Annotated in this window: 63 protein-coding genes, 1 pseudogene and 1 riboswitch (1 of these 65 cut by a window edge); of the genes and pseudogenes, 26 read left to right on the forward strand and 38 right to left on the reverse strand. The window is 49.1% G+C overall.

Going from position 1 to position 54,520, the window contains the following annotated elements:
- Both ACSHWX_RS13020 and ACSHWX_RS13025 read right to left on the reverse strand, forming a co-directional pair.
- A pseudogene (locus ACSHWX_RS13020) lies at positions 1-834 on the reverse strand (IS3 family transposase); the annotation flags it as partial.
- A 419-nt stretch (positions 835-1,253) separates the two neighbouring features.
- Entirely contained in the window at positions 1,254-2,435 is a 1,182-nt protein-coding gene (locus ACSHWX_RS13025; RefSeq protein ID WP_435668657.1) for an NAD(P)/FAD-dependent oxidoreductase, read from the reverse strand.
- Positions 2,436-2,572: 137 nt separating this feature from the next.
- Positions 2,573-2,736: riboswitch (FMN riboswitch) on the forward strand.
- Positions 2,737-2,842: 106 nt separating this feature from the next.
- Here ACSHWX_RS13025 and ACSHWX_RS13030 point away from each other — a divergent pair.
- A complete protein-coding gene (locus ACSHWX_RS13030) occupies positions 2,843-3,760 on the forward strand; it encodes a DMT family transporter (RefSeq protein ID WP_435668658.1) in 918 nt (305 codons plus the stop codon).
- A gap of 67 nt (positions 3,761-3,827) precedes the next feature.
- Here the strand turns inward: ACSHWX_RS13030 and ACSHWX_RS13035 are convergent, their stop codons facing one another.
- The 4 genes from ACSHWX_RS13035 to ACSHWX_RS13050 form a co-directional block, all read right to left on the reverse strand.
- On the reverse strand, positions 3,828-4,574 hold the full coding sequence (locus tag ACSHWX_RS13035; RefSeq protein ID WP_435668659.1) for an SDR family oxidoreductase: 747 nt from the start codon (positions 4,572-4,574) through the stop codon (positions 3,828-3,830).
- 24 nt (positions 4,575-4,598) lie between these two features.
- Entirely contained in the window at positions 4,599-5,627 is a 1,029-nt protein-coding gene (gene tdh, locus ACSHWX_RS13040; protein ID WP_435668660.1) for an L-threonine 3-dehydrogenase, read from the reverse strand.
- Positions 5,624-6,829, reverse strand: coding sequence for a glycine C-acetyltransferase (locus tag ACSHWX_RS13045; RefSeq protein ID WP_435668661.1), 1,206 nt, complete (start codon positions 6,827-6,829; stop codon positions 5,624-5,626). Before ACSHWX_RS13045 ends, tdh begins: the two co-directional genes overlap by 4 nt.
- Before the next feature lie 112 nt (positions 6,830-6,941).
- Positions 6,942-7,511: a helix-turn-helix domain-containing protein gene (locus tag ACSHWX_RS13050; protein WP_435668662.1), complete on the reverse strand. Its 570-nt coding sequence runs from the start codon at positions 7,509-7,511 to the stop codon at positions 6,942-6,944.
- Positions 7,512-7,652: 141 nt separating this feature from the next.
- Between ACSHWX_RS13050 and ACSHWX_RS13055 the strand changes: the two genes are divergently transcribed.
- Positions 7,653-8,381, forward strand: a complete 729-nt coding sequence (locus ACSHWX_RS13055; protein ID WP_435668663.1) for a Crp/Fnr family transcriptional regulator — start codon at positions 7,653-7,655, stop codon at positions 8,379-8,381.
- Here the strand turns inward: ACSHWX_RS13055 and ACSHWX_RS13060 are convergent.
- From ACSHWX_RS13060 to ACSHWX_RS13075, 4 genes are all read right to left on the reverse strand, one after another.
- Positions 8,378-8,854, reverse strand: coding sequence for a nucleoside deaminase (locus tag ACSHWX_RS13060; RefSeq protein ID WP_435668664.1), 477 nt, complete (start codon positions 8,852-8,854; stop codon positions 8,378-8,380). The genes ACSHWX_RS13055 and ACSHWX_RS13060 overlap by 4 nt on opposite strands.
- A 65-nt stretch (positions 8,855-8,919) precedes the next feature.
- Positions 8,920-9,240, reverse strand: a complete 321-nt coding sequence (locus ACSHWX_RS13065) for a DUF167 family protein (RefSeq protein WP_435668665.1) — start codon at positions 9,238-9,240, stop codon at positions 8,920-8,922.
- A gap of 22 nt (positions 9,241-9,262) precedes the next feature.
- Positions 9,263-9,556, reverse strand: a complete 294-nt coding sequence (locus ACSHWX_RS13070) for a YggT family protein (RefSeq protein WP_435668666.1) — start codon at positions 9,554-9,556, stop codon at positions 9,263-9,265.
- A 370-nt stretch (positions 9,557-9,926) separates the two neighbouring features.
- Positions 9,927-10,382, reverse strand: a complete 456-nt coding sequence (locus ACSHWX_RS13075; RefSeq protein ID WP_435668667.1) for a TerB family tellurite resistance protein — start codon at positions 10,380-10,382, stop codon at positions 9,927-9,929.
- A gap of 123 nt (positions 10,383-10,505) precedes the next feature.
- Here ACSHWX_RS13075 and ACSHWX_RS13080 point away from each other — a divergent pair, with 123 nt between their 5' ends.
- Positions 10,506-11,018 carry a hypothetical protein gene (locus ACSHWX_RS13080; RefSeq protein WP_435668668.1) on the forward strand — a complete coding sequence of 171 codons (513 nt, stop codon included), beginning with the start codon at positions 10,506-10,508 and terminating at the stop codon, positions 11,016-11,018.
- An 11-nt stretch (positions 11,019-11,029) separates the two neighbouring features.
- On the opposite strand, the gene ACSHWX_RS13085 is transcribed toward ACSHWX_RS13080, so the two are convergent.
- From ACSHWX_RS13085 to ccoG, 5 genes are read right to left on the reverse strand one after another with little or no spacing between them, the layout of a single operon-like run.
- Positions 11,030-11,314: a 4a-hydroxytetrahydrobiopterin dehydratase gene (locus ACSHWX_RS13085; RefSeq protein ID WP_435668669.1), complete on the reverse strand. Its 285-nt coding sequence runs from the start codon at positions 11,312-11,314 to the stop codon at positions 11,030-11,032.
- A gap of 20 nt (positions 11,315-11,334) precedes the next feature.
- Complete coding sequence (ccoS, locus tag ACSHWX_RS13090) at positions 11,335-11,496, reverse strand: cbb3-type cytochrome oxidase assembly protein CcoS (protein ID WP_435668670.1); 162 nt, start codon at positions 11,494-11,496, stop codon at positions 11,335-11,337.
- Positions 11,493-13,793 (reverse strand): cation-translocating P-type ATPase, encoded by a 2,301-nt coding sequence (locus ACSHWX_RS13095; RefSeq protein WP_435668671.1) that lies wholly within the window; start codon positions 13,791-13,793, stop codon positions 11,493-11,495. The genes ccoS and ACSHWX_RS13095 overlap by 4 nt, the downstream gene beginning before the upstream one ends.
- A gap of 11 nt (positions 13,794-13,804) precedes the next feature.
- Entirely contained in the window at positions 13,805-14,287 is a 483-nt protein-coding gene (locus ACSHWX_RS13100; protein WP_435668672.1) for a FixH family protein, read from the reverse strand.
- A 2-nt stretch (positions 14,288-14,289) separates the two neighbouring features.
- Positions 14,290-15,864: a cytochrome c oxidase accessory protein CcoG gene (ccoG, locus tag ACSHWX_RS13105; RefSeq protein WP_435668673.1), complete on the reverse strand. Its 1,575-nt coding sequence runs from the start codon at positions 15,862-15,864 to the stop codon at positions 14,290-14,292.
- Between the two features lie 256 nt (positions 15,865-16,120).
- Between ccoG and msrB the strand changes: the two genes are divergently transcribed.
- Entirely contained in the window at positions 16,121-16,570 is a 450-nt protein-coding gene (gene msrB, locus ACSHWX_RS13110; RefSeq protein WP_435668674.1) for a peptide-methionine (R)-S-oxide reductase MsrB, read from the forward strand.
- Positions 16,571-16,605: 35 nt separating this feature from the next.
- Here the strand turns inward: msrB and ACSHWX_RS13115 are convergent, their stop codons facing one another.
- A complete protein-coding gene (locus tag ACSHWX_RS13115; protein WP_435668675.1) occupies positions 16,606-16,971 on the reverse strand; it encodes a hypothetical protein in 366 nt (121 codons plus the stop codon).
- Between the two features lie 86 nt (positions 16,972-17,057).
- On the opposite strand from ACSHWX_RS13115, the gene ACSHWX_RS13120 reads away from it, so the two are divergent.
- The gene (locus ACSHWX_RS13120; protein ID WP_435668676.1) at positions 17,058-17,651 is read left to right on the forward strand and encodes a TetR/AcrR family transcriptional regulator; all 594 of its coding nucleotides are present in this window, start codon (positions 17,058-17,060) and stop codon (positions 17,649-17,651) included.
- Here ACSHWX_RS13120 and ACSHWX_RS13125 read toward each other — a convergent pair.
- The gene (locus tag ACSHWX_RS13125; protein WP_435668677.1) at positions 17,648-17,863 is read right to left on the reverse strand and encodes a GDCCVxC domain-containing (seleno)protein; all 216 of its coding nucleotides are present in this window, start codon (positions 17,861-17,863) and stop codon (positions 17,648-17,650) included. The two genes, ACSHWX_RS13120 and ACSHWX_RS13125, sit on opposite strands and share 4 nt — an antisense overlap.
- 179 nt (positions 17,864-18,042) lie before the next feature.
- Here ACSHWX_RS13125 and ACSHWX_RS13130 point away from each other — a divergent pair, with 179 nt between their 5' ends.
- Entirely contained in the window at positions 18,043-18,339 is a 297-nt protein-coding gene (locus tag ACSHWX_RS13130) for a CBU_0592 family membrane protein (RefSeq protein ID WP_435668678.1), read from the forward strand.
- Positions 18,323-18,922 (forward strand): GNAT family N-acetyltransferase, encoded by a 600-nt coding sequence (locus ACSHWX_RS13135; protein ID WP_435668679.1) that lies wholly within the window; start codon positions 18,323-18,325, stop codon positions 18,920-18,922. Before ACSHWX_RS13130 ends, ACSHWX_RS13135 begins: the two co-directional genes overlap by 17 nt.
- Here the strand turns inward: ACSHWX_RS13135 and ACSHWX_RS13140 are convergent.
- Positions 18,919-19,434: a hypothetical protein gene (locus ACSHWX_RS13140; protein WP_435668680.1), complete on the reverse strand. Its 516-nt coding sequence runs from the start codon at positions 19,432-19,434 to the stop codon at positions 18,919-18,921. The two genes, ACSHWX_RS13135 and ACSHWX_RS13140, sit on opposite strands and share 4 nt — an antisense overlap.
- Positions 19,435-19,664: 230 nt before the next feature.
- Between ACSHWX_RS13140 and ACSHWX_RS13145 the strand changes: the two genes are divergently transcribed.
- On the forward strand, positions 19,665-20,324 hold the full coding sequence (locus ACSHWX_RS13145; protein WP_435668681.1) for a DUF6058 family natural product biosynthesis protein: 660 nt from the start codon (positions 19,665-19,667) through the stop codon (positions 20,322-20,324).
- A gap of 3 nt (positions 20,325-20,327) precedes the next feature.
- On the opposite strand, the gene ACSHWX_RS13150 is transcribed toward ACSHWX_RS13145, so the two are convergent.
- Positions 20,328-20,654 (reverse strand): hypothetical protein, encoded by a 327-nt coding sequence (locus tag ACSHWX_RS13150; protein ID WP_435668682.1) that lies wholly within the window; start codon positions 20,652-20,654, stop codon positions 20,328-20,330.
- A gap of 171 nt (positions 20,655-20,825) precedes the next feature.
- On the opposite strand from ACSHWX_RS13150, the gene ACSHWX_RS13155 reads away from it, so the two are divergent.
- A complete protein-coding gene (locus tag ACSHWX_RS13155) occupies positions 20,826-21,266 on the forward strand; it encodes a MarR family winged helix-turn-helix transcriptional regulator (protein WP_435668683.1) in 441 nt (146 codons plus the stop codon).
- Positions 21,267-21,277: 11 nt separating this feature from the next.
- Here the strand turns inward: ACSHWX_RS13155 and ACSHWX_RS13160 are convergent, their stop codons facing one another.
- Positions 21,278-21,667 carry a winged helix-turn-helix transcriptional regulator gene (locus ACSHWX_RS13160; protein WP_435668684.1) on the reverse strand — a complete coding sequence of 130 codons (390 nt, stop codon included), beginning with the start codon at positions 21,665-21,667 and terminating at the stop codon, positions 21,278-21,280.
- Positions 21,668-21,883: 216 nt separating this feature from the next.
- Between ACSHWX_RS13160 and ACSHWX_RS13165 the strand changes: the two genes are divergently transcribed.
- Positions 21,884-22,462: a flavodoxin family protein gene (locus ACSHWX_RS13165; RefSeq protein WP_435668685.1), complete on the forward strand. Its 579-nt coding sequence runs from the start codon at positions 21,884-21,886 to the stop codon at positions 22,460-22,462.
- An 86-nt stretch (positions 22,463-22,548) separates the two neighbouring features.
- On the opposite strand, the gene ccoP is transcribed toward ACSHWX_RS13165, so the two are convergent.
- Genes ccoP through ccoN form a run of 4 tightly spaced genes read right to left on the reverse strand, consistent with a single transcriptional unit; the run spans position 22,549 to position 25,960 of the window.
- Positions 22,549-23,415, reverse strand: a complete 867-nt coding sequence (ccoP, locus tag ACSHWX_RS13170; RefSeq protein WP_435668686.1) for a cytochrome-c oxidase, cbb3-type subunit III — start codon at positions 23,413-23,415, stop codon at positions 22,549-22,551.
- Positions 23,416-23,419: 4 nt separating this feature from the next.
- A complete protein-coding gene (locus tag ACSHWX_RS13175) occupies positions 23,420-23,593 on the reverse strand; it encodes a cbb3-type cytochrome c oxidase subunit 3 (RefSeq protein WP_435668687.1) in 174 nt (57 codons plus the stop codon).
- Positions 23,594-23,602: 9 nt separating this feature from the next.
- Positions 23,603-24,334: a cytochrome-c oxidase, cbb3-type subunit II gene (ccoO, locus tag ACSHWX_RS13180; protein WP_435668688.1), complete on the reverse strand. Its 732-nt coding sequence runs from the start codon at positions 24,332-24,334 to the stop codon at positions 23,603-23,605.
- 12 nt (positions 24,335-24,346) lie between these two features.
- Complete coding sequence (gene ccoN, locus ACSHWX_RS13185) at positions 24,347-25,960, reverse strand: cytochrome-c oxidase, cbb3-type subunit I (RefSeq protein WP_435668689.1); 1,614 nt, start codon at positions 25,958-25,960, stop codon at positions 24,347-24,349.
- Between the two features lie 229 nt (positions 25,961-26,189).
- Between ccoN and ACSHWX_RS13190 the strand changes: the two genes are divergently transcribed.
- A complete protein-coding gene (locus ACSHWX_RS13190; RefSeq protein ID WP_435668690.1) occupies positions 26,190-26,672 on the forward strand; it encodes a hemerythrin domain-containing protein in 483 nt (160 codons plus the stop codon).
- Positions 26,673-26,690: 18 nt separating this feature from the next.
- On the opposite strand, the gene typA is transcribed toward ACSHWX_RS13190, so the two are convergent.
- Entirely contained in the window at positions 26,691-28,514 is a 1,824-nt protein-coding gene (gene typA / locus ACSHWX_RS13195; RefSeq protein ID WP_435668691.1) for a translational GTPase TypA, read from the reverse strand.
- A 187-nt stretch (positions 28,515-28,701) separates the two neighbouring features.
- On the opposite strand from typA, the gene ACSHWX_RS13200 reads away from it, so the two are divergent.
- On the forward strand, positions 28,702-29,106 hold the full coding sequence (locus ACSHWX_RS13200) for a GFA family protein (protein ID WP_435668692.1): 405 nt from the start codon (positions 28,702-28,704) through the stop codon (positions 29,104-29,106).
- A 26-nt stretch (positions 29,107-29,132) separates the two neighbouring features.
- Positions 29,133-30,311 carry a benzoate/H(+) symporter BenE family transporter gene (locus ACSHWX_RS13205; RefSeq protein WP_435668693.1) on the forward strand — a complete coding sequence of 393 codons (1,179 nt, stop codon included), beginning with the start codon at positions 29,133-29,135 and terminating at the stop codon, positions 30,309-30,311.
- Positions 30,312-30,502: 191 nt separating this feature from the next.
- Here ACSHWX_RS13205 and ACSHWX_RS13210 read toward each other — a convergent pair whose 3' ends face one another.
- Complete coding sequence (locus tag ACSHWX_RS13210) at positions 30,503-31,105, reverse strand: VOC family protein (RefSeq protein ID WP_435668694.1); 603 nt, start codon at positions 31,103-31,105, stop codon at positions 30,503-30,505.
- A 5-nt stretch (positions 31,106-31,110) separates the two neighbouring features.
- A complete protein-coding gene (locus ACSHWX_RS13215) occupies positions 31,111-32,331 on the reverse strand; it encodes an argininosuccinate synthase (RefSeq protein WP_435668695.1) in 1,221 nt (406 codons plus the stop codon).
- Between the two features lie 175 nt (positions 32,332-32,506).
- On the opposite strand from ACSHWX_RS13215, the gene ACSHWX_RS13220 reads away from it, so the two are divergent.
- From ACSHWX_RS13220 to ACSHWX_RS13235, 4 genes are all read left to right on the forward strand, one after another.
- A complete protein-coding gene (locus ACSHWX_RS13220; protein WP_435668696.1) occupies positions 32,507-33,169 on the forward strand; it encodes a LysE family translocator in 663 nt (220 codons plus the stop codon).
- A gap of 6 nt (positions 33,170-33,175) precedes the next feature.
- Positions 33,176-34,027, forward strand: coding sequence for a 23S rRNA (adenine(2030)-N(6))-methyltransferase RlmJ (locus ACSHWX_RS13225; RefSeq protein WP_435668697.1), 852 nt, complete (start codon positions 33,176-33,178; stop codon positions 34,025-34,027).
- A 99-nt stretch (positions 34,028-34,126) separates the two neighbouring features.
- Positions 34,127-34,681, forward strand: a complete 555-nt coding sequence (locus tag ACSHWX_RS13230; RefSeq protein ID WP_435668698.1) for an isochorismatase family protein — start codon at positions 34,127-34,129, stop codon at positions 34,679-34,681.
- 1 nt (position 34,682) lies between these two features.
- Positions 34,683-35,708, forward strand: coding sequence for a GlxA family transcriptional regulator (locus tag ACSHWX_RS13235; protein ID WP_435668699.1), 1,026 nt, complete (start codon positions 34,683-34,685; stop codon positions 35,706-35,708).
- A gap of 13 nt (positions 35,709-35,721) precedes the next feature.
- On the opposite strand, the gene rlmN is transcribed toward ACSHWX_RS13235, so the two are convergent.
- The 3 genes from rlmN to ACSHWX_RS13250 all read right to left on the reverse strand — a co-directional run bounded on the left by rlmN (position 35,722) and on the right by ACSHWX_RS13250 (position 38,214).
- Positions 35,722-36,918 carry a 23S rRNA (adenine(2503)-C(2))-methyltransferase RlmN gene (rlmN, locus tag ACSHWX_RS13240; RefSeq protein WP_435668700.1) on the reverse strand — a complete coding sequence of 399 codons (1,197 nt, stop codon included), beginning with the start codon at positions 36,916-36,918 and terminating at the stop codon, positions 35,722-35,724.
- Positions 36,919-37,059: 141 nt separating this feature from the next.
- Entirely contained in the window at positions 37,060-37,596 is a 537-nt protein-coding gene (locus ACSHWX_RS13245; protein WP_435668701.1) for an invasion associated locus B family protein, read from the reverse strand.
- A gap of 72 nt (positions 37,597-37,668) precedes the next feature.
- On the reverse strand, positions 37,669-38,214 hold the full coding sequence (locus tag ACSHWX_RS13250) for an invasion associated locus B family protein (protein WP_435668702.1): 546 nt from the start codon (positions 38,212-38,214) through the stop codon (positions 37,669-37,671).
- Between the two features lie 203 nt (positions 38,215-38,417).
- Here ACSHWX_RS13250 and ACSHWX_RS13255 point away from each other — a divergent pair, with 203 nt between their 5' ends.
- Positions 38,418-38,891 (forward strand): low molecular weight protein-tyrosine-phosphatase, encoded by a 474-nt coding sequence (locus ACSHWX_RS13255; protein WP_435668703.1) that lies wholly within the window; start codon positions 38,418-38,420, stop codon positions 38,889-38,891.
- Positions 38,892-38,995: 104 nt separating this feature from the next.
- Here the strand turns inward: ACSHWX_RS13255 and thpR are convergent, their stop codons facing one another.
- Entirely contained in the window at positions 38,996-39,535 is a 540-nt protein-coding gene (gene thpR / locus ACSHWX_RS13260) for an RNA 2',3'-cyclic phosphodiesterase (RefSeq protein WP_435668704.1), read from the reverse strand.
- Between the two features lie 278 nt (positions 39,536-39,813).
- On the opposite strand from thpR, the gene ACSHWX_RS13265 reads away from it, so the two are divergent.
- Both ACSHWX_RS13265 and ACSHWX_RS13270 read left to right on the forward strand, forming a co-directional pair.
- Positions 39,814-40,584, forward strand: a complete 771-nt coding sequence (locus tag ACSHWX_RS13265) for a Bax inhibitor-1/YccA family protein (protein ID WP_435668705.1) — start codon at positions 39,814-39,816, stop codon at positions 40,582-40,584.
- 78 nt (positions 40,585-40,662) lie between these two features.
- Positions 40,663-41,166 carry an N-acetyltransferase family protein gene (locus ACSHWX_RS13270; protein WP_435668706.1) on the forward strand — a complete coding sequence of 168 codons (504 nt, stop codon included), beginning with the start codon at positions 40,663-40,665 and terminating at the stop codon, positions 41,164-41,166.
- On the opposite strand, the gene ACSHWX_RS13275 is transcribed toward ACSHWX_RS13270, so the two are convergent.
- The 3 genes from ACSHWX_RS13275 to ACSHWX_RS13285 form a co-directional block, all read right to left on the reverse strand.
- Positions 41,163-41,465, reverse strand: a complete 303-nt coding sequence (locus ACSHWX_RS13275; RefSeq protein WP_435668729.1) for a DUF2794 domain-containing protein — start codon at positions 41,463-41,465, stop codon at positions 41,163-41,165. The two genes, ACSHWX_RS13270 and ACSHWX_RS13275, sit on opposite strands and share 4 nt — an antisense overlap.
- Positions 41,466-41,848: 383 nt before the next feature.
- Entirely contained in the window at positions 41,849-42,592 is a 744-nt protein-coding gene (locus ACSHWX_RS13280; RefSeq protein ID WP_435668707.1) for a DUF1223 domain-containing protein, read from the reverse strand.
- A 97-nt stretch (positions 42,593-42,689) separates the two neighbouring features.
- On the reverse strand, positions 42,690-43,244 hold the full coding sequence (locus ACSHWX_RS13285) for a TetR/AcrR family transcriptional regulator (protein ID WP_435668708.1): 555 nt from the start codon (positions 43,242-43,244) through the stop codon (positions 42,690-42,692).
- Positions 43,245-43,320: 76 nt separating this feature from the next.
- Between ACSHWX_RS13285 and ACSHWX_RS13290 the strand changes: the two genes are divergently transcribed.
- Positions 43,321-43,923, forward strand: coding sequence for an NAD(P)H-dependent oxidoreductase (locus ACSHWX_RS13290; protein WP_435668709.1), 603 nt, complete (start codon positions 43,321-43,323; stop codon positions 43,921-43,923).
- 67 nt (positions 43,924-43,990) lie between these two features.
- Here the strand turns inward: ACSHWX_RS13290 and acnA are convergent, their stop codons facing one another.
- Both acnA and ACSHWX_RS13300 read right to left on the reverse strand, forming a co-directional pair.
- Positions 43,991-46,666 (reverse strand): aconitate hydratase AcnA, encoded by a 2,676-nt coding sequence (gene acnA / locus ACSHWX_RS13295; protein WP_435668710.1) that lies wholly within the window; start codon positions 46,664-46,666, stop codon positions 43,991-43,993.
- A 289-nt stretch (positions 46,667-46,955) separates the two neighbouring features.
- A complete protein-coding gene (locus ACSHWX_RS13300) occupies positions 46,956-49,748 on the reverse strand; it encodes a bifunctional aconitate hydratase 2/2-methylisocitrate dehydratase (RefSeq protein WP_435668711.1) in 2,793 nt (930 codons plus the stop codon).
- Positions 49,749-49,986: 238 nt separating this feature from the next.
- Between ACSHWX_RS13300 and ccmA the strand changes: the two genes are divergently transcribed.
- Genes ccmA through ACSHWX_RS13325 form a run of 5 tightly spaced genes read left to right on the forward strand, consistent with a single transcriptional unit; the run spans position 49,987 to position 52,817 of the window.
- On the forward strand, positions 49,987-50,631 hold the full coding sequence (gene ccmA, locus ACSHWX_RS13305; RefSeq protein WP_435668712.1) for a heme ABC exporter ATP-binding protein CcmA: 645 nt from the start codon (positions 49,987-49,989) through the stop codon (positions 50,629-50,631).
- Positions 50,628-51,293, forward strand: coding sequence for a heme exporter protein CcmB (ccmB, locus tag ACSHWX_RS13310; protein ID WP_435668713.1), 666 nt, complete (start codon positions 50,628-50,630; stop codon positions 51,291-51,293). The genes ccmA and ccmB overlap by 4 nt, the downstream gene beginning before the upstream one ends.
- A gap of 9 nt (positions 51,294-51,302) precedes the next feature.
- Positions 51,303-52,088, forward strand: coding sequence for a heme ABC transporter permease (locus ACSHWX_RS13315; RefSeq protein ID WP_435668714.1), 786 nt, complete (start codon positions 51,303-51,305; stop codon positions 52,086-52,088).
- Positions 52,085-52,261: a heme exporter protein CcmD gene (gene ccmD / locus ACSHWX_RS13320; protein WP_435668715.1), complete on the forward strand. Its 177-nt coding sequence runs from the start codon at positions 52,085-52,087 to the stop codon at positions 52,259-52,261. The genes ACSHWX_RS13315 and ccmD overlap by 4 nt, the downstream gene beginning before the upstream one ends.
- A gap of 10 nt (positions 52,262-52,271) precedes the next feature.
- The gene (locus ACSHWX_RS13325) at positions 52,272-52,817 is read left to right on the forward strand and encodes a DsbE family thiol:disulfide interchange protein (protein WP_435668716.1); all 546 of its coding nucleotides are present in this window, start codon (positions 52,272-52,274) and stop codon (positions 52,815-52,817) included.
- A 166-nt stretch (positions 52,818-52,983) separates the two neighbouring features.
- Here the strand turns inward: ACSHWX_RS13325 and ACSHWX_RS13330 are convergent, their stop codons facing one another.
- Both ACSHWX_RS13330 and ACSHWX_RS13335 read right to left on the reverse strand, forming a co-directional pair.
- Positions 52,984-53,583: a septation protein A gene (locus ACSHWX_RS13330; protein WP_435668717.1), complete on the reverse strand. Its 600-nt coding sequence runs from the start codon at positions 53,581-53,583 to the stop codon at positions 52,984-52,986.
- A 7-nt stretch (positions 53,584-53,590) separates the two neighbouring features.
- A protein-coding gene (locus tag ACSHWX_RS13335; protein WP_435668718.1) for a threonine aldolase family protein crosses the window boundary here: on the reverse strand, positions 53,591-54,520 show its 3' portion. The gene runs 156 nt beyond the window's last position; 930 of the gene's 1,086 nt are visible here — the last part of the coding sequence; its start codon lies beyond the right edge, outside the window; its stop codon occupies positions 53,591-53,593.

Consider the following 54,520-nt stretch of genomic DNA (forward strand, 5'->3'; position numbering starts at 1 on the left):
CACGCGAGATAAACTCACTTCCATTGTCGACCCTTATTGTTTTGGGATAACCAGCTGTACGACACACGAGCTCAAGCGTTTGCACCACATCTTCACCTTTGTAGCTAAACCTTGGATCAGTCGCTGGTGAGAACCGAGACCAGGTATCAATGATTGTTAAGATACGCAGTTTACGCCCTGTTGCTAGTTGGTCATGCACAAAATCCATCGCCCATACTTGGTTTGTATGAGTAGCCTCGCAGCGGTCTTCCCTTAACTTGGCTTTTACGCGTCGCTTCGGCGTCTTGTTACGCAATTGCAGACCCAACTCATTGTAAAGCCTACGAACTCGTTTTTGATTTACGAGCCAGCCCTCACGTTGCAACAGGACATGAACGCGCCGATATCCGAACCGAACACGCGTTTCGCATATCTCTTTGATCCTCGCCTTTAAAGCCGCCTGATCACCACGCTTGGACTTGTAGGTATAAAGGGAGCGATCAATCCGCAATGCACTACATGCTTTGCGAATGGACACACGCCAAACCTCTCTGACCTCATCAACAAGCCTGCGTCGACGATCAGGCTTCAGAGCTTTTTTGACAGAACGTCCTGCAACATAGCTTTGTCTAAAGATAAGTCAGCCACCAGCTTTTTCAATCTTCCATTTTCGTCTTCAAGCTGGCGTAATCGTTTCATTTCTGAAGGCATCAATCCTGCATACTTCTTGCGCCAATTGTAAAACGTTGCCACACCTATTCCTGCTTTGCGACATACTTCCGCGATCGTTGCGTCACCCTCCACTTGTTTCAAAACAAACGCAATTTGAGCTTCGCTAAACTTTGAGGCCTTCATAAAACTCTCCTTCTCCCGCCTTCGGGGTCATAAGTGGAAAATTCCAACTCTAAATGGTCTTAATAATTGGGGGCACGTCAGCTCCTCTTCGGACTTCAGTGGGTTAACAAACCATAAAGATAGAGCCGTTCAGGGGATAATTGCGCCCAACTGAAATCTTTGCGACACCCTCGGCTCTCTTTTACGCGCCGCCTTCGCGAACTGCGTTCGCTTCCCCGGCACCCCCGCCAATTGTTCGTTCCTTACCTATTCAGAAAACGCAAAAATCGGAACAATTGAGTGACTACAACAGATTCACTGAACCAATTCTTGGGCGGCCAGCCCGGCCAACTTTTTGGCCGCGCCCGCGCAGGTGCAAGAAATTGCATAGGCCGGTTTTAGGCCGTCATGCAATTTTTGAAACGCACCGTGAGCGAAAATTAGACACTCTGCCCAGCAACCCAGCCAGAAGACCAAGCCCATTGGAAATTATACCCGCCAAGCCAGCCTGTCATATCCACCACTTCGCCGACAAAATACAGTCCCGGCACTTTTTTGGCTTCCATGGTTTTATTGTCCAACTCGTTCGTCGAGACTCCACCCAACGTCACTTCCGCTGTGCGATAGCCTTCTGATCCGGTGGGTTTGATCCGCCAATGATTGATCTGATCAGAAACAGCTTTGAGTTTCTTGTCACTCAAATCCGCCAACCGGCCCTGCACGCCAGATTGCTCCAGCACAAACGCCACCAGTTTCTTCGGCAAGAAACCCGCAAGCACCGTTTGAATTTCTTGCTTGCCATTGGCCTGCCGCGCTTCTTTTAGCGCCACCATCAAATCCATATCCGGCAACATCCCAATTTCAACCTCATCGCCTTCTCGCCAAAAAGACGAGATTTGCAAAATCGAAGGACCGCTTAACCCGCGATGGGTGAACAACATCGCCTCCGAAAACTTAGTTTTTTGATGTTTCACAACCGCATCATCCACAGATATGCCGGACAATTCCTTCATCGGCTCCAACATCGACGGGTCAAAGGTCAATGGCACCAACGCGGGTCGGGTCTCAACAATTTCAAGCCCGAAATGCTGCGCAACTTCATAGCCAAAACCTGTCGCCCCCATCTTGGGGATCGACTTCCCACCCGTCGCAATCACCACACTTTGTGCCGAATAATGATCCCCATCAACAGTTAGGTGAAACTCATTGTCCATTTTGGCTATGTGAGTAACTTCAGCCCGCATCCGCAACCGGCCACCTGCTGCTCGCATATCGTTTAGCAGCATATCTATGATTTGCTGCGCACTTTCATTGCAGAACAATTGGCCAAGCGTTTTCTCATGGAAATCAATATTCTGCTTTTTCACCCGCGCGATGAAATCATGCTGGGTGTAGCGCTTCAACGGTGAAATCGCAAAGCGCGGGTTTTCGCTTAAAAACTGCTTGAAGCTCGTGTGGATATTGGTGAAATTGCATCGCCCCCCGCCCGAAATGCGGATCTTTTCACACGGCTTTTTCGCATGATCCACCACCAAGACATCACGCCCACGCTTTCCCGCTTCAATGGCGCACATCAGCCCGGCAGCACCACCACCAATTACAATCACATCGTGTTTTTTCAAGACATCGCCTCTAACTAAGTTCGCTTGGTCATGCTGTTCATTCACTCAAATGTCAATTCATGTGCAAACGTAAAACACTTGCTCTTTAATTGCACCTCGTGCTAAATCCGCTCCACCGCTGGAATAATCCAGCGGTTAAACCTTCTCAGGGCGGGGCGAAACTCCCCACCGGCGGTAACATAATTCTTAAGTGAATGATGAAGCCCGCGAGCGCCTTATTTCCTTTTTGAAGAAATAAGGGTCAGCAGATCTGGTGTAACTCCAGAGCCGACGGTCATAGTCCGGATGAAAGAGAAGGGTGAGTAATACGCCACAAAACCAAGGGTGCAGTGCGCCATTTGGGGAATTGTGCGCATATACCCTCCCTAATCACGCCCTGATTCTGTTTTGTTCGAAAGGAACGAGATATGGATCAGACCGTAAAAACTTCAAGCACAGGTCTAAGCCTGAAAAGTCCGGCTATTTTAGCTGGCCTTTATATGGTTGGCGCAGGCATTGCCTTTGCCGCCGTCAATTCACTCACTCAACTGGCCACATTGATTGAGGGCACGTCCTCAACCTCAGCCGCGTTTTGGCAATATGCCATTGCCGCGTTGGTCAGCGCACCATTTGTGCTAAAAGCAGGCCTTGCCGGTCTTAAAACCGACCACCTCACTTTGCACATTCTGCGCGTTATCGCCGCGACCATTGGTGTTCAATTGTGGGTATACGGGCTTTCACTTGGCGTCCCGATTTGGCAAGCGATTGCCCTCATCATGACATCAACATTTTTCGTCACCATCGGCGCTGCATTGTTGCTCAAAGAAAAAGTGGGCCCCGCCCGTTGGCTCGCAACCTTAGTTGGTTTTGCCGGCGGCATGATCATCTTGCAACCATGGTCAGATGCGTTTGAATTGAAAACATTGCTGCCCATTGGCGCCGCGTTTTTCTGGGCCGTAACGTCGCTTTTCACAAAAGAGCTGACCAAAACCGAAAACCCACAATCAATCACGCTCTATCTGTTGTTACTGCTCACCCCGATCAATCTTGCATTGGCCCTTGGCACACCAACCGGTATCGCCATTTCAACCGCCCCTGCGATCCAGTGGATCATCATTGCAGGCCTATTGGTTGCGTTGGCGCAATGGTTGATCACCAAAGCATACGCCACCGCGGACGCGGCCTATGTGCAGCCCTTTGATCACCTAAAACTGCCGTTCAACGTGTTGGCTGGCTTTTATGTGTTCGGATGGGTGCCCGGCGGCGATCTATGGCTCGGCGCAGCACTCATCATCGCCGCATCCCTATTTATCGCACACCGCGAAAGCCAAGCACAATCTGCTTAATGGCTTTCCACGCCGGGCGCGGCCCTTATCGCGCCCGGCAGTTCAAATGATCGATAAGTTTCGACAACTACATGCCACCCGTCACCGGCATAATTGCCCCATTGGTGTAGCTCGATTTTTCCATCGCCAACCAAACTGCGGCTTCCGCAATTTCCTCGGGTTCTGCAACACGCCCCAGTGGGTTGATGCTTGCAACCATAGCCGGACGGTCTGGATTGCCTGTGCGTTCATGGATATCCGTGTTCGCGGTGCCTGAATGAATGGCGTTCACCCGAATGCCATCGGGTCCGACTTCTTTCGCCAAACCAATTGTCAAACTGTCCAGCGCTCCTTTTGAGGAAGCGTAGTGGATATATTCATTTGGACTGCCAAACTTGGCCGCCATCGACGACATATTGACAATGGAGCCACCCTGGCCGCCATCAGATTTCGCCATCCGCTTAATCGCTTCTTGGCAACAATAAATGGCGCCAAACAAGTTCACCTGAAATACCCACGCCAACACGTCTGGTTTCAAATCAACCAGCTTGCCCGCTTCACCAACAATCCCCGCATTATTGATCAATATGTTGACCGGCCCCAATTGATCATCACATGCACGAAAGAGCTGTTTAACGTCACCCAGATCAGCAACGTCCGCCCGCACGCAAATCGCGTGTACACCAAGTTCTTGGCATGAAGCAACAATCTGATCAGCGCTCTGCCGATCAGCTTGGTATGAGATGCAAACATCAGCCCCCGACCGAGCCAGTAAAAGAGCAGTCGCTGCACCAATGCCGCGACTGCCCCCTGTAACAATAGCAATATTTTTCATGATCTTAGGTTAAGCGGCCAAATCTTAGCTGGCAATATCCAAAATCACCTTGTTGGCTTCTCCAGACGCCACAGCCTCAAACCCTTTGGCAAAGTCTTCAAACGGCAGATGATGTGAAATTACCGGGGTGACATCCAAACCGCTTTCAAGCATCGCCAGCATTTTGTGCCAAGTCTCAAACATCTTGCGCCCATAAATGCCTTCAAAAGTGAGGCCTTTAAAAATCGCTGTATTGAGATCCAGTTCAACTTTACCGGGAAACAGACCAAGCATCGCCACTTTACCGCCGGTGATCATCGCATCAATCATTGCGGACATGGCAGGGGCTGCACCAGACATTTCCAACCCAATATCAAAACCTTCGCGCATACCCAAATCGGCCATAACATCCTTGAGGTTCTCTTTATCAGCCCGCACACCACGGGTTGCACCCATTTGTTTTGCGAGCGCCAAGCGATCATCGTTCAGGTCGGTAACAATAATGTGGCGCGCACCAACGTGGCGGCAAACGGCGACGGCCATGCAGCCAATCGGCCCAGCGCCGGTGATCAGCACATCTTCGCCAGACACATCAAACGCCAAAGCGGTATTAACCGCATTGCCCAACGGATCAAGGATCGACGCGACATCATCACTTATGCTTTCTGGCAACAACCGCACATTGGCTTCGGGAATGGCAATATATTCAGCAAAAGCCCCCGGTGTGTTGACCCCAATGCCCTTGGTGTTGGCACAAATATGTGCCCGGCCCGACTGACAATTGCGGCAATGTCCACAAGGAATGTGCCCCTCGCCCGAAACCCGTTGCCCCACCTTCACTTCGGTAACATCAGCGCCAATTTCTTCAACTGTTCCCACATATTCATGACCCGTGACCATGGGCACCGGTACGGTCTTGCGCGCCCAGTCATCCCATTTCCAAATGTGCATGTCGGTGCCACAAATCGACGCTTTTTTGACCTTGATCAAAACATCATGGTCGCCAATGGTCGGCTTTTGTACATCCTGCATTTCTAAGCCGGGTGCATCTTTTGCTTTTACGAGCGCTTTCATGAAATCACCCCAAGCTTTTTGCCCACGATGGCAAACGCTGCGATGGCCTGATCCAAATCATCCTTTGTGTGCGCGGCAGACATTTGCGTGCGAATACGCGCTTGGCCTTTAGGCACCACAGGGAAAGAAAACGCGGTAACGTAAATGCCTTGCTCGAGCATGCCCTTTGCGAACTTTTGCGCCAGCACAGCGTCGCCCAGCATCACAGGAATAATCGCATGTTCGCCCGGCACCAAATCAAAGCCAAGCTTGCTCATTTCTGCGCGGAAATATTTGGCGTTGATCATCAAAGTTGGTCGAAGTTTTGGGCTTGTCTCAACAATATCAAGCGCTTCCAACGTCGCTGCCACAATCATCGGCGGCAATGCATTTGAAAACAAATATGGCCGCGCTTTTTGGCGAAGCATGGTGACCAATGCTTTTGGCCCCGCAATATAGCCGCCCGCCGCACCACCAAGCGCTTTGCCGAACGTACCCGAATATAAATGTACACGGTCCGCGACCCCATGGTGGTGGGGGGTGCCTTGGCCTTTTGGGCCCATAAACCCAACCGCATGGCTATCATCCACCATCACTAATGCGTCATACTTTTCCGCCAGATCACAAATACCCGGAAGGTCCGCAATAATGCCATCCATGGAAAACACGCCATCCGTAACGATCAACCGGTGCCGCGCGCCCTGGGCTTCTTTCAACTTGGCTTCCAAATCCGCCATATCATTGTTGGCATAGCGGAACCGCTGCGCTTTACAAAGCCGAACCCCATCGATGATGGAAGCGTGGTTTAACGCATCCGAGATAATCGCGTCTTCTGCGGTGAGCAGCGATTCAAAAATACCGGCATTTGCATCAAAACAAGATGCAAACAAAATCGAATCTTCCGTCCCTAAAAACGAAGAAAGCCGCGCTTCCAATTGATGGTGCAAAGCTTGAGTGCCGCAAATGAACCGAACAGACGCCATGCCCAAACCATGTTCTTCAATCGCTTTGATCGCCGCTTTGCCCAATCGTTCATTATTGGCCAGCCCCAAATAATTGTTGGCGCACATATTAAGAAGTGGCAAATCAGCGCCACCATCAGGGTTCTTCACCGCAATATTGGCAGCTTGAGGCGACGTAATCTGATATTCACTTTTAAACAGCCCGTCTGCACGCAGCATATCTAAAGTTTTCTCAGTATCTGAAATGAGGTTATGGGACATTGGAAAGCCTTTATACTGGATTGATTCCAATATATCGGATTTTTCCATTCAATCAACATCAGATCGACATCAAATTGCTCGAATTTCAAACTGGCCTGATCAGTGCGCCTAGCTATTTCGGCAACGCAACAACCAAAAATGCATGCGCTTCCTCATCGCCCACATTGTGGATTGCATGGGGTTGATCGGCTCGATAACGTAATGTGTCACCGGCCTGGGCTTGCGCTTTCAAATCACCGGCTTCAACTTCAATCGTGCCTGAAATACAAGTGAGGTGCTCCATGGTCCCCGCCGCATGTGGCTGGGAAAGTAAACTACCCCCTTGTTCAGCCACAAAATCATACCATTCAATCGGCATAGCGGTGCGCGGTGGGTTCAATAATTTCACCACGCATTTCCCGTCAGCACTGCCTTTTGACGGTGTCGAATAGGCGGGAATGTGCGTGATCATGTGATCGGAAACCGCCCGCTCACCCAACAACGAAAGGTCTAGCCCCAACGCCTGTGTCAAATTCCATACCAGCGTAAATGTTGGGTTCACCGCCCCCCGTTCAATTTGGCTGAGCATGGACTTTGAGACTCCGCACCGTTCGGCCAACATCTCCAACGTTAGATTGTGATCCTTACGCGCTTTGCGCACAATGGCGCCAAGGTGGGGCGGTGGCAGCAAGTTCTCTGGCATGGTGTGGCAGGCTCTTTCCATTATAGTGGACTGTTTCCACCAAACCACAAAGATCCCAATGATCAAAGCAAAAATTCGCACGTTCACCACGCTGGCCAATCCCATCAAATATGCTATTGATAAGGCGATTGGGAGATTGGCATGACGACAAGAAAAGACATTCACAATTCAGACATTCCAAAGCTCTGCCAAGCCTGCGAGGCGCGTCACCGTGGCATTTGCGGTGCGTTAGAACCCGATCAACTTTCTGAACTGGCCAAACATACACGACAAGTGAAACACGAAAGTGGTTCTGAACTCGTCGCTGATTCTGAAGAAGTGACATCCTACGCAAATGTTATGCAAGGCGTTGTGAAGCTAACCAAAATGCTGTCAGACGGACGTCAGCAAGTGATTGGTCTCCAATTTGCGCCAGATTTTCTGGGCCGTCCTTTTGCAACACAAAGCAAAATGTGTGCAGAAGCCGCATCCGACGTCAACCTGTGCAAAATTCCGCGCAGGGCTTTAGAAACGATGATGAAAAAGCATCCAGAGTTGGAACACCGCCTGCTGATGCAAATCCTAAAAGAGTTAGACAGTGCGCGTGAGTGGATGGTGACTTTGGGCCGCAAAACCGCAGCTGAAAAAGTCGCAAGCTTTCTTTATCTCATCGCAACCAATATCGACCCAACAATTGACGTCGAAGAAATGTCATCGGCCAACTTTGAGTTGCCCCTCACCCGGATCGACATTGCCGATTTTTTAGGTTTAACCGTTGAAACAGTTTCACGTCAGCTCACAAAATTACGCAAAGACGATGTAATTCAAATCGAGCACAATCGTACCTTTGTCGTGCCGAGCATGGAACGTTTAGAACTGCGTTGCGGCTAGGGTGTGGACTCAACTTCTTCAGCGATGTCTTCTGCCCACAATTCAGGCTTTTCTTTAATAAACCTCGCCATCAGATCAATGCAGGCTTGATCGTTGGCCAATATAATTTCAACGCCGCGCTCGCGTAAAAAATCTTCATTGCCACCAAAATTGATATTTTCGCCAATCACCACGCGCTCAATGCCAAACTGCACGATAGTGCCCGAACACATCATGCAAGGTGATAGTGACGTATAAAGCGTCATCCCCTTGTAGGAGGATTGCCGCCCAGCTTTGCGCAAACAATCCATTTCCCCATGGGCAATCGGATCACCGCCCTGCACCCGCTGGTTTCGACCCTTTGCGATCAGTTCCGGCCCGCGCGCGAGCACAGAGCCAATTGGACACCCGCCTTCTTCAAAGCCGGCCAACGCCTCGTCATAAGCAAGCCGCAAAAACCGCTGATCATCATTGTTGAGTTGAATGTTGGACATGTCATTTCCCCGTCATCTACGCCAATTTTTTCCAGCCTAAGTGAGCCAGAGGAAATTGGCCAACCCTAGATACTTAGACCCTCCAATTGAGTGATCAGCATATCGTCATCATTTGATTTAACTGAAAGGGTTTTTTGCCGGCCCTGTTGGCCACGCACGATATCTATATCGCTTTTGCGAAGGCCAAAATGTTTAGCGAAAAGCGCAATAACGGCTTTGTTCGCTTGGCCTTTATCAGGCACGGCACGAACGCGAAGGGCCAAATAGGCTTCGCCATTGTCACGCAGCTCCACTTTGCCGACTTGATCTTTATTTGCGTTGGGGGTCACCCGCACAAAAACCTCAAGCCCAGAGCTTATTTGGCGCCAGGCTTGATCATTTGTCATGCTCGAATTCGACTTCTTAAGATCAGAAGTAAATACCGTTGGCCCAACTGCGCAACAGCGACTCGAGGAAAAAGATAATCACGAACAAAACAATTGGTGAAATATCTAGACCGCCAATATTGGGCACAAACCGGCGAATAGGCTTCAGCAATGGGGCTGTAAGCCCATCGACCAAGCGCCAGATCATCGCCACAAATTGGTTGGTTCCATTGATGATATTAAATGAGAATAACCAGCTCATGATGATCATGATAATCACGACCCATCTTACCAGTCCCAAAACCATCAACAATGTTTGGATTATGGCCAATAGCATCTAACGCATCTCCTGTTTGCCTATCGCTTTCGCATATGTAGCGATTAAGGGAACAAACAACAAGAGGCGGATTAGTCGGCACGTCACGAATTCAAATTGCAGTTAAATTTATGGCCTGCTCCCGAAATACGCCGGACGAGCAGGCCATAATAATTGTCGGATACGCAAAACTAAATCCCGACCCCACCTAAACTGCACAAAGCGTGCCAGTTTATTCGGCGAGGTAAATTTACAATTCACGTATGATGTGTGGGGTTTTTGCTCAGCTTCATTAACCATTGGCCCAATGCAGATTGCAGCCTGCGTCGCAACTTGCATTGCAATTTGCAAATAACGTCTCCCGAACGAAGGTTTCAAAAATGATAGCCGATTAGGAATCGCTTTGAGTTTCGCCACGCACCTGAGCGCGTAAAACAGTCCGATCCCGCGAGGAAACACCAATAAGTTCGGCCACCCGCCATACCATATTGTCTTCCAACTCGTGATTTTGGTTGTCGGCGAACACCACTTCCCACATCATACGGATAATGTTGAGTTTTTCGTCTAATTCCAATTTGTTCAACGTCGCTGTAAACGCATAAAAATCCACAGCTTCCTGGTCTTTTTGTGTGGCCAACACCACCAGATCAGCCACCTCAGCCGTGCTCAATTGATAGTTTTCTATCAACGTCTTTTCGATGGTTTTGCGCTCATCGTCGCTCACTTGGCCATCAACAGCGGACAAATGCACCAACAATGCCGCTGCGCAAAGTTTGGGATCAAGCAACGGGTCTTCCATATCGCCATCAGTTTTGACACCTAGTAATCTGGTGATTGCATCAAACATAATTTTCCTGCCGCTACTTTTTTCTGTTTCTTAGCTGTAAACTCTTGTCAGCATCCACTCAACCGCCAAACCGTGCCGTATGGTTCGACATTGCGCAAAATAATGTTTTCAGGATAATGTCTAATGCTCAGAACTACCAATCTAATCGCCTGCTTTTTGTTCCTTTTGGGCGAAACGATGCTGTTCGCCGCAAACAGGTATGACCCCATCAACGCCAGTATTTTGATGCTCGCCATGCTTTTATTGGCACTCAGTTCAGTCCGGTTTTTGTTCGCGCCCTTTGCACCCAGCTCCAATCGGGTGGGCGCTAGCTTACTTGTCTTCGGCTTTTTCTCATCCGCATTTTTCTTTTTTGATATCATGGGATTTGGCCTTACCCCTCATTCAAGCCACTTCGATCGAACGCTATTTTGGGGACCGCTATTGTTTCTGATGTCGGGCGCGGTTTTGTTTGCGGTTTGGCTCTATCCGCTGGGCAAAATCGACAAGGCGTTGGGCTTAACACTGCCACTTGCCTTGCTGATCTACGCAGCACCAAGGCTCTTAGCGCTCAGCCCAAGCGCGCAACTTGTCACAGCTTTTACCCTGTGCGCCACACTGGTGTGGCTCGCACTTTACAAAATCAGACAGTTTTAGAAAAAGGGGCGCTAAATCAATTGGTCAATTTGCTTGGCCAAATCAATGTCTTTTTGGGTCAATCCACCCGCATCATGGCTCGTCAAAAATATCTCAACGCTTGAATAGACATTGGACCATTCGGGGTGATGGTTGGCTTTTTCAGCCAAAATCGCCACCCGGCTCATAAACCCAAATGCGTCCACGAAATTGGCAAACTTGAATTGTCGCACAATGCCATTCTTCTCTTGAATGTCATCCCATTCGCCGACCTGCTTTAGTGCGGTCTGGCGTGCCTCGCCTGCAAGAACAGCCAATGTGATTCTCCCCTATTGCTCTAGTCTTTTGGCGGCGCGTCGTCAGCGCTATCATCCAAAATTCGCTGTGCAGCGCCGTCCATATCTTCATATTGGCCAGAACGCAGCGACCACATAAACGCCCCAAGGGCAAGCAACCCGACAAGTAGTACAACGGGGATGATAATCAATAAAGGGGTCATTCAGCGGGTATCACTTTTGTTTTTACTGCAGAACTCGAACTCGGCGCTATGGGTACAAGTGTGCGCTTATTCTTGTCCAACCGCAACCGCAACCGCAACGCGTTTAGCGTGACCAACAAAGACGAAGACGACATGGCAATTGCAGCCACAAGAGGCGTCGCAAATCCCATAATCGCTAAGGGGATAGCCACCATATTGTAAGCAATCGCCAATCCAAAGTTTTGCTTTACCGCACGTCGCGCTCTTTTGGCCAATGAAAGCGCAAACGGGATTTGATCAAGCTGATCTCGCGTCAGCACAAAGTCAGCGGCATTGCGCCCGACATCTGCCGCGCTGGAAGGGGCCATCGAGACGTGCGCTGCCCGCAATGCAGGTGCATCATTCATGCCATCACCCACCATCAACACATGATGTTGTGTGCCAGAAAGGGCACTCAGGGCATCAAGTTTATCTTGGGGCGTTTGGCTCCAATGCACATCTTGAAGGCGCAAAATCCGCGCGGCCTTTTCTACGGGGCCCTTGCGGTCACCCGACAAGAGGGTGATACCTTTGATTTTGGCTTGGATTTGTTCAACCAAGCTAAGCGCTTCAGGCCGCAATTGATCTTCAAAATCAAAGCTCGCCACATATTGCCCATTCTTTGAAAGGTATGTCCGGCTAAGCCCTTTTGCATCGTCAGTATCTTCAACAGCGCAAAACGCTGCACGTCCCAACCGCCATTGAACACCATCTTTGATGGCCTCAACGCCTTGACCCGCAATTTCTTCAACCCGGTCAAACACGCCTGTTTCTATATCTTTATGCGATTGCGCCAGAGCTTTTGAAAAAGGATGACGGCTTAGTCGGGCCAATTGGACACCGATTTTTAAGTCATCTTGTTCGCCAAAATGCATGCCCATAAATTCTGGCTTGCCTTTGGTTAGTGTGCCGGTTTTATCAAACGCCACATGATCGACTTCTGCAAGCCGTTCAAGCGCCGCGCCATCACGCATCATAATACCCTGCTCAAATAACCGACCAGCGGCCACCACATGCACAATCGGAACCGCCAACGCCAACGCGCAGGGACACGTAATAATCAAAACCGCAATCGCGGTTACCAGCGCATGGTGCCAATCACCATTGTAAAACCCCCAACCCAAAAAAGTCGCTAAGGCCAGTAAATGCACCACCGGCGCATAAATTTGTGCAGCACGGTCTGCAATGCGTTTATAGCCCGCTCGACTGCCCTCGGCCGCTTCCATCATCTCTACCATGCGCGCCAAAAAGCTCTCATGGGCAGGTTTTGAAACAGCCATAGTAATAGGACTTGAAAGATTGGTCGCCCCTGCCAAGAGGTGAGAGCCTTTCTTAATCTGCTCGGGTGCTGACTCTCCGGTCACAAGGCTTAGATCAATCTCGCCTTCACCATTTAAAACGCGCCCATCAACTGGGATCCGCTCGCCAGCGCCAATATCAAGTTGCATTCCCGGCTCAATTTGATTGAGCTTAACGAACGCATGGGTGCCATCTTCAAGCCGTTGGGTGGCCCCACGGGGCGCAAGCGAAGCCAAGTTCCGCACAGCAGAACGTGCCCGTTCGCGCATCAAATGGTCTAGGGTTCGTCCAATCAGCAAAAAGAACAGCAGGGTAACCGACGCATCAAAATAGGCATGTTCACCCGAATTCAATGTTTCAAAAACACTCAAGCCAAGGGCCAAAATCACCGCCAGCGAAATCGGCACGTCCATATTGAGACGACCAACTTTAAGCGCAGAAACCGCAGAACGGAAAAAATGTTGCCCAGCAAAAGCCACAGCTGGAATGGCGATTAACGCCGAAATCCAATGAAACAAGTCCCGCGTCGACGCATCCGCGCCCGACCAAATGGAGATCGAGAACAGCATAATGTTCATCGCTGCAAAGCCGGAAACCGCAAGGGCGCGCACCAATTGTGAGAAGGTTTTGTCTTTGGCGTTCTCGTCCTCAGCTTCCAAGAGCATAGAACGATATCCAGCGCGATTTACCGCTGCCACCAACTCAATAGGCTGCATATCACCTGACGTACGCCAAATAATTTTGACCCGCTTTGTCGACAGATTAACCCGACCAACCTCAACGGCGTCCAGCTTGCCCAACTCGGTTTCAATCGAGCGCATACAGGCCGCACAATGCATGTCCGGAACGGCAAACTCTACTTGCCGTCGCCCGTCCGTTAGATCGATGGATGCAGAAATGAGGCTTTCATTGTCAATTTTGTTTTGGCCTTTTTCCGCCAATTCACTAGCCGCTTCAACGCCGGGGGCACAACAACTCATCTTTATGCTCCCTATTGAACAATAATGCGCTCACGATAAGTAAAAGGCTCACCCGCTTCGCTGGTGAGGGAAACAAAGATATCCCAAGCACCAGATCCCAACGCGTAGTCTGCTGAATATGCGCCCTCTTTGGGCAGCAAAGTGATCAGTTGATCTTCGCGCTCGTGGCTGGGGCGTTTTAATTCAGCTTCCGCAAAACCCGCCTTAATCGCTTCACCTTGATCGTTTTCCAACCGGTAGGTGATGGTGCCGTTCTGATATGTCAGATTTGGCGTCCAACCCAGTGCATCCTGTGTTCTTCTCGCGGCCAATTTTTCATTGAAACCTTGGCTCGCCACATAGGAGTTTTTGACCACAAGGCCAGTCCAACTGGAGGTGGCGAAATAGGCCATGATTAAATTGACCGTGATGATGGTGCCGAAGAACAACCCGACCACAAGGATCATATGCTTTCCGGTAAACTCACGCTGTTTTGGTTGATCCAATTGGCTCATGATCAATTTCCTATTTTCGGTGTTTCAAATTTCACCAATTCGCGTGATGTTTCATCACCAAACATATCTTCAACAATAAAGCTAAACCGAGTTGGCTGCTCACTCAAATCCTTCGGGTCCGCCCGCACGTAAATGCGCAGCGGCATCACGCGGTCAGGCTCCACATCCAAAACAATTTGTTGTTTAGGATCATTTGCAGAACTTGCAAGCGTCATCTGTCCACCCGGCAAACCTTCAATCGACAGTTTTATGGTGCGTGGTTCAGGTGTCATGTTTAGAATTTTGACATCATAGCCATTGCGCACAGCCCCGTCACTTAACATTACAAACAGCGGATTACGGTCATGCTGCACATTCACGTCCAACCGGTCGCGCATGGACAAAACAACCAACATAGATAGCCCAATGGCCGCCCACACGCCAAAATAGATAAGCGTACGCAACCGAACAATGGTTTTAAGACTTGTTTCTTTGACCTGCTCGATCAGCTTACCCGCTTTATCCCGGATATTGTCAGGCCGAATGATATTCGCCTCGTCAGTCGCCAAGCCCATATTGGTGTTGTAATCGTTCAACGTGGCATAAGAAATAAGCCCACGCTCTTTGCCCAACTTGTCCATCACATTATCGCACGCATCGATACAAAGCGCGCAAGTGATGCATTCAAGCTGCTGCCCATCCCGAATATCAATGCCCATTGGGCACACCACAACGCAGGCATTGCAATCAACGCAGTCGCCGACGACCTTGCCTTCTTTGATTGCTTTTTTGGAGTGCTTGTTGCGCGGCTCGCCCCGCCAATCATTGTAAGTAACCGTCAGCGAAAACTCATCAAGCATCGCCCCCTGAATACGTGGCCAAGGACACATATAGGTGCAGACTTGCTCCCGCATTAACCCACCAAAAGTGTATGTGGTCGCTGCCAAAATAAGAATGGTGAAATAGGCAATGGATGGCGCTTCAAACCGCACCACGTCCCAAAATAGCGTCGGCGCATCAGCAAAATAGAAAATCCACGCCCCTCCGGTCGCGATGCCGATTAAAATCCAGGTGCTATGCTTTGCCACACGGCGCCAGATTTTATCAAAACTCCAACCCGCCTTGTCCAATTTCATCCGTTGGTTGCGGCTGCCCTCAAAGAAGCGCTCAACGACCAAAAACAAATCAACCCAAACGGTTTGTGGGCAGGTATATCCGCACCATGCGCGCCCCACGGTGGAGGTCACCAAAAACAGCCCAACCCCGGCCATCACCAACATGCCCGCGACATAATAGAATTCTTGCGGCCAAATCTCGATGAAAAAGAAATAGAACCGTCGATTGGCCAGGTCCAACAACACCGCTTGATCGGGCGCATATTCGCCACGGTCATACCTAAGCCACGGGGTGATGTAATAGACGCCAAGGGTAAGCGCCATAATCACCCACTTCAACTGGCGAAAAAACCCACTTGCCCGTTTTGGAAAAATCTTTTTACGCGCCGCATACAGTTCTGGACGATTTTTCGCAGCATTGACCGCTTCCACATCGAACTGATCAACGCCGGGGTTTGTCTGTGTAGGTGTTTTAGTGCTCATGTCGATCCAATCCCTATCGATCGCTATTGTATCAACCTATTACTTTTCCACTCTTGTAACTTTGATTTGGGTCAAATAGCCATCCATGCTGTCGCACGGGACAGCCTGTCGCAGGCTTGCCTGTTGCACCCGCATCAACGGGATATCACACTTTAGTGCAAAAGAGTTGTTGTCAGTTTTTCTTGAAGCATCAAACCAGCATGATTATGTTGCATATTCAACGTCATGTTGCAGATTAGAAGGGCCCTTTTCAACGATGACCAAAAATTACCAAAAAACTGATGCTGCAATTCAAAACCTCACCCCCGAACAGTTTCGCGTCACCCAGAAAAATGGTACCGAGCGCCCGTTCCAAAATGAGTTTTGGGATCGAGACGATATCGGGATTTATGTCGACATCGTGTCCGGTGAGCCATTGTTCGCATCGTCGGATAAATTTGACGCGGGTTGCGGCTGGCCAAGTTTTACCCGCCCCATCATCGCGGAGCATGTGGCTGAGTTAACCGACGCCACTTTTGGCATGTCCCGCACCGAAGTGCGCTCGAAAGACGGCGATAGCCATCTCGGCCATGTATTCAATGACGGACCAGTCGACCAAGGCGGCCTACGCTACTGCATCAACTCAGCATCGTTGCGGTTCATCCCCCGCGCGCAAATGGAAGCCGAAGGATATGGCGAATTGTTGAGCCTTTTCCCAGCAGAATAAAACACCAACCTCCCCCGCCAAACGGCGGGGGAGCTTTAAGCACGCGCCGATTTTGATCGAAATAGGCTCCACAATATGGTGATGGCTGCGATTTGAGCAGCGACTACCGCTGGCCAAATTAGGGGGAACTGTGGGTCGATATACTTTTGTGGACCATACGAGATCAGCGCCAAAAGAACAGCCACCCCAGACAGCACCTTCCCGACCCACCCTTCATTCGGGCCAACCAGCATTGCCGCCAATGCGACACCTATCGAAACGCCAACCAACGGGCCAATTCCTGAAATCGGAATAACAGTTGGTGGATGCGGGGGCACTTTAGCAAACAGCGCCGCAAGCATAATGACCTGTAAAACAATCAACATCGCCAATGCTGCAACAGGGTGTTTATCTTCATTCATGTTTAATCTCCAAAGTGTAATTTGGTGTACGGTTGCATCTATATGTAATTTGGTGTACGGATTTGTCAACCCCTAGGAGCAAGAACTTGCGCGACGAAAAAAAACTGCAAAAGCAGCAAGCAATTGAGATAGCCGCCTATGCACTCATTGAAGAAAAGGGCTATTTGGGCACATCTATGCTCGCGATAGCCAAACGCGCACGCGCATCCAACGAAACGCTTTATAATTGGTATGGCGACAAACAGGGCTTGTTTCGGGTGCTCATCGAGCAGAATGCCAAGAAGGTTAGCCAACTGCTCGACGAGGCTTTGCAAAAAGACCGTTCACCGCATGACACCCTATCTCAGCTAGGCCCGCTCCTCTTGGAGCTGCTACTTGGCAGCCGTGCGATCGCGCTCAACCGAGCAGCCGCAGCTGACCAAAGTGGTGAACTGGGCAAGACGCTTTCCCAATCGGGAAAAGAAACAATATTCCCACTCATCGTGGAGAACTTTTCAAAATTTAGTAGTTTGGATCAAAAGCAAGTTCTAGAAGCGGCACAAACATATCTTGCATTGCTTGTCGGCGATCAACAAATCAGACGGGCAATCGGTGCCGTCGAAATGCCTACAAAAGGTGAAATAACTGCGCGGGCAAATTGGGCGCTAAGTTCATCGCTAAAACTATATGATCTAGGCTAACAACACGCCTTGCCCTCTTGAATAGGAGGACAAGGCACCGTTCCATATGAACAATAAACACAGCAGTCACCCGCCAGCGGCTTCAATACTTCACCACACGATTTGCAGTCATAAAAATACTGACACGCATCGGTGGGCATTTGCTCGACCGATTTGTGCGCGCATTTCGGGCAAGTTATTTCAGAAGTTAGTTCAATAATGATTTCGGCCATAGGTTCTCCCGTTTCAACCTTGGCGCAATCTTGTTCGTCCCGCAAATCACTTCGCGTTTACGTCGCATTCAATGAACTCCATCTTTCCCGTATGACTGCAAAAAGTGCTGGCGTAGATATAATTTGTGGGCTTTGATGCAGGTCCAACCTCATGATCCAATATTTCGAGAAACACATATATGTTTGACGCGTTTGCCCAGATAACTTGGATTGATTATGTCGGCTCGTTCGGCACGCTTATGGTGGTGCTTGCCTATTTTTTGACCCAACTGCGCATGATGAGTGCAACTGATCTGGCGTTCCCGATCATCAATCTAATTGGCTCAGTGCTCATCGGTGCGTCGCTCTATTTCAATTTCAATTTGGCTTCTGCCCTAATTGAATTCTTCTGGATCATCATTTCTATTTTCGGCATCGTGATGTGGCTGCGGGACAATCTAAATAAAAAGGACACATCAAATGAACAAATGGATTGAGCCTATCGAACTGGAAGGCGAGCACGTCAAAGCCGTCCCGCTTTCCCATGAGCATACTCAAGATTTAGAAGAAGCTGCCGCTGACGGCGAATTGCACCGGCTTTGGTATACGGCGGTGCCCAAACCTCAAGATATCAGCACCAAGATCGACCAACACCTGTCGCTCCAAGAAAGCGGCAGCATGGTGCCCTTTGCGATCATCGACAAAGCTAGCGGTAAAGCCGTTGGCATGACCACCTATATGAACGTCGATAATATCAATAAACGCCTAGAGATCGGCTCCACCTGGTACGCTAAATCCGTGCAGCGCTCACCGTTGAACACCGAGTGCAAAATATTGCTGCTCACCCATGCGTTCGAAACGCTGGATGCAATCGCCGTGGAATTTCGCACCCATTTCATGAACCAACAAAGCCGGCGCGCAATTGAGCGTTTGGGCGCAAAACTGGACGGCGTGTTGCGGCGTCACATAGTCCTGCCCAACGGCACCGTGCGCGACACCGCCGTTTATTCAATCATCCCCAGCGAATGGCCCAGCGTAAAAGCCAATTTGCAGTGGAAACTGGACATGCCGCGAGATTAGGCATGTTCGCTCAAATCAATATTTTGAATTCGACCCCTGTTTCGCACGAAGGTCCAAACGCGAACAGCACGACCGGCAAATATGCCTGAAATGACACCTTTGACCACAACAAGGCCTAGATAGAGTAAAGGCTGAACCAGCAGTTCAGGTGCAAGCGCGCTCAAAAATCCATTGATGAAATTGGAGGAAAAGATGATCAATATGGTGATCATCGTCACCCACTCGCCTTTTACCTGCACGCAATTGCCATCTACCGACATCAGCCAGTTTTTCTGCCAAGCAAAACCCAGCAGCGCACCTATTCCATAGGTGATCGCAAACAGCGCCCAAACCAGCGCGGGGTTTGGCAAATCCAACATGCCCCCAACAGAAAGCACACCTAAAAGAGGCACAAAATACATCAAAACAACCGGCATGGTGCGTTGCTTTGTGGCGCGAAACCCCAATGCGAGCAACAAGACCAGAAGCGGCCAAACCCAAACCGGCACGTTCTTTAAAATTTCCAAAACCATTTTCACATCCTTTTGACAATCGATCGCCGGAGGAATGAATGAAAATGCATGGCCTGTCCGCATCTCTTACGCGAATTTGAAGGAACCTTCGTCAGCGGCCCAGCATTGCAATTGGCGAAGCGTCAATGGCAATTATATTCGCAGTACAGCAATAATTCGGCCATTGCCGAACTATATCATCCAGAAAGTATGCTAGTAATTATGCAGTTCAACTCGTATGAGGCCGAAAAATGTTGTTGCCCTATCTGTTTTCAAATTTCTACGAGGCCGCAGAGTTCTGCGCCCGTGCTGATTGCTCCACAGACGAATTCGCACAAATGCAAGCGCATAAAATCACGCCAAATGCCTCATATCAACTTGAGACGAATATGGAAGTGACGTCTTACATCGGCGTTCATCAAGAAAATTGCGCGCTTCAATTTTATCCCAAATCAGGCTTAGATTGGCTGACCCTGTTGCAAAACACAAACATCACCAACGAGGCTGATGCAAAGCAAGCTTTCACCACTCAATTTGAAGCAACGAAAACAACATTGGCCAGCAGCCCAGGGGGCAAGGAAATTCTTGGCGTTTTTCCTGAACTGATCGCCGCATTCGATGATCATCAGCTGGAGGCAACTTGGCAACACTTTTTGGACGGGACCTATGGGATTTGCACCCGCACTGGATTGCCGGACGCGATATTTCTCAAGCAATTCTATGTACGCCTAATTGACCAAATGGTTGGCCAATATAGTGCCAGTTCAATTCCTGAGAAATCTAGAGTTATGTTGCAAAAAGCGATTTTTTGTTTGGACCAAGTTGAAGCAGAATTTGCGCCGCACGAAGTTACTCAATCTTCGCGCCAGCGCTGCATTATTGATGTCCGAGCAAACTATTTTGACGTTTAAAACCTAATCACCAAGCTTTTCCACATCGCCTACTATGATTTTGGTCACTGTGGCACGTTTGGCGCCAGACTTGTCATGATAGGCAATTTCACCCGGCGCGTAATGGAGGGACCAAACCACTTCACCCAACTTGTCCCAAACAACGCTATATCCATCGTTGTGGAGTTGCCAAGGTCCGGTTAACAGCCCATGTTCAAAATGCTGCATATAGGCCATCCCCGATGGATGATAATAAACATGGCCCTCTTTGCCTTCAATGGTCCGCAAATAAACGCTGTTGCCCGTAAGCAGTACGCGGATTGTTTCGGAACTTATATTTTGCTCTGACATACGTGTCCTATATTTGAATTTACAACTGAAGTTGGCAAATGCGCGGGCGCGAAAAGTCCGTCAACACCGCAGCGCTTGGGCCAATTGCTTTTCGCCAATCTACGCCTTGCCCCTACCTGCCATATCGTCTAGTTTCTTGACTATATTGAACAACACAGAAAGTCAAGAAACTTGACTGAACAACCGCAAGCAGCTCTAATTGATCATATTGGCCTCGACCTCTGGCAAGCGGCAACAAGTTGGAAACAGCAGCTAACGGATCAAATGGTCGCGCTGGGTCATAATTGGTACGCGGGTGCGCCTGGCGCAGTGACCATGCATATCGGGCCGATCGGCATCAACCAATCTAAGCTGCAAGCCAATTTGCTGATGTCCAAGCAAGCGGTACAGCAATTACTGGATAAGTTGGAACATGATGGCGTGATCGAGCGCGTGCCTGACCCAAAAGACAGAAGGGCCAAAATCGTCCAGTTTACCAAAATCGGATTGCAGGCCTTTGCCGCTGCCAATCAAATCAAACGTGATATCGAAGCAAAGTATCGAACAGCATTAGGCGAAGACGAGTTTGAAACCTTGCGCCAATGCTTACGCAAAATCGCCGATATCAAATAAAATCCAACAGCCTATGCGGCAGCCGCAGCCTCAACTTTTGCGGCTAAATTGGCACGTCCCCAATCGCGCAAACTGTCCATTACTGGTTCAAGCTTCAAACCCAATTCGGTTAGCGAATATTCAACATGGGGCGGCACAACTTCAAAAACTTTACGATGAACGATCCCGTCCGCTTCAAGCTCCCGCAGTGTGAGCGTCAACATACGCTGCGTTACATTTGGGATCGCGCGGCGCAGTTCCCCAAACCGCAAGGGGCCATCTATTAGGCTATGGGTGATGATCAATTTCCACTTTCCACCAAGGTTCGAAATGGCAAAAACTACTGGGCATAGTTCACTTCTATCGTGATCACTAAAACCCTCTGGCAGTTCAACACCTGCATGATGTTTCAAATCGCACATTTTTTTCTCCTGAGCAAATTGCCGAACAAGGCCGCACAAACGCCCTAAAATCCTGACCAAATTTCATTTCACCAAATCTGATGGTATACTTTTTGTATCTACAATACAAAATAGTGCCTTCTTGCGATTTTTATACTAATGCGCATTTTATTGTCAAGCAAGCCGATCAATGCACACGCAACGGCATTGCACGAACAAACAACAAATGAGCTTAACATGTCAAAAATTGCAGTCGTTTATCACTCCGGCTACGGCCACACACAAAAACAAGCAGAAGCAGTCCGCGATGGCGCGTCAGCAAACACCAATGACCAAGTCGATCTAATTCCAGTGGATGACGTCGACGAGCATTGGGATACTTTGGCCGCAGCAGACGCCATCATTTTTGGCTCACCCACCTATATGGGCGGCGTTTCTGCCCAGTTTAAAACTTTCGCGGACAAGTCCTCAAAAGTGTGGGCAGAGCGGGGCTGGCATAATAAACTTGCAGCTGGCTTCACCAACTCATCAAGCCAAAATGGCGACAAGCATTCTACATTGCAGCAATTGTCTGTGTTGGCGGCACAACATGGTATGCTTTGGGTGCCACTTGGTTTGGCGCCAGGCAACAATTCATCCACCGGTTCAGTTGATGACGTAAATCGCCTTGGAAGTTCCCTTGGCGCGATGGCGCAGTCAAATGCTGATCAGGGCCCCGAACATGGTCCATCCAATTCAGATTTAGAAACAGCCAAACTGTTGGGCCAACATGTAACTGATCTCGCAAATCGATTTAGCCAAGCGCAAGCTGCTTAGTAAATCCGTACCGGAATAAAAGAAGCCCCGGGGCGCTTTTTCAAGCAGCCCCGGGGCTTAGTTCCCTCCAAGGAACATTCGTGTCGCTATTCGCCACCACCAAGGGAGTGGACATAAACAGCTAATTGTTTAACCGTTGCATCGCCCAAACGTTCTTGCCAAGCAGGCATCATACCGTGTTTTGGTGCCGAAATTTGCTGAGCAATCAAATCGGTTGTCCCGCCATAAAGCCACAGCGCATCTTTAAGATTTGGCGCACCTAGCTCTTGGATACCTTCACCCATTTCACCGTGACATGCCGCACAATTCTCTTCAAACAGCACCTTGCCGTCGGCAACATGAGTTTCATCATGCTCGATACCTGAAAGGCTGGCAACGAAGTCGGCTGTAGAACGAATTTCAGCAGTTTCTAATATTTCGCCAAATGCTGGCATATCTGAAATTCGCGTATCTTCATCCGCTTCATAACGCACACCGTGCGAGATGGTGGCATAAACGTCTTCAATTGTGCCACCCCAAAGCCAGTCATCATCATTCAGGTTGGGGAAACCAGCAGCACCGGCGGCACCCGCGCCATGACATTGTGAACAGTAAACCTTATAGGCTGACTTTCCGCCCTGCACCGCAAACCGGCGAAGGTCCTCGTCAAGCAGCACATCGCCAACGTCCATGGCTTCGATTTTGTTCACAAACCCTGATTTGGCTTCTGTCGCCAAAGCAACATCTTTTGCCAATTCACCACGACTTGAATAACCAAGTAGACCGGGCGTTGCCCCTTTAATTAAGGGGATGGCCGGAAACAAGATCACATAAACAAGCGACCAAGCAATACAAGCATACCAAGTCCAGAGCCACCAACGCGGCAATGGATTGTTCAGCTCTTTAATGCCGTCCCATTCGTGCCCGGTTGTCTCAACACCAGAGATATCGTCAATTTCGTTCTTATCACTCATCGACCTATTCCTCTCCAGCAGGCTTGCGATCATCTTTTAGTGGAATTTGCGCGGCTGTCTCAGCGTGCCGTTTTGCGCCCGGGCGAAACATAAACAAGATCACCAGAACAAAAACCGCCAGCATGTAAAGAAGGCCCCAACTATCGGCAAAGTGCCGAAAACTATCATAATCAATCATAATCGGTTCCTATCGATAGTTTGCTTCAGCGTTATACGCACTCAGATCCACCAGCGTGCCCAGCATTTGCATATAGGCGACCAGCGCATCCATTTCCGTTAGCTTTGTCGGGTCGCCATCAAAGTCGCCAAAAACAGCTTTTGGATAACGTGCTTCAACGCCTTCCCAATCCGCATCCGGGTCAGCTTGGGCTGACATATCAGCATAAGCATTGGCCACCATCTCATCGGTGTAAGGCACACCAACACGCTGGTTCGCAATCAGATGGTCGCCGATATTTTCATATCCAAGCTCAGCTTTTGCCAAGAAACCATATGAAGGCATGATACTTTCAGGCACCACCGATTGTGGATTGGTCAAATGCTGAACGTGCCATTCATTAGAATAGCGATCGCCCACCCGCGCCAAATCTGGCCCGGTACGTTTTGACCCCCACTGGAACGGATGGTCATACATGCTTTCCGCCGCCAGTGAATAATGCCCATAACGTTCCACTTCGTCCCGGAAAGGACGGATCATTTGGGAGTGACAATTGTAACATCCCTCACGAATGTAAATGTTACGTCCCGCCAGTTCGAGCGGTGAATAAGGACGCATCCCCTCCACCTTCTCAATCGTGTTTTCCAGGTAGAACAATGGTGCGATCTCAACGATACCACCAATTGAAACAACCACCAGACCACCAACCAATAATAGGGTGGCATTGCGCTCGATCACGCCGTGCTTCTCTAAAAGTCCCATTAGATCTCTCCCCTATTCTGCAGGTTGGGCTGAAGCGGCATGTGCCACAACGATGGGTTTTTCATTACGAGATTTGCCCTTGATGGTCATGTACACATTGTACGCCATCACCAAACCACCAACCAGATACATCGCTCCGCCAACAGCACGCAGCACATAGTAAGGTTTCAATGCAGCAACTGATTCAGCAAACGAGTAAACAAGGAAGCCTTCAGCATCATATTCACGCCACATCAAGCCCTGGGTAATTCCAGACACCCACATAACAGCGGCATAAATCACGATGCCAAGCGTTGCGAGCCAGAAGTGCCAGTTGACCATTCTAAGCGAATAAAGCTGCTCACGATGCCACAATTTTGGCACGAGGAAGTAGATCATGCCAAAGCTGATCATTCCCACCCAACCAAGCGCACCGGAGTGAACGTGACCAATGGTCCAGTCAGTATAGTGTGATAAACCGTTTACCGCTTTGATGGACATCATTGGTCCTTCAAATGTCGACATGCCGTAGAACGCAACCGCGATCACCATCATGCGGATAATCGGATCGGTCCGCAACTTGTCCCACGCGCCCGATAGCGTCATCAAACCGTTGATCATACCGCCCCAAGAAGGCATCCAAAGCATAATGGAGAACACCATACCCAATGTCTGCGCCCAATCTGGCAACGCAGTATAGTGCAAGTGGTGAGGACCAGCCCAAATATACATGAAGATCAGTGACCAGAAGTGAATGATCGACAAGCGATAGGAATAAACCGGACGCTCAGCTTGTTTGGGCATGAAATAATACATCATACCCAAGAAGCCCGCTGTTAGGAAAAACCCAACCGCATTATGGCCGTACCACCACTGGGTCAACGCATCTTGGACACCTGCAAAAGCCGAATAGCTTTTTGAGCCCAAAAGAGAGACCGGCATGGAAAGGTTGTTGACCACATGCAGCATTGCGATGGTGAAAATAAACGCCAGATAGAACCAGTTCGCCACATAAATGTGAGGCTCTTTACGCTTGATCAGCGTGCCCATGAACAGGATTAGATACCCGACCCACACAATTGTCAGCCATAGATCAACATACCATTCAGGTTCCGCATATTCGCGACCCTGGGTACTGCCCAACAAATAGCCTGTCGCGGCCATAACGATGAACAATTGATAGCCCCAAAAAACGAACCACGTTAGCGTGTCCGAAATCAGACGCGCCTGACAGGTGCGTTGCACCACATAAAGACTTGATGTGATTAGCGCTGTGCCACCAAAAGCAAAAACCACTGCTGAGGTATGCAACGGACGCACACGACCAAAGTTCAAATAAGGTTCAATGTTAAGCTCGGGAAATGCCAACTGCAAAGCGGCAATAACCCCAACCAAAAAACCAACACAACCCCAAAACGTGGTCAGGATAACGCCGAATTTAATCGGCTCATCCAAATATCCAGATTTGTCGCCTGGCCCTTCGCCAGCAACACCCACGCGACGCAACATTATAATCGCGCCAATACCAGTTGCTGCTGCCAAAACCCAAGCATGGGTTTGATAAAGTTGATCTTGCCCAAACGCTGCGGCAAACACGGCCAACAAAGCCGCCAGCCCCAAGACGATAGTCCAGCCCAAATTCTTCATATAGTCCCCGCAATATCTCTCGCATTTTGCCCAAAAGAACGCGAGCGCCCCTTTGCATTCGAAAAGCAATCTAGTTTTGTTTAGAGCAGAGCACGTTGATCTAGGTCAAGGTTGTCTTTTGTCACTTGTGGCCAAATGTCCCACGGCAATTACAAAGCTTGGACGCTTGAACGGAGGACCTATTTTTTTTGGGGTTTAATCGTCCATCTGCAGGGAGAGAACGCCAAAAATGTCCAATCCACGCATCGACGACTTGTTGGCAGGTTTGCGCAAGAACCATCACGACAAGCATGCACTTTGCGACCGTCTAGAAGAAATTGCTGATGCCTTACCTGATAAAGTTGATCGCAACGTTTGCGTTTCCACAGCGCGGGCAATTGAGCCAATTTTAAAAAAGGCGCATCAATATGAGGAGGAAACGCTGTTTCCCGCGCTTAAGAAGCTCATTAAGGGCGCTGACGAGCAGGCCGCAATTTTTGAACGGCTAAAAATTGAACATCACGAAGACCTGTGCTTTGGCGAAGAAGTGCGCGACGTTTTAGCATCCTATGGAACCGGCAAGCCCATGCAAACCGCAGACGCCACAGGCTATATGTTGCGCGGGTTTTTTGAAAGTTTGCGTCGCCACATGGCCATTGAACAAGAGCTCGTGCTCCCTCTAAAAGCGCAAACAAAAACGGCGCCAGATTATTCATCCAGCGCCGTTAAATAATTTCAGATTAATGAGCGATCAGCCTGCTTTTGCAGAAGCCCGAGATGCCCGTTTACGATCATGCGGATCGAGCATGATTTTACGGATACGAATGCTCTTTGGTGTCACTTCAACATATTCATCGTCAGCGATGTACGACAAAGCTTGCTCCAAGGACATTTTCTTTGGTGTGGTCAACTTAACCGCTTCGTCTTTACCAGAAGCACGCATATTGGTGAGCTGCTTGCCCTTCAATACGTTCACTTCCAAATCATTGCCGCGAGAGTGCTCGCCAACAATCATGCCGGTATAAACATCAACACCTGGATCAATAATCATCGGTCCACGATCTTCAAGGTTGAACATCGCAAAAGCAACCGACTTGCCAGAACCGTTTGAAATCAGAACGCCTGTGCGACGACCCTGCATTTTACCACGGTAAGGTGCATATTCATGGAACACCCGGTTAAAGATTGCAGTACCGCGTGTGTCAGAAAGCAGTTCAGGCTGATAACCGATCAAACCGCGAGTTGGCACATGGAACACAAGCCGTGTGCGTCCGCCACCAGATGGTTTCATTTCGATCAGATCGCCCTTGCGCTCTGCAAGTTTTTGCACAACTGGGCCAGAGAATTCTTCATCAACATCGATGATGACTTCTTCAATCGGCTCATAACGCTCACCGTCAATTTCGCGGTAAACCACTTTTGGACGACCAAGGCACAATTCAAAGCCTTCGCGACGCATGGTTTCGATCAAAACAGACAAAAGCAATTCGCCACGACCAGCTACTTCATAGCTGTCGCCGTCGCCTTCTTCGCCGTCAGAAACTTTAAGCGCAACATTGCCCTCAGCTTCTGCAAACAAACGGTCGCGAATGACGCGTGATTGAACTTTATCGCCTTCTTGACCAGCCAATGGTCCGTCATTTACACGGAACGACATGGACAATGTTGGTGGATCAATCGGCTGCGCTTGCAACGCTTCGGTTACACCCGGTGCTGCAATCGTGTCAGCAACAGTTGCCGTAACCAAACCAGAAATGGCAACAATGTCGCCCGCATTAGCTTCTTCAACCGGCACACGCTCAAGGCCTCGAAAGCTCAAAACTTTAGAAATGCGGCCGCGCTCGATGATTTTGCCATCGTTCGACAAGGCATGCACAGCATCATTTGGCTTAAGAGAGCCAGACAAAACACGACCGGTCAAAATCCGACCCAAAAATGGGTTAGATTCAATCGTGGTCGCCAACATCCGGAACGGGCCTTCTTCAACATGAGGCTCTTCAACATGGTCAAGCACCATATCTAAAAGCGGGGTCATGCTTTCTTGCGGACCTGTAGGCTCTTCTGCCATCCAGCCTTGCTTGGCGGAACCATAAAGCACTTTAAAGTCGAGCTGTTCTTCATTTGCGTCCAAAGACACGAACAGGTCAAAAATCTCGTCCAGCACTTCTTCATGCCGTTCGTCAGACTTGTCGATCTTGTTGATCGCCACAATCGGCTTCAAACCAATTTTTAGCGCCTTGCCCAAAACAAACTTGGTTTGAGGCATTGGGCCTTCAGCCGCATCGACCAAAATGATCGCGCCATCCACCATGTTCAAGATACGCTCAACCTCACCACCAAAGTCGGCGTGGCCCGGTGTATCAACGATATTGATCTGTGTGTCTTTCCAATCAACGGAAGTCACCTTCGCAAGAATGGTAATGCCACGCTCGCGTTCCAAATCATTGCTGTCCATTGCCCGCTCTTCAACGCGTTGATTGTCGCGGAATGAACCAGACTGCTTAAGCAGAACGTCGATAAGCGTTGTTTTGCCATGGTCAACGTGTGCGATGATGGCAATATTGCGCAAAGCCATTGTAAAGATCCAATCTATAGGGAATTCATCTCTTGAGCGGTGCTTTAAGGCCGATTGGCCAAAAGGGCAAGTTTTAAATCACAAATGGACCTCAAAACCCTAGCTTTTGCTTAATTTTTGTAGGCAAGCGACAAATTGATCGCTATGTTTTTTCAAGTTTGGTTGATCCACAACAAAAGTTGAAGCAATGTCCGCACCCCATCTCCTAAATGGCAAATGCCTATGTGGCGATGTTTCTTACCGCGTTGCAGATGAATTTGAGTATGCGATGATTTGCCATTGCAATAATTGCCAACGGGCAACAGGATCAGCCTTTAAACCATTCGCCGGCATCAAAATAGAAAAACTGGTCCTTGATAAACCAAAAGACGCAATTTTGGTATTCGGAGACGAAGTTAATCACGATGCCCACTGCGCCAAATGCGGCTCGCTGCTGTTTTCGCTGGTACGCGATGGGACCTATGCGCACGTCACATTAGGCACGCTCATCGATCAGCCCTTTATTCAACCCACCCACCACATCTTCGTAAAATCAAAAGCCGACTGGCTAGTCATCGGCGACGATCTTCCCCAATTCCAAGAATTCAACTGACTTTTTAAATTTCAAAGTGCTTCATTATGCTCCGTGACTTTTCACCCCAAGCTCTAATTATTGGGCTCATTACCGGCTTTGTCGGTTTTTCCAGCTCGTTCGCAATTGTATTGCAAGGCCTGCTCGCGGTTGGTGCCAGCCCGGAACAAGCAGCAAGCGGCTTGACCGTGATGAGCATTGCCATGGGCGTGTGCGCGATCATCCTAAGTCTGCAGCGAAAAATGCCAATTTCCGTCGCATGGTCGACCCCCGGTGCAGCCCTGATGATCAACTCCGATCAATTGGCTGGCGGGTTTAACGCCGCGATTGGCGCATTTCTTTTTTGCGCCATCCTGATCATCATTTCCGGCGTTTTTCGACCCTTTGGCCGCGCCGTTGAAAAATTACCCGTTTCCTTGGCCAACGCCATGCTGGCAGGCATTTTGATGCCTTTATGTTTTGCCCCCATCAAAGCCATTGGGTTCGACCCAATGCTTGGACTGCCTATTGCTCTCGCATGGCTAATAGTGGGTTTCTTCAATAAATTGATGGCGGTTCCTGCAGCGCTTCTTGCCTTTATTCTAGTGATCACATTTGGCGTTGAATTGCCTGTCGATACCATGAGTAAACTTGGCGAAGCACTGATGCCTCGCATCATTTTCACCGCCCCCATCTTTGACCTCGCAACCATCATTTCCCTTGGTCTACCGCTATTTCTGGTGACTATGGCATCCCAAAATATTCCCGGGATGGCCGTCCTGAAAGCCAATCACTATGACACCCCCGCCGGACCACTGTTCACCGCAACCGGACTTTTCTCAGCCCTTGCTGCCCCCTTCGGCAGCCATGCAGTAAACCTTGCTGCCATCACCGCCGCCATGTGCGCCAGCCCCGATGCGCACCCAGATAAAGACAAGCGCTATTGGGCCGCGATCATCACTGGTGTGGTCTATATTATATTCGGACTATTTGCCGGATTGGCGATCACCTTTATAACCCTGGCACCTGCCATTTTGGTTGAAGCGGTCGCAGGCCTAGCGCTTATTGGAGCCTTCGCCGCCGCGGCATTCGGCGCTTTAAAAGCCGAAGCCGACCGACATGCCGCTGCCGTCACCTTTTTGATCACGGCTTCAGGCGTGAGTTTTTTTGGTATCTCCGGCGCGTTTTGGGGATTGTTGACAGGCATCGCGATTTTAGGCGCTTCAAAATTCATCGCCCAGAAATAAAAGGGCCCCGAAGCAGCGCTCCGGGGCAAGTTCCCCTTATTCCATCAATTAGCAACAAGGGAGTTCACAATGCATCAAAGATGCGGCGCGATATTGCACAGGACTTGGTATGCTGACAAGAGAACCAAAAAGATACCAACCATCTCTTTTTCAGGCACATTCATCGAATTGGTATCTATAGTTGAGGGTATCTAACGCTCAAATCGCACAATCTGATCATCGCCCGTCTTAAGTTCAAATCCAAACTTACAGCGATCCATTAAAACCGGCACGGGCCACCCCCCGTCCAATTGGGCAATAGCTGATCCCCAAAGCTTGGTCAGCTGCAAGCCCTGGCCAGCAACTCCATCCAAGGGGTGAAGTCCATTGTGCCACTCAATCAAATAGGGCAATGCCCCGTCTTCAAGCAACGCACCATCGTTTGTGATGCCAAACTGCCAAGATAATCGCCCACGGGTAACGTCAATCGTCGTGAGTGCATCAAATGGTGGTTTGCTGACTGCGGTTTGAATATCGCTGGAGCTGGCGATGAATCCGAGCAAGGCAATATCATCGCTCGCAAAAGGTTCCCCCAAACCAAACCAACGTGATCGCTTTGGCTCAGCGTCTGGGTTTGAGGCAATCAATTCCAAATAGATCGGATAAGTCGGCGTTTCAATTCGCCACAACTTATTATGGGTGGCAAACAATTCATGCTCGCCACCACCAAAGGGTTCAACGCCAAACATTTCGCTGAGCGTCTTGGTTCCACTCGCCAGATCATTTACACCCAGCGCCAAATGATCCAGCTTCATAAGGTCTAAACCTTGATCTTTTTCCGGGCTGCAAAAGTTTTCAGGCGAAGCGCATTTAACTGTATAAAGCCTTGCGCATCCATATGATCGTAAGTGCCCGAACCTTCTTCAAAGGTCACCAAATCTTCCGAGTACAGCGAATAGGGCGAAGAGCGGGCGATCACCGACGCGCTACCTTTATAAAGCTTCAAGGTCACCTCACCGGTCACCATCTCTTGGCTGTTGTCGATCAAAGCTTGCAACATTTCGCGCTCAGGCGAATACCAGAAGCCATTGTAAATCAGCTCCGCATAACGGGGCATAATTTCGTCTTTAAGATGCGCCGCGCCGCGATCCAAGGTAATGGATTCAATGCCACGGTGTGCAGACAACAATATTGTGCCGCCCGGCGTTTCATAGATGCCGCGTGATTTCATACCAACAAAGCGGTTCTCGACCAAATCCAGACGACCAATGCCGTGCTTGCCGCCAAGCTCATTGAGCTTTGTCAGCAATGTTGCAGGGCTAAGCGCCTCGCCATTAATTGAAGCTGCATCGCCCTTTTCAAAACCGACCGTGATGATTTCAGGCTTATCCGGCGCATCTTCTGGCGCAACTGTGCGCTGATACACATATTCAGGCGCAATGTCGGCCGGGTCTTCAAGCACTTTGCCTTCAGACGAAGTGTGCAACAGGTTAGCATCAACTGAAAACGGCGCCTCGCCTCTTTTGTCCTTTGGCACCGGAATTTGGTTCTGCTCTGCAAATTCAATCAAACTCGTGCGACTTTGCAAATCCCACTCGCGCCATGGCGCAATCACCTTGATGTGCGGATCAAGCGCATAGGCACTCAATTCAAACCGCACCTGATCATTGCCCTTACCCGTCGCACCGTGCGAAATCGCATCCGCACCCACTTCATGAGCGATCTCGACCAAACGTTTGGAAATCAACGGCCGCGCGATTGATGTGCCCAGCAAATATACGCCTTCATACAAAGCGTTCGCGCGGAACATTGGAAATACAAAGTCGCGCACAAATTCTTCGCGCACATCTTCAATATAAATCTCTTTGATGCCCATCAGCTCCGCTTTTTTGCGGGCTGGTTCAAGTTCTTCGCCTTGACCGAGATCGGCGGTAAACGTCACCACTTCGCAATCATAGGCAACTTTGAGCCACTTTAGAATAATGGATGTATCAAGACCGCCAGAATAGGCGAGCACAACTTTGTTGATGTCTTTGCTCATGAAAAACGCTGTTCTTTTCTCAAGTTCGAAGGAATTCGCTTCACCTTATGGCAAACCACACAATTGGCGCAACGTCATTTCACTAGACAAACGTCCAATCAAAAGATCATATGTGCGAATTCAAGTTCAGTTTTACGCCAACCGTGCAAGAAGAATTCTAAGGGGAATTCTATTTATGTCAGATTTGATATCGATGTTTATGCCAACCTGGCCAATGCTCGCTGCGTTTAGCGTTGCTGCAATCATTCTTGCCGTTACGCCTGGCCCAGATATGGCTCTTTTTCTGTCGCGCTCGCTCAATTTTGGTCGCGCTCACGGATTGGCATCCCTTGCAGGGGCATGTACTGGCATTTTGGTCCACACCGCTTTGGTAGCGCTTGGCATTTCAGTATTAATCGCTGCTGCACCAATTGCTTTTTTGGTGCTTAAAATCGTTGGTGCGCTTTATCTCATTTGGCTCGCAATCGCCGCCATTCGTTCTGGCGGCAACTTTGCAATGGCGAACAAGGCAACAGCAAAACGACCAAGCTATCTAAAAAGCTATATGACGGGCCTTGGCATTAACTTACTAAACCCGAAAGTGGCATTGTTCTTCATCACATTCCTTCCCCAATTCGTTACCGCAACGGACCCATTTGCTGCACTCAAACTTTGCACTCTGGGCGTATTCTTTGTGATCATCACCATACCGGTTACCGCCGGCATGATATTTGCGGCGGATTGGCTATCTGAAACATTGGCTAAATCCAAATGGATCGGGCGTGCGCTCAACTATAGCTTTGCCGCTGTATTTGCCAGTTTTGCCGCCATCATTCTCACCGCTCAAGCTAGGCACTAGTTACCCATGAATTATCGTCACGCCTTCCACGCTGGTAATTTCGCCGACGTCATCAAACACATCATTTTGACGCGGATCATTTGCTATCTGCAAAAGAAAGATAAAGCCTTCCGCGTGCTCGACACCCATGCAGGTATTGGTCTTTATGACCTCACCAGCAGCGAGGCCCAGCGTTCGCCGGAATGGAAACAGGGTATCCAAGCCCTGATGAATGCAAAACGCTCAACCGAGTTGAACGCGCTCATCAAACCCTATTTGGATGTCATAAATGAGCTCAACGCATCAGGAACACTAAAGCTTTATCCGGGCTCTCCGCTGCTTGCACGCAAACTCATGCGCTCCCAAGACCGGCTGACCGCCACGGAACTACACCCCAAAGATGCGGTGACGCTAAAATCTCATTTTGAAGGCGACATTCAAGTTAAAGCCATCGAACTGGACGGCTGGCAAGCACTTGTGGCCCACATGCCACCAAAGGAAAAACGCGGCCTAGTTCTCGTTGACCCGCCTTTTGAAAAACCGGACGAATATACCCGCCTCGCTTCCGGCCTGTTCCGGGCCCACAAACGTTTCAGCACCGGCACATACGCCCTTTGGTATCCGATCAAAGATCTGGCGCAAATTCAAACCTTCGTCGATCAGCTTTACAATACCGGCATCAAAAAGGTGTTGCGGATTGAATTCAATACGCATCAGCCCACCAACCCGCCAAGCCTTCACGGCACCGGCATGATTGTAGTCAACCCACCCTTTACGCTGGAAGAAGAGATGAACCTGATTTTGGCTGAATTGGAACCAATTTTGGCGCCAGAAGGAAAAGGTGGCTTCAACATAAGCTGGATCTACAATGAGGACTGATAATGTCCTGTTTTGTCCTAAACTTGTCTGAGCGCGACATATATGCATTGATATAAAGGCTTTATGATCCAGCCTATGTTAAAGTAGGAAAGGCCTATTATGTCCAATTCACACCATGCCCTTATCGTTGTTGATGTTCAGGAGAGTTTTCCACATCGCGACTATTACCAAGAAAAATATGTGCCTGCATTTTTGCAACACGCGCAAAAGCTAATCGATGGCGCCGCTAAGGCTGGCATCAAAACTGTGCAGGTTTTTCATGTTGAGCCTGAAGGCGCATTTTCAAAGGCGTCTGGCTTCATCAAAACGCTATCCCCAATTACCATTCAGCCAGACACCATAATCGAAAAGTTCCGCCACAGTGCATTCGCCGGCACCAGTCTGGACATTTGGCTGAAAGAAAACCGCATCAACGAGCTCACCATTTGCGACATTCGCACCGAACAATGCTGTGAAACCACAACCCGACACGGTTCCGATATTGGCTATAAAATCAACTATGTAACCGATGCGACCCTGACCTTTGATATGACCCACCCAGACGGCAGCACCCTAAATGCTGATCAAATAAAGCACCGCACTGAAACCGTTTTATCAGGCCGGTTCGCTACCATTCGATCTGTTGATGAGGCCATCGCGAACTTTAAGGGCTAACATGAACAAGCATCCGGCAAAAAACATCATCAAGGTCTACTTCGTTTTGGGCCCAATCCCCCTGATGTTGGATTTTGCCGGTCCATGCGAAATCTTCCGTCGTGCAAACATCATGCAAGATCAAACCTATTTCGACGTGCGTTTTGTCGGTAATCATCGTGAAATTCAAACCTCGATTGGTTTGCCGGTTTGTAATATCAATCCGCTACCTTCCACTATTGAAGATGATGCAATGGTGATCATTTCTGGCAGTGCCAGCACAATTTTGGGCCATACCGACTTGCCGACAAGTACAGAAATTAACGCCGAAAACACCGCCATCGTGAACTGGCTAAAAACCAGCATCCGCCCTGCCCACAAACTCATCACTATTTGCTCAGGCGCGCTTTTGGCCGCAAGGGCTGGGCTGTTTGATGGCTATAAATGCACGACCCATCACGATAGTATTGAAGAACTCAAGTCGATCAGCACCAACATAAAAATTGAAGACAATTGCCTATTCACCACAGACCGCAACCGTTATGCCAGTGCGGGGATCACTTCTGGGGTTGATCTGATGTTAGAGATTGTCGGGGAGAAGCTAGGCATCGCCATCGCCGCGCAAATCGCTAAATTTTTGGTGGTTTACACCCGCCGAAACGGCTCAGACCCGCAAATGTCCCCTTGGCTAAAAGGGCGAGATCATCTGAACCCCACCATTCACCGCATCCAAGATATGGTTGGCAAAGCGCCAACGAAAGATTGGGATGTCACCCAGCTGGCAAATGCCGCAAATATGAGCGTCCGTCATTTTTCCCGGCTGTTCAACGCGCAAACAGGATTATCGGTGCCCGACTATATAAATGGCCTCAGGATCGCGATCGCTGAACAAAGCCTTCGTGCTGAAGACAAACAGATCGAAAACCTGTCCGACGAGTTGGGTTTTGCCTCATCACGCCATTTCCGTCGCGCATGGAACCAGCATCACGAATTGCCACCTCGCCAGTGGCGTAATGCCATGAAAACCGGCGCACCATTAAACGTCTAACAAAAACAGCAAACTAATGTGCCGCTGTAATCGCGTCGCGGTCTTTTTTCGTCATGCGTTCTGTTTCAGATTTCAGCTGACCACAGGCGGCAAAAATATCGCGGCCGCGCGGTGTGCGCACGGGGCTAGCATAACCTGCAATATTGACCACATCGGCAAATTTTTCGATTTGTGCCCAGCTCGAACATTCATATTCTGAACCTGGCCACGGGTTGAACGGAATAAGATTGATCTTGGCTGGAATACCATCCAGCATTTTCACCAAGGCCTTCGCATCAGCAATGGAATCGTTGATGCCCTTAAGCATCACATATTCAAATGTAATCCGTTTGGCATTGGAAAGCCCCGGATAGTCGCGACAAGCTTGCAGCAATTGCTCAAGTGGGTATTTTTTGTTGATCGGCACCAAAATATCGCGCAATTCGTCGCGAACAGCGTGCAAGGAAATCGCCAGCATCACGCCGGTTTCTTCACCCACTTTTTCAATAAATGGCACAACACCAGAGGTCGACAAGGTGATCCGACGTTTAGACAGGGATATGCCCTCACCATCAGACATCAACAACATCGCTTGTTTGACATGCTCGTAATTATAGAGTGGCTCGCCCATGCCCATCATCACCACATTGGTGATGGTCCGAAGTCCCTTTTTGGGCACAACGCCGTCCGTTGGGCGCGTTCCACCGGGGAAATCGCCCAAACGCTCACGTGCCATCAAAACTTGGGAAACAATTTCACCCGCGGTGAGGTTGCGCACTAATTTTTGCGTGCCCGTATGGCAAAATGTACAGGTTAGCGTGCAGCCAACTTGCGATGAAACGCAAAGTGTGCCGCGATCTTCTTCTGGGATATAGACGGTTTCAACATCCACCGGGGGCATATTGGGTTGCTCCGGGTCAGTAAATCGAAACAGCCACTTCCGTGTGCCGTCGCTTGAAACTTGTTCGGAAACAATTTCAGGACGATTGAGGACAAATTTTTCTTTAAGCTGCTCACGCAATCCCTTTGAGATATTGAGCATATCGTCAAAATCGGTGACCCCATTTACATATAGCCAGTTCCACAATTGGGAAACGCGCATCCGGATTTGTTTTTCAGTCAGGCCAAACGAAGCAAGCGCTTCGCTAAGTTGCACCCGATCCATGCCGATCAGTGATTGTTTTTTCGCTACAGCAGGGGTTGCAGCAGCCAAATCCAGAGTAACAGCCATTCTTATCACCAAATCATTAGGGGCATTTTGCACCGAGCAAAAGCCGCGCTCCAACCCAAGTTGAAACGATAAAGTTGGCTCACCTATCACATAGATGGAAGAATTACCAATAGGAGGGATGAAATATCTAGGGTCTAAACCCTAGCGATTGCAGGCAGCGTCGATTTTGCGCATCGATGCTGTAGCACCCGAAAGCGAGAACGTTAGCGCAACGCGCACGCCCTGCTTATTGATCCCCTCAAACACCATTGTGGTGCCCCGGCGCATGGCAGATGCCATTTCGTTGGACAGGCTCACATCTTCAAGCCAAGCAGCATCGCCTTGGGTGAACATGGAAAACGCTTCCCCGCCAATTTTCACACTGGCCAAACTATCAGTGCCAAACTCAAATCCCGCAACCAAGTTCATTTCATGGGAAACGCCTTGATTTGGGCGATGCGTCACATAAAAATAGGGCTGATCAATCTCAGCAAGTTCAGGTTCTACTGAAACTGGCTTGGCATGAATAAAGCAAATCGCGGTGCTGGATTGTGTCGTTGAATACGCCGACCAAGCCTTAAAACTGCCCAAAGACTGAACGGATTGCCCAAGCGCTACGCTGCCAAACAACATGGTGGCAACTGTCGCGATGGTCAGTTTCAATAAAGTGACTTTTTGACTGGCAAGCATAGATCTCATGAATTCAATTCGTTGTGAAGTGGACAAAGTGCGGATGTTATAAACCACACTTTGTCCTAAAACGCATCATTTCTATTTGCAAGATTTGTCGATCTCATTCATCGCCGCTGTAACCCCGGACAATGAATAAGTGTCTGTTGTGCGTGTGCCGCGCGTTGAAATACCGCGCACTACCAATTCAGAGCCGCGCTTCATAGCAGCAACAAAACCAGCTTCATCGGCAGTCGATGCCAACCAACCCGCTTCTTGCGCGCTGTCAGTCACCATCGGATAAGCCTTACCGTCCACGGTCGCAGAAGCTTCGGCACCCGGTTTAAACGGATAGCCGATCAATGTTGCCACTTCATTGCGTTTTTTACTGCCTTCGCGGTGCGTAATGATGAAATGGATTGGGCTACGATTAACCCCGGTAGGTTGGCTATCCCCTGGCGTCGCAGAAATATAACAAATCTTTCCATTTGCATCTTTGTCGGTCCAGGCGGTCCAGACCTTAAATGTACCTAATTTCGTGGCAGCCTCAGCGCTAGCGACAACTGAAAAAGTTGAGAGCGCAGCAATGCCAACAGCAATCGCGAAATTTTTCATATTCTTTGTAAAATCCATCTTTGCCATATTCATCTCTGGGTTCCTGTCCAAAATACCCGCTTCCCGCATCATTATCCGCCAACGAAGTTACCAAGCTGCAAACATTTGCAACCATTTTATACAAATGCCAACATACGCCACAATTGGGCGGGAATTTGACGCTTGCTAAAGCTTTTCACCTGTTTCACCCTTCTAGGTGAATGAAGTCTTAACAAACCTGTAAATCGAGACCTGCTTTGGCCAAATCTATCCTGTTCGTCTGCTTAGGTAACATATGCCGTTCACCCACAGCTGAAGCCGTGTTTACCTATCGTTCGAAGCAGGCTGGGCTTACCAATTTAACCATTGATAGCGCCGGCACAGGCAATTGGCATCAAGGACATCCACCCGATATTCGCGCCACCAAACACGCCAAACGCCGCAATTATGAACTGAGTGTCCTTCGAGCGCGAACAGTTAAAACCGACGATTTCGAAAAATTCGACCTCATTCTCGCCATGGACAATGCGAATTATGCTGACCTAAAAACCAGCGCACCCACCAACTGCCATGCCAAGATCGAACTGTTTTTGACCTATGGCAGCCCTAAAACGCAAAAAACAAAAGAAGTCCCCGACCCCTACTATGGCGGCGATCAAGGATTTGAACACGTCCTCGACCTTATCGAAGACGCCAGCGATGGGCTGATCAAGGCACTTACCAACAAATAGAACAAACCCGGCCAACTTTTTGGCCGCCCCGCCGGAGGTACAGGTTTTGATATAGCGCGGTTTTAGCGCGTCATATTAAAACCGATGCGCACCATGAGTCAGAACTAAGCTGCCAGCGGATATGTCTCCTCAACAAGGTAAGGGCCACCACCAATAGACTCTTTAGCCGAATAAAGCACAAATTGGGACACTTTGAAGGTCAGGGGGTAAAACACCCCGGCCCGTCCAATATGTTTTGCAACATCACCAGCACTCACCCCGTTAAGCCGCGCCAATGTCACATGGGGCGTGAACTTTCGCCCATCAGGCTTAAGGCCAAACCGCTGCAACATACGTTCATGATCTTGATGTAATTCAACAAGTTCGGGACATGGGTCCAACCCGGCCCATAGCATCCGAGGCCGATTGCCACCAAAAACACCAAACTGATTGACGGTAACATTAAAGGGCGGATCCACCCGCAATTGAGAAAGACAATCAGCCACTTCATCAGCAGTTTGATGGTCCACTTCCCCAATATAGCGCAATGTGATGTGATAATTGGTGGGATCGATCCAGCGGGACTTGCCCAGTCCACCGCGCTTTAGTGAAAGCGCAAATGAAACGTCGCTTGGTATCTCCAAGCCAGTAAACAAACGCGGCATAAAACCTCATTTCTTCGTGACGTAGAACACTTCGTTTGAACGCCAAATATTAGGCATCCACTTGTCTTTTATACCATGATTCGCATCACAGGTTTGTTACATTGGGCTTCAATTCACTCAACGCATTGTTTTACGCGTGTTTCCATTCGTTTCTCGCGAAAATTTAACAAGCGATCGCCTTGTATTTTCCTTATTCCATGTCCATATTAGCCAGCGAACAGTATGGTACGCTAGTTTTGTGCCATATATAATAGCAATTGATAAAGAGGTTATCATCAATGGCACAATATGACCGTCAATCATCCACATCGCATGTCGGCGCTCAAGCCGCTATCGATGAAGGCTTGCGCAGCTACATGCTGGGCATTTATAACTATATGGGTATCGCGCTCGGTATTACCGGCGTTGTCGCCTATTTTCTAACCATGCTGACCACAACAACCAACCCAGATTTGGCTGTTGCCCAAATGCAAAACGGCATTATGCTGACATCACTTGGCTCAACCTTATATGGTTCACCATTGCAATGGGTTGTCGCTTTGGCACCGCTAGCATTCGTTTTCGGCCTTAGCATGGGCATCAACAAGATGAAATTCGCCACCGCTCAACTGGTGTTTTGGGGCTTTGCCGTTGCAATGGGCCTTTCGCTTTCATCGATCTTCTTGCAGTACACAAGCGAGTCAATCGCGAAGGTCTTCTTCATCACTGCCGGTACATTCGGCGCGATGAGCCTTTATGGGTACACAACAAAGCGTGACCTTACCGGAATGGGTTCATTTTTGATGATGGGCTTGATCGGTGTGATCATCGCATCCGTGGTGAACATCTTCTTGAACTCAGGTCCATTGGCTTTCGCCATCTCAGTGATCGGTGTGTTGGTGTTTGTTGGTCTGACCGCTTATGACACCCAGAAGATCAAAATGATGTATATGGAAAGTGACAGCAGCGAGAACATGGGCAAGAAAATGCTTATGGGCGCACTGACCCTTTATCTTGATTTCATCAACCTATTCATCATGTTGTTGCGTTTGTTTGGCAACCGCAACTAATCTGAATATCAAGATCGTTTGGTAAAATTGAAAGGGCTTCGTACACTAGTACGGAGCCCTTTTTCATGAGACTGTCCAATGAACATCCTAGCCTTTTCAAACCAGCACACCTCGTCGATTGCCGCGCTTTACGCGCACTATGTCGAGCACACCGCAATCACCTTTGATGTTGTTGCCCCTACCCCGCAGCAGATGGGCAATAAGCTCGTTGGTCTCACAAATGCTGGCTATCCCGTACTTGTGGCACAAAACAAAGACAAAACTGTTTGCGGCTTTGCCTATGCCAGTGCATACCGCCCCAAACCCGCCTATCAGCATACCTGCGAAGTCACCATCTATGTGACCCCTGACGCCCATGGCCAAGGCATTGGCACAATGCTGATGCAAAGCCTCATCGAAACGCTTTGTCAAAACCCGCATTTCCATCTGGCCATTGCCATGATTGCCGACGAAGCCCAGGCCTCAATTCACCTGCACAAGAAATTCGGATTTGAAACGGTTGGTCACTTAGATGAGGTGGGACATAAAAATGAAAAATGGCATGGCGTAACCATCATGCAGCGCAAGCTTGATGCGCTCTAGCGAATGGCAACAACGTCCCCATCAAGTACCCGCAGCACCTGATGCAATTCATGGCCACGCTTTAGCACCTGCCCCGCATGGCCAACCACCCGGTACATGCCCTGTTTTTTGCGCAGCTTCGGATCTTTTTCGACCCGGAAGACCGGCATTTCACTTGCCCGTTTAAAAATCGAAAACACCGCACGATCCTTAAGCATATCGATGGCGTAATCTTTCCATTCGCCCTTGGCGACCTGACGTCCATAAACGTTCAAAATGATCGACAGTTCGTGCCGATCAAAGCGCACCGTTTCGGGAATGGGTCTTGGTTTTGGTGGTTTGACATCATCATTTGAATGAACAAGCCGTAATTTCGCGGCTGATTTTGGCAATGCCCGTTCAGTCAAAGTCAAACTCCTGATTTCAAATCATCTTCGCCAATGATTGCCTCAATTTCACGGGAAAGCAAGACACAATAAACCATCAAATTGTCACAATCTGACCGAGATATTGCCGAATTACGCATCTATTAATTGAGCATAGCCTCCAGTATACCCCGGCCCTTGGACTGTTTTAGCCCCCAATCGAAGAGCAGCTCCAAGGTGCCGGACCCTCCAAAATCAGCTATAAACAAGATAAAACCCCCAAAGTGCCATTTGGGGGTTCTTTTTGTGCAGCTAAAACTAATCGTGGTTTGAAGCGCCTATTGGGTAAGGGCCGCAGCGCCCAACATTCGACCGGGTAGACCTTTTGCCGTGCGTTCTTGAACAAGTACCGCCAACCCATCAACTTCAGCCCCCAGCATTTGCGGCATAGGAATGCTAAGGTTCGTGCCGTTTGAAGGCGACCACATGCCAACAATTTGACGGTGTTTTACAACTGATGAATAGGTCAATGTCTGGCCACGGTTTTCACCACGCTGAATTTCAACTTTCACGCTTGAAATAAACGGCACCAACCAAATCGTTGCCTGCTCGATATTTGTATCAAATTTGGGAATTTCAATTGAAAGCATATCGCCTTCAACAGCAAATGAAACGCCAACGTCCAATGACGATGCTGCAATTGCTTTTTCGATCTTGTCCGCGTGTGAGCCTACAATATCAACAGTTCCATTGATCAAAAGCTGCGGCGTATAGATACGTTCTGCGCCAAGCTGGTGCGCATAACCGCGCTGAAGGTTTGAATGTTCCTCGTCGCTAAACGTGTCTTCCCAGCCAATATAGTTCCAATAGTCAACATGATAGGCAAGCGTGATCAGCTTTTTGTCATGCGCAAGCTCTGATAGTATTTTGTCCGCCGGCGGGCAAGAAGAGCAACCCTGCGAGGTGAAAAGCTCAAGAACCGCCACCGGTTCTGACTTTATACTCATGGCTAAAGCCGAACCTGAAACGATCGGCAAAACACCTGCAAAAGCAACGGCAACAATTTGGACAAATTTCTTCATGAGATTTTTCTAAGCTAAACCCGCTTCACCCGCCAGTCACACAAACTAACAAATTCGCGAGCGGGTACAATTTTTGATTTATCTTGACCAATTAAATCTACAATAGCGCGTCAATCAAAAGAGAAAGCCGCCTCTCAACCTCGTCACTTTTAGAACAAGCGCGCTGCAACACAACGGCATGGACAAGCAATGCGCGAACGGTTTCAATTTGCACCTCAGGTAATTTGGAGAGCTTAGTGTCCAGCTTACTAAACAATAATTCAAACAGTTTCATTTCACTGGGCTCTATAACTTTGCGGCATATATCCTGCCCATCGCCCAGCACCAAACGTGAATAAACGTCATCTGTAAAAATGAAGGCAAGCAATTCCAACAATATGGTCTTTAACACCGCCTTGTCGATTTTTGCAGTATTGGCTGTCAGTCGGTCGGAAATCGACTCAATATATCGAGCAAACAATGTCGCCGGCAACGCCAACTTTTCGCTGAAATGGGCAAGTACTGTTCCTTTCCCCACCCCAGCAGAGGTTGCGATTTGTGCAATTGATATCTGATCAAAACTTAGCCTGGTTGCTAAACCATCATAGGCCACCAAGATTTCTTCTCTGGTGACAAGCGCCCGCTTTTGTTTTCCTTCAACACGTACATTCATGACACACCTTAACATAATTGACTCCGGTCAAAAAGTCATTTATAAAACTTGACCATGGTCAATTATTGGAAATAAAATGACAAAAACACTCGTTCTATCAGGTCACCCGCGCTCAAACAGTTTCACCCAAGCTTTAGCCTCAGCATATGTTGAAGGTGTGCGACAAGCCGGTTCCAAAGCAACATTGTTCACGTTGCCAGAAATTGAACTGGGGCCATCCTCAACCACATCTTTGCCAACAAAAGAGGACTGGACAAGCGACATGGCAGCATTTTGGCAAGCCATATTGGAGGCCGATCACATCGTCATCGCTCATCCACTTTGGTGGGGAACGATGCCAAGTGAACTCAAAGCATTGTTTGACCAATTGCTGGTGTCAGGCGAGGCATACAAATATGTACAAGGCCAAGCCATGCCGGATGGCCTTCTCGCTGGACGCACCGCAGAAATCATCATGACGTCGGACACACCAGATTGGTATTACAAGCTTGGCTATCACAGCGCCCAATCCAAATTGATGAAAAATCAAATTCTAAAGTTTGTCGGTCTGAAACCAATTCGAACCACCCATGTTTCGCCGGTCCGCACCATGTCTGAAAAAATACGATCATCAAAGCTGGCGCAAGTTAAGCAATTGGGCTGTCGTCAGGCAACCGCTCAACAAAAAATGGCAGCCTAACCCAACAAAAAAAGCGCGACCCAAAAAGGGCCGCGCTTTTTAGTCAGTTCAAACGAAATGCTAAACTTTACGCAACGAGATTGCGCAGTACATAATGCAAAATGCCGCCATTGCGGTAATAGTCGAGCTCGTCTTCTGTATCGATCCGGCAAAGCGCTTCAAAGGTTTTATCAGAACCCTCTGCAGACTTGACCGACACTGTCACATCGCAACGCGGAGAAATGTCGCTAAGGCCTTCGATTGAAACTTCTTCATCACCGGTTAGACCAAGCGTTTCCCAGCTCGCACCATCTTTAAACTGCAATGGCAACACGCCCATGCCCACAAGGTTTGAGCGATGAATACGTTCAAAGCTTTCAACAATAACCGCACGAACGCCGAGCAATATTGTGCCCTTCGCTGCCCAGTCACGCGAAGATCCCGTGCCATATTCTTTGCCACCAAACACCACCAATGGTGTTTCATTGTCCGCATATTCCATCGCCGCGTCATACATGGCGGTAACGTCGCCTGATGGACCTTTAGTAAACCCGCCTTCAACGCCCGGCACCATTTTATTTTTAATGCGGATATTGGCGAACGTACCGCGCATCATAATCTCGTGGTTGCCCCGCCGTGAGCCGTAGGAGTTAAAGTCTTTTGGCGCAACTTGACGGTCCACCAAATATTGACCCGCAGGCGTATCCGCCTTGAACGATCCGGCCGGTGAAATGTGGTCGGTCGTGATGCTGTCGCCAAATAGGCTTAAGATACGGGCATTATGCACGTCCTTAATCGGCGCAATATCCATCGACAGGCCTTCAAAGTAAGGTGGGTTTTGCACATAGGTTGAAGACGAATTCCAACCATATGATTCCCCGCCTTCAACTTTAATCGCCTGCCAGCCTTCATCGCCTTTAAACACATCAGAATAGCGTTTCTTGAACATTTGAGGCGTCACATTCTCGCGCACGATAGTGGCGATTTCATCTGCAGCAGGCCAAACGTCTTTTAGATAAACCGGGTTGCCATCACTGCCCGTGCCCAAAGGCTCGGTGGTGATGTCGATGCTCATTTTACCCGCAAGCGCATAGGCCACAACCAATGGTGGTGACGCTAAATAGTTCGCCTTGACGTCGGGGTTCACCCGGCCCTCAAAGTTCCGGTTGCCCGAAAGAACCGAACACGCCACCAAATCCTCAGCGCTAATCGCTTTAGAGATTGCTGGCGGCAATGGACCCGAATTACCAATACACGTGGTGCAACCATACCCAACAAGGTTAAAGCCCATCGCATCCAAATCGTCTTGCAAGCCAGAGGCCGTAAGATAATCGGTCACAACTTGTGAGCCCGGTGCCAATGATGTTTTCACCCAGGGCTGAACTTTTAAGCCCAGTTTACGCGCATTGCGTGCCACCAAACCCGCAGCAACCAACACCGCAGGGTTGGACGTGTTGGTACAAGACGTAATCGCTGCGATAACCACATCACCATGGGTGATTGAATAATCGGTGCCGTCGACGGCAGCCATTGGCTCATCGGTTTTTGCAAATTCACCCGCAAGCGCTTCTGCGAATTTTGGCTTGGCTTCATCCAAATTCACCCGGTCTTGTGGGCGTTTGGGGCCAGAAATTGCTGGCACAACCTCACCCAGATCAAGATAAAGCGAATCTGTAAATTCTGCATCTTGTGTTGAACTGTCGCGGAACATGCCTTGCGCTTTGGAATAAGCTTCAACCAAAGCCACCCGATCGTCTTCACGGCCAGATGTTCTAAGATAACCAAGCGTATCGTCATCAACTGGGAAAAAGCCACATGTTGCGCCATATTCTGGTGCCATGTTGGCTATGGTTGCTTGATCTTCTAATGTCAGATTATCAAGGCCGGGACCATAAAACTCAACGAACTTGCCCACAACACCGCGCTGACGCAACATTTCCACAACCCGCAACACCAAATCGGTGGCTGTAATGCCATCACGCATATTGCCTTCAAGTTTGAAACCAATAACCTCTGGCAACAGCATTGAAATTGGCTGCCCGAGCATGGCCGCTTCCGCTTCAATACCGCCCACACCCCAACCAAGAACCGAAAGGCCATTGACCATCGTTGTGTGGCTGTCTGTACCTACAAGCGTATCGGGATAAGCAACGGTTTCACCGTTTTCTTCTTTGATCCAAACCGTTTGGGCCAAATATTCAAGGTTTACTTGGTGACAAATGCCGGTGCCGGGGGGCACCACGCGGAAATTATCGAACGCTTCTTGGCCCCAGCGCAAAAATTCATAGCGTTCGCCATTGCGTTCATATTCACGCTCTACGTTTTTGGAAAACGCTTGACCTGTTCCAAAAAAGTCAACCATCACAGAGTGGTCAATCACCAAATCAACTGGCACTTGTGGGTTAATCTTTTGCGGATCGGCGCCAAGCTTTACTGTGGCGTCGCGCATTGCGGCCAAATCAACAACCGCAGGAACACCGGTAAAATCCTGCAACAGAACCCGTGCTGGACGATATGCAATTTCATGGGAGGAGGATTTGGTCTTCAGCCAATCAGCACAGGCCTGAATATCCGCTTTGGTGACCGAGCGGCCATCTTCAAATCGCAAAAGGTTTTCCAACACCACTTTTAGAGAATTTGGGAGCTTAGAAATTCCCGTCAGGCCATTTTTCTCGGCTTCGGGAAGCGAATAATAAGTGTAGCTCTTGTCACCAACTTTTAGCGACTGCTTGGCGTTAAAACTGTTTAATGAAGTATGTGTCAATTTGCGACCTGCCTATCCAGATGGTTCAAACTGGTGCCGGTCAAAAACGCTTTCGACCAACAGCCGAGAAGGGGAACGCTACTGTCCCCACGGCAACGTTCAAAACTTATATAGTAAACCTAAACGTTTCTTGCCAGTGTTTGGTTCCATCCATTTTACACCAAGTCGGCCAAATTGCTCAAAATTTCCGAAAAAACACGAAGAATTGATGCCGAACCAGAAGCAAAAAAAGCCGGCGGGTAATCCCCACCGGCTCGCATTGCAAAATTCTTAGACGATTTGTGTAAGCCTAGAAATGAACTGACTTACTATCCAATGGCTTGACCTGAGGCGGCGCGAATTTGGTGAGGTCGATGCCTTCAACAGAAGCCTTGTACTCATCCAAACTTGGTGTACGACCAAGAATGGCTGAAAGCACCACAATCGGTGTGGACGCCAACAAGCTTTCGCCCTTTTTCTCTTTGGAATCTTCTACAACCCGACCTTGGAAAAGCCGTGTCGAAGTGGCTAGAACTGTATCGCCTTTTGCCGCTTTTTCTTGGTTGCCCATGCAAAGGTTACAGCCGGGACGCTCAAGATACATGATGTTTTCATATTCTGTCCGCGCTTGGGCTTTTGGTTTAAGGTCATCAAACTCAAAACCTGAATATTTTTGCAAAATTTCCCAATCGCCTTCATCCTTCAACTCATCAATGATGTTGTAGGTCGGGGCAGCAACCACAAGCGGCGCGTTAAACTCCACTTTGCCATTTGCTTTTTCAAGATTGCGCAGCATTTGCGCAACGATTTTCATGTCGCCCTTATGCACCATGCATGAACCAACAAAACCAAGGTCTACCTTTTTGTCCGCACCATAATAGCTAATCGGGCGAATGATGTCGTGGGTGTAGCGCTTAGAAATTTCGATGTTGTTCACATCAGGGTCAGCAATCATTGGCTCCACGATTAGATCCAAATCGATAACCACTTCCGCTGCATATTTGGCATTATCATCAGGGCGCAATGCAGGTTTTTCACCCGACTTGATTTCACCAATACGCTTGTCAGCAATAGCGATTAGATCGTGAAGCGTTTTGGCTTCATTTTCCATGCCCTTGTCGATCATCACTTGAATGCGGCGTTTCGCGATTTCAAGTGACTCAATAAGCGTGTCGTCTTGTGAGATACAGATCGAGGCTTTCGCCTTCATCTCTGCGGTCCAATCGGTAAAGGTGAAGGCTTGGTCAGCCAACAAGGTCCCAATATGCACTTCAATGATCCGACCTTGGAAAACATTGTCGCCAAATTGCTCGAGCATTTGCAATTGGGTCGCATGAACAACATCACGGAAATCCATGTGGTCGGCCATTTTGCCTTTAAACGTCACTTTCACCGACTCTGGAATGGGCATTGTCGCCTCACCCGTCGCAAGGGCCAGCGCCACCGTGCCACTATCCGCGCCAAAGGCCACGCCTTTAGACATACGCGTATGTGAATCGCCACCAATAATGATCGCCCAATCATCCACCGTAATGTCATTCAAAACCTTATGAATAACGTCGGTCATGGCGTGATATGCGCCTTTTGGATCGCGAGCAGTGATCAAGCCAAACTTATTCATAAAGCTCATCAGCTTTGGAATATTGTTTTGCGCTTTAATGTCCCACACAGAGGCAGTGTGACAACCAGACTGATATGCCCCATCAACAATCGGCGAAATCACCGTGGCCGCCATGGCTTCAAGCTCTTGCGAGGTCATCAGGCCGGTAGTGTCTTGCGAACCAACAATATTCACTTCCACCCGCACGTCTGACCCGGCATGCAATGGATTTTTACTCTTCACGCCAACGGCGTTCTTGTTGAAAATTTTCTCAACTGCGGTCAGGCCTTGGCCTTCATGTGAAATTTCTTTGGCTGGCGCAAAAACAAGCGGCGCATCAATGCCCAAAACATCAGCAGCAAAGCTTTGCAACTTTTTACCAAACACAATCGCATAAGAGCCAGCCGCTTTGATAAACTCAACCTTTTGAGCGGTCAAAGCCGAAGAAATGTCTGTGTGCTCGATCTCGCCGGTTTCATCCAGCAGCTTCTTTTTCTTCGTGTTGATGGTCAAAACGGTGCCCGTTTCAACCGAGTATTTTTCTTCCAAAACCGCATCACCATTATTGTTGATGATCGGTTTGCCGTCTGGGCCTGATTTTTTAACCCAATTCTTTAGATCAATGCCAATACCGCCGGTCACCCCGACAGTGGTCAAAAAGATCGGCGAAATACCGTTTGTACCCGCAACAATCGGCGCAAAGTTCACAAATGGAACATAAGGGCTCGCTTGCTTGCCCGTCCACAATGCAGCGTTGTTAATGCCAGACATCCGTGATGAGCCAACGCCCATGGTGCCTTTTTCTGCGATCAACATAACGCGCTTATCAGGGTGCTGAAGCTTCAGCGCTTGAATTTCGGCTTGTGCTTTGTCGGAGATAAAACATTTGCCGTGCAATTCGCGGTCAGAACGCGAGTGCGCTTGATTTCCTGGTGATAGCAAATCTGTGGAAATATCGCCTTCCCCGGCGACATAGGTTACAACTTTGATTTCTTCTTCAGCTTCAGGAAGCTTGGTGAAAAACTCAGCTTTCGCATAGCTTTCAAGAATATCTTTTGCGATCTGCTTACCCGCATCATAAGCAGCTTTGAGGCGGCTCGTGTCAGCGTCATAAAGGAACACTTGGGTTTTCAAGACATCTGCGGCTTGCTCAGCAATTCCAGCATCATCACCCAGTGCCAAATCAAGTAGCACTTCAATCGAAGGTCCGCCCTTCATGTGTGACAAGAGTTCAAACGCAAACTTTGGCGTAATTTCTGAAACAACAGATTGGCCTAGAATGATCTCTTTTAAAAACTTGGCTTTCACACCCGCCGCACTCGTGGTGCCGGGCAAGGTGTTGTAGATGAAGAAGTTCAGGCTTTCCTTGCGGTGCTCATTGCCCGCATCTTTGATCTGCTCAACAATCTCTTGAAGCAGCGCGCCATCATCAATTGGCTTGGGGTGCAATCCGTCAGCTTTTCGAGTTTCAATCTCGTTTAGGTAATCTGTATATAAGCCCATGGTTTGCGACCTTCCATTCTAAATATTGCCTTCTATGTCACCTCGCAGAAATCACGCAAGAAGCCACGAAAACCTTCCTGTGCGCATCAATATTTTAACCGTCATCCAGTTGCAAGAAATTTTGACCTCTCTTTAGTCGCAACTGTTGGATTTTGGCACGAAAATGATGTGATTTTGCGAAGATCGGCATATGCTTGAATGACTTGTTTTCAGCCCTAGCTTACAATATCAATCCATTATGGCCGATACCGAACAAATGGCAGAAAAAACATCGATTAAAGTGCGCGAATTATCCTGTTCGCGCTCCGGATTTGTCATTTTTGCGGGTGTTTCCTTTAATGCAATGCCCGGTGAAGTGATTCTTTTGCGCGGCCCAAACGGCGCGGGAAAGTCCACTTGCCTTGCCGCATTACATGGCGCGCTAACGCCGAGCGACGGCATTATCGACATTGAACTGGACGACGACGAGCGCAGTCCCCGCGAACTTTTGCATGTCATCGGCCATGTGCCGGGGGTGAAAACAACCCTCACCGTGCGCGAAAACTTGCAGTTCTGGGCCGACCTATATGGAAGCGCTGACAATATCGATCTCGCCATTGACGCAGCAGGACTTCATTTAATCGCTGATAGCGACGCTGCCATCCTTTCGGCTGGTCAAACAAGACGTTTGGCATTGGCACGACTTTTGGTGGCGGAACGCCCTATTTGGATTTTAGATGAACCCACCTCTGCCCTTGATAAACAGGGTGAAGGCTGGGTTGGCGATCTAATCGCAAGCCACGCAAACAAAGGCGGCATCATAATCGCTGCGACACACTTAGACATTCCCAACGTGCCAAAAGACAAAATCAAAACCGTTATGATCAACGGAGCACTGGCATGAAGGCTTTTTGGGCTGTTGTAAAACGTGACATTAAACTTGCCACCCGCATTGGCGGCGACGCGCTCACCGTGGTGCTGTTCTACGTGATGGTTGGTGCCATCATGCCGTTTGCCATCGGCCCTGATAAAGTATTACTCGCAAAACTTGGCCCGGCCATCATCTGGATTAGCGCCCTGCTTTCATTGTTGCTGGCGCTAGATCGCCTTTTTCGGACCGACCATGAGGATGGCTCACTCATCGCTATGCAGCAAGCCAGCTTGCCGCTCGAAATGATTGTTTTGGCAAAACTTATCGCCCATTGGGTCACCAACGCGCTGCCCCTCATCATCGCGACACCGCTCCTAGCGGTTCTGCTCAATCTTGATGCTGGCCAAACTTTTAAAATCATTTTCACCTTGTTGCTGGGCACACCGGCCTTGGTGTGTTTTGGCGCTATTGGCGCATCCGTAACCGTGACAATAAAACGCGGCGGTTTAATCGCCCCCATCCTTATATTGCCACTTTCCATCCCCACCTTGATTTTTGGCGTGAGTGCTTTATCAACCGGTGCGATTGAAACGGCGGCGAGTTCTGCATTGCTTTTTCTTGCAGGCTTTACATTGCTTGCATTGGTGTTCACCCCTTTTGCAACAGCGCTTGCTTTGAAAATGGGAGCCGAATAGAAAGAATATATGTCTAAAAACGCGATCTCTGACCCAACGCCTCAAGATTTGGGATTTTTCTCTCGGCTCGCCCATCCGGGCTACTTCATGCAATGGTCCAAACATTGGCTGATGCCGCTGACGGTCATCACCGTCGCGCTCTTACTGTTCGGAACGTACCTCGCATTTTTCAATTCTCCAGCTGATTACCAGCAGGGCGATACCGTGCGCATCATGTATGTGCATGTGCCAAATGCTTGGCTGTCCCAATTTTGCTATGCGGTAATGGTCATCGCCTCTATCGGCGGTTTGGTTTGGCGGCATCCGTTATCCGACGTTGCGGCTAAATCTGCTGCCCCCTTGGGCGCGACATTTACAGCCGTTGCCCTTGCCACTGGCGCATTATGGGGCGCACCGACTTGGGGCACATTTTGGGAATGGGATGGTCGCATGACCTCCACCCTTGTGATGTTGTTCATCTATCTGGGCATCATTGCCCTGTGGCGCACCTTTGAAGATCAGGCCCGTGCCGGACGCATTATTGCGGTCATCACCTTAGTTGGCGCGATCAACATCCCGATCATCAAATTCTCCGTCGAGTGGTGGAACACCCTTCATCAACCCGCCAGTGTTTTCCGAGCAGATGGGCCAACAATGCCCATGTCGATTTTGCTGCCGCTATTTGTGATGTTCTTTGCGTTCTCATTTTTGTTTTTGCTGCTGCATTTCATCTCCATGCGCGCTGAAATTTTACGCCGCCGCGTGCGAGCACTTGAACGCCGCAATGCGCAAAGCCTTCGACAGGAACACCCATGATCGACCTTTCACAGCATTTTGAATATATTGGTGGTGCGTACTTAATCACCTGCTTGCTTGTCGGTGCCTTAGTGTTTTTGGTCAATCGCGACTATCACACCCAAGAAAAGCGCCTTTCAGAACTTGAAGCAAAAGGCATTCGCCGCCGTTCACAAGAAACACCCAAAGGGTGAGGACCAAACGATGAAACGCGTCCTGATTTATCTCATACCGCTCGTTTTGACAGGCGGTCTATTTTTGTTGTTTGCAACGCAGATCAATGAAAATCCAAACCTTCTGCCATCGGCCTTGCTCAACAAACAAGCGCCCGAGTTTGAACTGCCACCCGTTGAAGGTCATGACCAACCCGGCTTTTCAACGGCGGACCTAAAAGACCAACTAACCCTTGTGAATGTTTTTGCAAGTTGGTGCGTGCCTTGCCGGGATGAACATGAATTTTTGGTTGAATTGGCAAAGCGTGATGACGTCAAAATCTACGGCATCAATTATAATGATCAACCCGAAAATGCCCGGCGCTTTTTGGCCGAATTGGGCAATCCTTACGATGCAATCGGCGCGGACCGCAACCGCCGGGTCAGTCTAAATTGGGGCGTTTACGGTGTGCCAGAGAGCTATTTGGTCAACCAAAACGGCACCATCATCTATAAGCACACCGGCCCGATCAATGCCGCAAGCTTTGCTGAAACGGTGATCCCAGCAATTGAAGCAGCGTTAGCCGACCCGAGCTAGGGTCGCCTAAAACACTCATATAAATCAATGGCATGGCAGCGTTTTGCGCAAAAAAGTGTAATTGATCCCGGCTCTAGGCCGGGAATGCAGCAAATATCTGGTGCAAAAAGCTAAGCTTAATTTTGATCTGCCCCGGACTTGATCCGGGGCCAAGGGAAGGAATTTCCTACCCTTCTTCAGCATTCGGCGCGTATTTAGTCAAAATCGGCACGACCAGCGCAAATGAGAAAATAAGCGTAAGTGGCATCAGGCCCCAAACCTTAAACGCGACCCAAAAATCGGTCGAAAAGTTGCGCCAAACAATCTCATTGATTACCGCAAGAACGAAGAAAAAGATACACCAGCGCCATGTCAGAATGCGCCAGCCTTCTTCCTTCAATTTATAAACATCACCAAACACATGTTTGAGCAATGAGTGGCCGAACAACAAGCCGCCAAGCAACACACTACCGAACAACATATTCACAATGGTGGGCTTAAGTTTGATAAACGTTTCGTCCTGAAAATAAAGCGTTAAACCGCCAAAAACCAACACGACAACGCCAGTCACTAGCGGCATCACCGCGATGCGCTTAAGCAATACCCAGCTCAATAAAAGCGATACCGCCATCGCGCCCATAAACCAGCCGGTCGCGACAAAAATACCAGCGCGGCTGTTCAATATGAAGAACAGAACAAGCGGGCCAAGTTCAAGCACCAATTTAACCAATTGGGGCCGCAACTCTTCCCAGTTCACTTCCTCATTGGGTTGTTTCGCATCACTCATGAATTACCTAACCTGTTCTCACCAATTTCATCATTTTGCCCATATGAAAGGCCCATTTATCTGGCAAAAGGGCCATACCATTTGAACCAATTTCGATATCAAATCCATATACGCCATCTAATGCCGTGTCATAAAGTCCACCAGCAATCCAAACTTTTTCCCGCTCAACCATCGCTAAAAGCGCGGCTTCAATTTTAGGCTTATCGTCCTTTATGTGAACCTGAAATCCACTCGTATGGGGCACAACAGGCGAAGTTGAGACCCCATTAAGTTGATTGAACAGCGCCGCAATTTTGCGCGCTTGCGCCACATAGTTTGGCACTTGGTCCAAATGCTTGTCCAACCCCTCAAGGGCCGAAACAGCCAAGGGAAACTGAAACGGCAAATCGCCACCCATCCTGGTGATCCAAACGTCTGCTGCTTCCAGCACAGCCTTTTCACCAACAATCCCGCAACCACCCAAATTGCCCATTTCCTTATAAAACGAGCAATAAAGCGTGTCACATAGGCGCGAAATTTCAGCCAGAGACTTATCATATGCCGCCGCTGCGCCAAAAACGCGCGCGCCATCAATATGAAAATGCACGTCATGCACATGGCACCAGGTCGAAATTTTCTGCAGTTCCGTAAACGGCAAAAGCCTGTAACCAGCGCGCCTTAGGGGCAATTCAACACATACGACAGCCGGCAATTCGCCAAGTTCATCCAAGTCATCTACCGTAAACGGCCGATGATGGCCCCCGGTGCGTAAAAACCGGATGGGGTGCAAAACCTCAACGGCCTCAGCTTCGTCATAGTCAAAATGCGACAATCGGTGTACCGCAACCCGATTATTGCCAGATTTTTCAACAACGGCCCGCAAAATTGCCATTTGAGCAATCATGCCTTTAACGCAAAACCGTGCCGCCGGGGCTTCAAATATCGATTTTAGGCGCTC

The sequence above is a fragment of the Maritalea sp. genome (genome assembly GCF_051251695.1).
Lineage (GTDB): Bacteria > Pseudomonadota > Alphaproteobacteria > Rhizobiales > Devosiaceae > Maritalea.

What these genes read in the sequence shown, in the direction of transcription:
- ACSHWX_RS13030 (WP_435668658.1), top strand. Translation starts at nt 2,843, where the DNA reads ATGGATCAGACCGTAAAAACTTCAAGCACAGGTCTAAGCCTGAAAAGT.
- ACSHWX_RS13035 (WP_435668659.1), bottom strand. Translation starts at nt 4,574, where the DNA reads ATGAAAAATATTGCTATTGTTACAGGGGGCAGTCGCGGCATTGGTGCA.
- tdh (WP_435668660.1), bottom strand. Translation starts at nt 5,627, where the DNA reads ATGAAAGCGCTCGTAAAAGCAAAAGATGCACCCGGCTTAGAAATGCAG.
- ACSHWX_RS13045 (WP_435668661.1), bottom strand. Translation starts at nt 6,829, where the DNA reads ATGTCCCATAACCTCATTTCAGATACTGAGAAAACTTTAGATATGCTG.
- ACSHWX_RS13050 (WP_435668662.1), bottom strand. Translation starts at nt 7,511, where the DNA reads ATGCCAGAGAACTTGCTGCCACCGCCCCACCTTGGCGCCATTGTGCGC.
- ACSHWX_RS13055 (WP_435668663.1), top strand. Translation starts at nt 7,653, where the DNA reads ATGACGACAAGAAAAGACATTCACAATTCAGACATTCCAAAGCTCTGC.
- ACSHWX_RS13060 (WP_435668664.1), bottom strand. Translation starts at nt 8,854, where the DNA reads ATGTCCAACATTCAACTCAACAATGATGATCAGCGGTTTTTGCGGCTT.
- ACSHWX_RS13065 (WP_435668665.1), bottom strand. Translation starts at nt 9,240, where the DNA reads ATGACAAATGATCAAGCCTGGCGCCAAATAAGCTCTGGGCTTGAGGTT.
- ACSHWX_RS13070 (WP_435668666.1), bottom strand. Translation starts at nt 9,556, where the DNA reads ATGCTATTGGCCATAATCCAAACATTGTTGATGGTTTTGGGACTGGTA.
- ACSHWX_RS13075 (WP_435668667.1), bottom strand. Translation starts at nt 10,382, where the DNA reads ATGTTTGATGCAATCACCAGATTACTAGGTGTCAAAACTGATGGCGAT.
- ACSHWX_RS13080 (WP_435668668.1), top strand. Translation starts at nt 10,506, where the DNA reads ATGCTCAGAACTACCAATCTAATCGCCTGCTTTTTGTTCCTTTTGGGC.
- ccoS (WP_435668670.1), bottom strand. Translation starts at nt 11,496, where the DNA reads ATGACCCCTTTATTGATTATCATCCCCGTTGTACTACTTGTCGGGTTG.
- ACSHWX_RS13095 (WP_435668671.1), bottom strand. Translation starts at nt 13,793, where the DNA reads ATGAGTTGTTGTGCCCCCGGCGTTGAAGCGGCTAGTGAATTGGCGGAA.
- ACSHWX_RS13100 (WP_435668672.1), bottom strand. Translation starts at nt 14,287, where the DNA reads ATGAGCCAATTGGATCAACCAAAACAGCGTGAGTTTACCGGAAAGCAT.
- ccoG (WP_435668673.1), bottom strand. Translation starts at nt 15,864, where the DNA reads ATGAGCACTAAAACACCTACACAGACAAACCCCGGCGTTGATCAGTTC.
- msrB (WP_435668674.1), top strand. Translation starts at nt 16,121, where the DNA reads ATGACCAAAAATTACCAAAAAACTGATGCTGCAATTCAAAACCTCACC.
- ACSHWX_RS13115 (WP_435668675.1), bottom strand. Translation starts at nt 16,971, where the DNA reads ATGAATGAAGATAAACACCCTGTTGCAGCATTGGCGATGTTGATTGTT.
- ACSHWX_RS13125 (WP_435668677.1), bottom strand. Translation starts at nt 17,863, where the DNA reads ATGGCCGAAATCATTATTGAACTAACTTCTGAAATAACTTGCCCGAAA.
- ACSHWX_RS13130 (WP_435668678.1), top strand. Translation starts at nt 18,043, where the DNA reads ATGTTTGACGCGTTTGCCCAGATAACTTGGATTGATTATGTCGGCTCG.
- ACSHWX_RS13135 (WP_435668679.1), top strand. Translation starts at nt 18,323, where the DNA reads ATGAACAAATGGATTGAGCCTATCGAACTGGAAGGCGAGCACGTCAAA.
- ACSHWX_RS13140 (WP_435668680.1), bottom strand. Translation starts at nt 19,434, where the DNA reads ATGGTTTTGGAAATTTTAAAGAACGTGCCGGTTTGGGTTTGGCCGCTT.
- ACSHWX_RS13145 (WP_435668681.1), top strand. Translation starts at nt 19,665, where the DNA reads ATGTTGTTGCCCTATCTGTTTTCAAATTTCTACGAGGCCGCAGAGTTC.
- ACSHWX_RS13150 (WP_435668682.1), bottom strand. Translation starts at nt 20,654, where the DNA reads ATGTCAGAGCAAAATATAAGTTCCGAAACAATCCGCGTACTGCTTACG.
- ACSHWX_RS13160 (WP_435668684.1), bottom strand. Translation starts at nt 21,667, where the DNA reads ATGTGCGATTTGAAACATCATGCAGGTGTTGAACTGCCAGAGGGTTTT.
- ACSHWX_RS13165 (WP_435668685.1), top strand. Translation starts at nt 21,884, where the DNA reads ATGTCAAAAATTGCAGTCGTTTATCACTCCGGCTACGGCCACACACAA.
- ccoP (WP_435668686.1), bottom strand. Translation starts at nt 23,415, where the DNA reads ATGAGTGATAAGAACGAAATTGACGATATCTCTGGTGTTGAGACAACC.
- ACSHWX_RS13175 (WP_435668687.1), bottom strand. Translation starts at nt 23,593, where the DNA reads ATGATTGATTATGATAGTTTTCGGCACTTTGCCGATAGTTGGGGCCTT.
- ccoO (WP_435668688.1), bottom strand. Translation starts at nt 24,334, where the DNA reads ATGGGACTTTTAGAGAAGCACGGCGTGATCGAGCGCAATGCCACCCTA.
- ccoN (WP_435668689.1), bottom strand. Translation starts at nt 25,960, where the DNA reads ATGAAGAATTTGGGCTGGACTATCGTCTTGGGGCTGGCGGCTTTGTTG.
- ACSHWX_RS13190 (WP_435668690.1), top strand. Translation starts at nt 26,190, where the DNA reads ATGTCCAATCCACGCATCGACGACTTGTTGGCAGGTTTGCGCAAGAAC.
- typA (WP_435668691.1), bottom strand. Translation starts at nt 28,514, where the DNA reads ATGGCTTTGCGCAATATTGCCATCATCGCACACGTTGACCATGGCAAA.
- ACSHWX_RS13200 (WP_435668692.1), top strand. Translation starts at nt 28,702, where the DNA reads ATGTCCGCACCCCATCTCCTAAATGGCAAATGCCTATGTGGCGATGTT.
- ACSHWX_RS13205 (WP_435668693.1), top strand. Translation starts at nt 29,133, where the DNA reads ATGCTCCGTGACTTTTCACCCCAAGCTCTAATTATTGGGCTCATTACC.
- ACSHWX_RS13210 (WP_435668694.1), bottom strand. Translation starts at nt 31,105, where the DNA reads ATGAAGCTGGATCATTTGGCGCTGGGTGTAAATGATCTGGCGAGTGGA.
- ACSHWX_RS13215 (WP_435668695.1), bottom strand. Translation starts at nt 32,331, where the DNA reads ATGAGCAAAGACATCAACAAAGTTGTGCTCGCCTATTCTGGCGGTCTT.
- ACSHWX_RS13220 (WP_435668696.1), top strand. Translation starts at nt 32,507, where the DNA reads ATGTCAGATTTGATATCGATGTTTATGCCAACCTGGCCAATGCTCGCT.
- ACSHWX_RS13225 (WP_435668697.1), top strand. Translation starts at nt 33,176, where the DNA reads ATGAATTATCGTCACGCCTTCCACGCTGGTAATTTCGCCGACGTCATC.
- ACSHWX_RS13230 (WP_435668698.1), top strand. Translation starts at nt 34,127, where the DNA reads ATGTCCAATTCACACCATGCCCTTATCGTTGTTGATGTTCAGGAGAGT.
- ACSHWX_RS13235 (WP_435668699.1), top strand. Translation starts at nt 34,683, where the DNA reads ATGAACAAGCATCCGGCAAAAAACATCATCAAGGTCTACTTCGTTTTG.
- rlmN (WP_435668700.1), bottom strand. Translation starts at nt 36,918, where the DNA reads ATGGCTGTTACTCTGGATTTGGCTGCTGCAACCCCTGCTGTAGCGAAA.
- ACSHWX_RS13245 (WP_435668701.1), bottom strand. Translation starts at nt 37,596, where the DNA reads ATGAGATCTATGCTTGCCAGTCAAAAAGTCACTTTATTGAAACTGACC.
- ACSHWX_RS13250 (WP_435668702.1), bottom strand. Translation starts at nt 38,214, where the DNA reads ATGAATATGGCAAAGATGGATTTTACAAAGAATATGAAAAATTTCGCG.
- thpR (WP_435668704.1), bottom strand. Translation starts at nt 39,535, where the DNA reads ATGCCGCGTTTGTTTACTGGCTTGGAGATACCAAGCGACGTTTCATTT.
- ACSHWX_RS13265 (WP_435668705.1), top strand. Translation starts at nt 39,814, where the DNA reads ATGGCACAATATGACCGTCAATCATCCACATCGCATGTCGGCGCTCAA.
- ACSHWX_RS13270 (WP_435668706.1), top strand. Translation starts at nt 40,663, where the DNA reads ATGAACATCCTAGCCTTTTCAAACCAGCACACCTCGTCGATTGCCGCG.
- ACSHWX_RS13280 (WP_435668707.1), bottom strand. Translation starts at nt 42,592, where the DNA reads ATGAAGAAATTTGTCCAAATTGTTGCCGTTGCTTTTGCAGGTGTTTTG.
- ACSHWX_RS13285 (WP_435668708.1), bottom strand. Translation starts at nt 43,244, where the DNA reads ATGAATGTACGTGTTGAAGGAAAACAAAAGCGGGCGCTTGTCACCAGA.
- ACSHWX_RS13290 (WP_435668709.1), top strand. Translation starts at nt 43,321, where the DNA reads ATGACAAAAACACTCGTTCTATCAGGTCACCCGCGCTCAAACAGTTTC.
- ACSHWX_RS13300 (WP_435668711.1), bottom strand. Translation starts at nt 49,748, where the DNA reads ATGGGCTTATATACAGATTACCTAAACGAGATTGAAACTCGAAAAGCT.
- ccmA (WP_435668712.1), top strand. Translation starts at nt 49,987, where the DNA reads ATGGCCGATACCGAACAAATGGCAGAAAAAACATCGATTAAAGTGCGC.
- ccmB (WP_435668713.1), top strand. Translation starts at nt 50,628, where the DNA reads ATGAAGGCTTTTTGGGCTGTTGTAAAACGTGACATTAAACTTGCCACC.
- ACSHWX_RS13315 (WP_435668714.1), top strand. Translation starts at nt 51,303, where the DNA reads ATGTCTAAAAACGCGATCTCTGACCCAACGCCTCAAGATTTGGGATTT.
- ccmD (WP_435668715.1), top strand. Translation starts at nt 52,085, where the DNA reads ATGATCGACCTTTCACAGCATTTTGAATATATTGGTGGTGCGTACTTA.
- ACSHWX_RS13325 (WP_435668716.1), top strand. Translation starts at nt 52,272, where the DNA reads ATGAAACGCGTCCTGATTTATCTCATACCGCTCGTTTTGACAGGCGGT.
- ACSHWX_RS13330 (WP_435668717.1), bottom strand. Translation starts at nt 53,583, where the DNA reads ATGAGTGATGCGAAACAACCCAATGAGGAAGTGAACTGGGAAGAGTTG.